General features: G+C 46.8%; 56 protein-coding genes, 1 tRNA gene, 1 other RNA gene, 2 pseudogenes and 2 riboswitches (1 of these 62 running past the window's edge). Of the genes and pseudogenes, 5 read left to right on the forward strand and 55 right to left on the reverse strand.

Translation table 11 applies throughout. The features are described from left to right. The 18 genes from QZV24_RS00965 to QZV24_RS01050 all read right to left on the reverse strand — a co-directional run. Positions 1–353: hypothetical protein (locus tag QZV24_RS00965; protein WP_294518820.1), on the reverse strand; the 353-nt coding region annotated here is incomplete at its 3' end. A gap of 109 nt (positions 354–462) precedes the next feature. Continuing rightward, on the reverse strand, positions 463–1,086 hold the full coding sequence (locus QZV24_RS00970; RefSeq protein WP_294518823.1) for a MotE family protein: 624 nt from the start codon (positions 1,084–1,086) through the stop codon (positions 463–465). 21 nt (positions 1,087–1,107) lie between these two features. Next, positions 1,108–1,677, reverse strand: coding sequence for a lytic transglycosylase domain-containing protein (locus tag QZV24_RS00975; RefSeq protein WP_294518826.1), 570 nt, complete (start codon positions 1,675–1,677; stop codon positions 1,108–1,110). A gap of 34 nt (positions 1,678–1,711) precedes the next feature. Continuing rightward, positions 1,712–2,161: a flagellar export protein FliJ gene (gene fliJ, locus QZV24_RS00980; RefSeq protein ID WP_294518829.1), complete on the reverse strand. Its 450-nt coding sequence runs from the start codon at positions 2,159–2,161 to the stop codon at positions 1,712–1,714. 24 nt (positions 2,162–2,185) lie between these two features. Continuing rightward, on the reverse strand, positions 2,186–3,493 hold the full coding sequence (gene fliI, locus QZV24_RS00985; RefSeq protein ID WP_294518831.1) for a flagellar protein export ATPase FliI: 1,308 nt from the start codon (positions 3,491–3,493) through the stop codon (positions 2,186–2,188). Continuing rightward, positions 3,493–4,275, reverse strand: a complete 783-nt coding sequence (locus QZV24_RS00990) for a FliH/SctL family protein (protein WP_294518834.1) — start codon at positions 4,273–4,275, stop codon at positions 3,493–3,495. Before QZV24_RS00990 ends, fliI begins: the two co-directional genes overlap by 1 nt. After that, positions 4,268–5,284 carry a flagellar motor switch protein FliG gene (gene fliG / locus QZV24_RS00995; RefSeq protein WP_294518991.1) on the reverse strand — a complete coding sequence of 339 codons (1,017 nt, stop codon included), beginning with the start codon at positions 5,282–5,284 and terminating at the stop codon, positions 4,268–4,270. The genes QZV24_RS00990 and fliG overlap by 8 nt, the downstream gene beginning before the upstream one ends. Positions 5,285–5,295: 11 nt before the next feature. Next, positions 5,296–6,885 (reverse strand): flagellar basal-body MS-ring/collar protein FliF, encoded by a 1,590-nt coding sequence (fliF, locus tag QZV24_RS01000; RefSeq protein WP_294518838.1) that lies wholly within the window; start codon positions 6,883–6,885, stop codon positions 5,296–5,298. A gap of 44 nt (positions 6,886–6,929) precedes the next feature. Then, positions 6,930–7,232, reverse strand: a complete 303-nt coding sequence (gene fliE, locus QZV24_RS01005) for a flagellar hook-basal body complex protein FliE (protein WP_294518994.1) — start codon at positions 7,230–7,232, stop codon at positions 6,930–6,932. Positions 7,233–7,245: 13 nt separating this feature from the next. Continuing rightward, entirely contained in the window at positions 7,246–7,704 is a 459-nt protein-coding gene (gene flgC, locus QZV24_RS01010; protein ID WP_294518840.1) for a flagellar basal body rod protein FlgC, read from the reverse strand. 41 nt (positions 7,705–7,745) lie between these two features. Further along, positions 7,746–8,162 (reverse strand): flagellar basal body rod protein FlgB, encoded by a 417-nt coding sequence (gene flgB, locus QZV24_RS01015; RefSeq protein WP_290655764.1) that lies wholly within the window; start codon positions 8,160–8,162, stop codon positions 7,746–7,748. Positions 8,163–8,511: 349 nt separating this feature from the next. Continuing rightward, complete coding sequence (gene codY, locus QZV24_RS01020; protein ID WP_294518845.1) at positions 8,512–9,315, reverse strand: GTP-sensing pleiotropic transcriptional regulator CodY; 804 nt, start codon at positions 9,313–9,315, stop codon at positions 8,512–8,514. Between the two features lie 138 nt (positions 9,316–9,453). Then, entirely contained in the window at positions 9,454–10,842 is a 1,389-nt protein-coding gene (hslU, locus tag QZV24_RS01025) for an ATP-dependent protease ATPase subunit HslU (protein ID WP_294518849.1), read from the reverse strand. A gap of 18 nt (positions 10,843–10,860) precedes the next feature. After that, on the reverse strand, positions 10,861–11,403 hold the full coding sequence (gene hslV / locus QZV24_RS01030; protein ID WP_294518852.1) for an ATP-dependent protease subunit HslV: 543 nt from the start codon (positions 11,401–11,403) through the stop codon (positions 10,861–10,863). 17 nt (positions 11,404–11,420) lie between these two features. Continuing rightward, entirely contained in the window at positions 11,421–12,731 is a 1,311-nt protein-coding gene (gene trmFO / locus QZV24_RS01035) for a methylenetetrahydrofolate--tRNA-(uracil(54)-C(5))-methyltransferase (FADH(2)-oxidizing) TrmFO (RefSeq protein WP_294518855.1), read from the reverse strand. Next, positions 12,724–15,018 (reverse strand): type I DNA topoisomerase, encoded by a 2,295-nt coding sequence (gene topA, locus QZV24_RS01040; RefSeq protein ID WP_294518858.1) that lies wholly within the window; start codon positions 15,016–15,018, stop codon positions 12,724–12,726. Before topA ends, trmFO begins: the two co-directional genes overlap by 8 nt. Positions 15,019–15,033: 15 nt before the next feature. Beyond that, positions 15,034–16,134, reverse strand: coding sequence for a DNA-processing protein DprA (dprA, locus tag QZV24_RS01045; RefSeq protein WP_294518861.1), 1,101 nt, complete (start codon positions 16,132–16,134; stop codon positions 15,034–15,036). 213 nt (positions 16,135–16,347) lie between these two features. Further along, a complete protein-coding gene (locus QZV24_RS01050; RefSeq protein WP_290655777.1) occupies positions 16,348–17,400 on the reverse strand; it encodes a nicotinate phosphoribosyltransferase in 1,053 nt (350 codons plus the stop codon). 282 nt (positions 17,401–17,682) lie between these two features. Here QZV24_RS01050 and QZV24_RS01055 point away from each other — a divergent pair, with 282 nt between their 5' ends. Continuing rightward, positions 17,683–18,042 (forward strand): dihydropteroate synthase, encoded by a 360-nt coding sequence (locus QZV24_RS01055; RefSeq protein ID WP_294518866.1) that lies wholly within the window; start codon positions 17,683–17,685, stop codon positions 18,040–18,042. Positions 18,043–18,122: 80 nt separating this feature from the next. Further along, on the forward strand, positions 18,123–18,485 hold the full coding sequence (gene folB / locus QZV24_RS01060; RefSeq protein ID WP_290655782.1) for a dihydroneopterin aldolase: 363 nt from the start codon (positions 18,123–18,125) through the stop codon (positions 18,483–18,485). A gap of 150 nt (positions 18,486–18,635) precedes the next feature. Here folB and QZV24_RS01065 read toward each other — a convergent pair whose 3' ends face one another. From QZV24_RS01065 to QZV24_RS01105, 9 genes and pseudogenes are all read right to left on the reverse strand, one after another. After that, positions 18,636–19,298 (reverse strand): C40 family peptidase, encoded by a 663-nt coding sequence (locus QZV24_RS01065; RefSeq protein ID WP_294518870.1) that lies wholly within the window; start codon positions 19,296–19,298, stop codon positions 18,636–18,638. A gap of 5 nt (positions 19,299–19,303) precedes the next feature. After that, a riboswitch (cyclic di-AMP (ydaO/yuaA leader) is annotated at positions 19,304–19,460 on the reverse strand. A 25-nt stretch (positions 19,461–19,485) separates the two neighbouring features. Then, an RNA gene (gene rnpB, locus QZV24_RS01070) (RNase P RNA component class A) lies at positions 19,486–19,865 on the reverse strand. Positions 19,866–19,946: 81 nt separating this feature from the next. After that, positions 19,947–20,597 (reverse strand): thiamine phosphate synthase, encoded by a 651-nt coding sequence (thiE, locus tag QZV24_RS01075; RefSeq protein ID WP_294518873.1) that lies wholly within the window; start codon positions 20,595–20,597, stop codon positions 19,947–19,949. Between the two features lies 1 nt (position 20,598). Next, entirely contained in the window at positions 20,599–21,411 is an 813-nt protein-coding gene (locus tag QZV24_RS01080) for a Nif3-like dinuclear metal center hexameric protein (RefSeq protein WP_294518876.1), read from the reverse strand. Then, the gene (locus tag QZV24_RS01085) at positions 21,408–22,082 is read right to left on the reverse strand and encodes a class I SAM-dependent methyltransferase (RefSeq protein WP_294518879.1); all 675 of its coding nucleotides are present in this window, start codon (positions 22,080–22,082) and stop codon (positions 21,408–21,410) included. The genes QZV24_RS01080 and QZV24_RS01085 overlap by 4 nt, the downstream gene beginning before the upstream one ends. Positions 22,083–22,164: 82 nt before the next feature. Next, positions 22,165–22,887, reverse strand: a pseudogene (rpoD, locus tag QZV24_RS01090) (RNA polymerase sigma factor RpoD); the annotation flags it as partial. A gap of 327 nt (positions 22,888–23,214) precedes the next feature. Then, positions 23,215–24,171, reverse strand: a pseudogene (locus QZV24_RS01095) (sigma-70 factor domain-containing protein); the annotation flags it as partial. A 38-nt stretch (positions 24,172–24,209) separates the two neighbouring features. Next, positions 24,210–26,006 (reverse strand): DNA primase, encoded by a 1,797-nt coding sequence (gene dnaG, locus QZV24_RS01100; RefSeq protein ID WP_294518882.1) that lies wholly within the window; start codon positions 26,004–26,006, stop codon positions 24,210–24,212. A 142-nt stretch (positions 26,007–26,148) separates the two neighbouring features. Beyond that, positions 26,149–27,147, reverse strand: a complete 999-nt coding sequence (locus QZV24_RS01105) for a deoxyguanosinetriphosphate triphosphohydrolase (RefSeq protein WP_294518885.1) — start codon at positions 27,145–27,147, stop codon at positions 26,149–26,151. Between the two features lie 170 nt (positions 27,148–27,317). Between QZV24_RS01105 and QZV24_RS01110 the strand changes: the two genes are divergently transcribed. Next, complete coding sequence (locus QZV24_RS01110) at positions 27,318–27,530, forward strand: hypothetical protein (protein WP_290655793.1); 213 nt, start codon at positions 27,318–27,320, stop codon at positions 27,528–27,530. A 52-nt stretch (positions 27,531–27,582) separates the two neighbouring features. On the opposite strand, the gene glyS is transcribed toward QZV24_RS01110, so the two are convergent. Next, on the reverse strand, positions 27,583–29,643 hold the full coding sequence (gene glyS / locus QZV24_RS01115; protein WP_294518889.1) for a glycine--tRNA ligase subunit beta: 2,061 nt from the start codon (positions 29,641–29,643) through the stop codon (positions 27,583–27,585). Then, complete coding sequence (gene glyQ / locus QZV24_RS01120; RefSeq protein WP_294518892.1) at positions 29,643–30,524, reverse strand: glycine--tRNA ligase subunit alpha; 882 nt, start codon at positions 30,522–30,524, stop codon at positions 29,643–29,645. The genes glyS and glyQ overlap by 1 nt, the downstream gene beginning before the upstream one ends. A gap of 432 nt (positions 30,525–30,956) precedes the next feature. Here glyQ and QZV24_RS01125 point away from each other — a divergent pair, with 432 nt between their 5' ends. Further along, positions 30,957–32,108, forward strand: a complete 1,152-nt coding sequence (locus QZV24_RS01125) for a glycerate kinase (protein ID WP_294518895.1) — start codon at positions 30,957–30,959, stop codon at positions 32,106–32,108. Here QZV24_RS01125 and sfsA read toward each other — a convergent pair. Next, positions 32,105–32,779 (reverse strand): DNA/RNA nuclease SfsA, encoded by a 675-nt coding sequence (gene sfsA / locus QZV24_RS01130; protein ID WP_294518898.1) that lies wholly within the window; start codon positions 32,777–32,779, stop codon positions 32,105–32,107. The two genes, QZV24_RS01125 and sfsA, sit on opposite strands and share 4 nt — an antisense overlap. A gap of 198 nt (positions 32,780–32,977) precedes the next feature. Here sfsA and QZV24_RS01135 point away from each other — a divergent pair, with 198 nt between their 5' ends. Continuing rightward, complete coding sequence (locus QZV24_RS01135) at positions 32,978–33,271, forward strand: DUF1294 domain-containing protein (RefSeq protein ID WP_294518901.1); 294 nt, start codon at positions 32,978–32,980, stop codon at positions 33,269–33,271. Between the two features lie 61 nt (positions 33,272–33,332). On the opposite strand, the gene QZV24_RS01140 is transcribed toward QZV24_RS01135, so the two are convergent. From QZV24_RS01140 to mazG, 25 genes are all read right to left on the reverse strand, one after another. Further along, positions 33,333–33,407: transfer RNA gene (locus QZV24_RS01140), tRNA-Arg, on the reverse strand. Between the two features lie 88 nt (positions 33,408–33,495). Next, a complete protein-coding gene (locus QZV24_RS01145; RefSeq protein WP_294518904.1) occupies positions 33,496–34,338 on the reverse strand; it encodes a metal ABC transporter permease in 843 nt (280 codons plus the stop codon). Next, positions 34,338–35,207, reverse strand: a complete 870-nt coding sequence (locus QZV24_RS01150) for a metal ABC transporter ATP-binding protein (RefSeq protein WP_294518907.1) — start codon at positions 35,205–35,207, stop codon at positions 34,338–34,340. Before QZV24_RS01150 ends, QZV24_RS01145 begins: the two co-directional genes overlap by 1 nt. A 10-nt stretch (positions 35,208–35,217) precedes the next feature. Beyond that, on the reverse strand, positions 35,218–35,955 hold the full coding sequence (locus QZV24_RS01155) for an ABC transporter permease (protein WP_290655807.1): 738 nt from the start codon (positions 35,953–35,955) through the stop codon (positions 35,218–35,220). Further along, positions 35,955–36,821 carry an ABC transporter ATP-binding protein gene (locus tag QZV24_RS01160; RefSeq protein ID WP_294518911.1) on the reverse strand — a complete coding sequence of 289 codons (867 nt, stop codon included), beginning with the start codon at positions 36,819–36,821 and terminating at the stop codon, positions 35,955–35,957. The genes QZV24_RS01155 and QZV24_RS01160 overlap by 1 nt, the downstream gene beginning before the upstream one ends. A gap of 14 nt (positions 36,822–36,835) precedes the next feature. After that, the gene (locus QZV24_RS01165) at positions 36,836–37,636 is read right to left on the reverse strand and encodes an energy transducer TonB (protein WP_294518914.1); all 801 of its coding nucleotides are present in this window, start codon (positions 37,634–37,636) and stop codon (positions 36,836–36,838) included. A gap of 1 nt (position 37,637) precedes the next feature. Beyond that, on the reverse strand, positions 37,638–38,048 hold the full coding sequence (locus QZV24_RS01170; protein ID WP_290655813.1) for a biopolymer transporter ExbD: 411 nt from the start codon (positions 38,046–38,048) through the stop codon (positions 37,638–37,640). A 1-nt stretch (position 38,049) separates the two neighbouring features. Then, entirely contained in the window at positions 38,050–38,667 is a 618-nt protein-coding gene (locus tag QZV24_RS01175) for a MotA/TolQ/ExbB proton channel family protein (protein ID WP_294518917.1), read from the reverse strand. A 112-nt stretch (positions 38,668–38,779) separates the two neighbouring features. After that, positions 38,780–40,195: a GntP family permease gene (locus QZV24_RS01180; RefSeq protein ID WP_290655816.1), complete on the reverse strand. Its 1,416-nt coding sequence runs from the start codon at positions 40,193–40,195 to the stop codon at positions 38,780–38,782. A 464-nt stretch (positions 40,196–40,659) separates the two neighbouring features. After that, a riboswitch (cobalamin riboswitch) is annotated at positions 40,660–40,839 on the reverse strand. 164 nt (positions 40,840–41,003) lie between these two features. Further along, the gene (locus QZV24_RS01185) at positions 41,004–42,155 is read right to left on the reverse strand and encodes a cation diffusion facilitator family transporter (RefSeq protein ID WP_294518920.1); all 1,152 of its coding nucleotides are present in this window, start codon (positions 42,153–42,155) and stop codon (positions 41,004–41,006) included. Beyond that, the gene (locus tag QZV24_RS01190; protein ID WP_294518923.1) at positions 42,148–43,605 is read right to left on the reverse strand and encodes a protein O-GlcNAcase; all 1,458 of its coding nucleotides are present in this window, start codon (positions 43,603–43,605) and stop codon (positions 42,148–42,150) included. Before QZV24_RS01190 ends, QZV24_RS01185 begins: the two co-directional genes overlap by 8 nt. A gap of 37 nt (positions 43,606–43,642) precedes the next feature. Continuing rightward, positions 43,643–45,046, reverse strand: coding sequence for an aminopeptidase (locus tag QZV24_RS01195; protein WP_294518926.1), 1,404 nt, complete (start codon positions 45,044–45,046; stop codon positions 43,643–43,645). A gap of 11 nt (positions 45,047–45,057) precedes the next feature. Continuing rightward, a complete protein-coding gene (gene dusB, locus QZV24_RS01200) occupies positions 45,058–46,014 on the reverse strand; it encodes a tRNA dihydrouridine synthase DusB (protein WP_294518928.1) in 957 nt (318 codons plus the stop codon). Beyond that, positions 46,015–46,779: a type III pantothenate kinase gene (locus QZV24_RS01205; protein ID WP_290655825.1), complete on the reverse strand. Its 765-nt coding sequence runs from the start codon at positions 46,777–46,779 to the stop codon at positions 46,015–46,017. Positions 46,780–46,788: 9 nt separating this feature from the next. Continuing rightward, entirely contained in the window at positions 46,789–47,757 is a 969-nt protein-coding gene (locus tag QZV24_RS01210) for a biotin--[acetyl-CoA-carboxylase] ligase (protein ID WP_294518998.1), read from the reverse strand. A gap of 74 nt (positions 47,758–47,831) precedes the next feature. Further along, positions 47,832–49,835 carry an ATP-dependent zinc metalloprotease FtsH gene (gene ftsH, locus QZV24_RS01215; protein ID WP_294518932.1) on the reverse strand — a complete coding sequence of 668 codons (2,004 nt, stop codon included), beginning with the start codon at positions 49,833–49,835 and terminating at the stop codon, positions 47,832–47,834. An 86-nt stretch (positions 49,836–49,921) separates the two neighbouring features. Beyond that, positions 49,922–50,458, reverse strand: coding sequence for a hypoxanthine phosphoribosyltransferase (gene hpt / locus QZV24_RS01220; RefSeq protein ID WP_294518935.1), 537 nt, complete (start codon positions 50,456–50,458; stop codon positions 49,922–49,924). A 6-nt stretch (positions 50,459–50,464) separates the two neighbouring features. Further along, a complete protein-coding gene (tilS, locus tag QZV24_RS01225) occupies positions 50,465–51,868 on the reverse strand; it encodes a tRNA lysidine(34) synthetase TilS (RefSeq protein ID WP_294518939.1) in 1,404 nt (467 codons plus the stop codon). A gap of 129 nt (positions 51,869–51,997) precedes the next feature. Continuing rightward, on the reverse strand, positions 51,998–52,495 hold the full coding sequence (locus QZV24_RS01230) for a S1 RNA-binding domain-containing protein (protein ID WP_294518942.1): 498 nt from the start codon (positions 52,493–52,495) through the stop codon (positions 51,998–52,000). 213 nt (positions 52,496–52,708) lie between these two features. Further along, on the reverse strand, positions 52,709–53,014 hold the full coding sequence (locus QZV24_RS01235; RefSeq protein WP_290655833.1) for a septum formation initiator family protein: 306 nt from the start codon (positions 53,012–53,014) through the stop codon (positions 52,709–52,711). A 50-nt stretch (positions 53,015–53,064) separates the two neighbouring features. Continuing rightward, a complete protein-coding gene (locus QZV24_RS01240) occupies positions 53,065–54,084 on the reverse strand; it encodes a hypothetical protein (protein ID WP_294518946.1) in 1,020 nt (339 codons plus the stop codon). A gap of 190 nt (positions 54,085–54,274) precedes the next feature. After that, the gene (locus tag QZV24_RS01245) at positions 54,275–55,393 is read right to left on the reverse strand and encodes an MGDG synthase family glycosyltransferase (protein WP_294518949.1); all 1,119 of its coding nucleotides are present in this window, start codon (positions 55,391–55,393) and stop codon (positions 54,275–54,277) included. Positions 55,394–55,543: 150 nt separating this feature from the next. Beyond that, the gene (locus tag QZV24_RS01250; RefSeq protein ID WP_294518952.1) at positions 55,544–56,299 is read right to left on the reverse strand and encodes an SDR family NAD(P)-dependent oxidoreductase; all 756 of its coding nucleotides are present in this window, start codon (positions 56,297–56,299) and stop codon (positions 55,544–55,546) included. Positions 56,300–56,369: 70 nt separating this feature from the next. After that, on the reverse strand, positions 56,370–56,678 hold the full coding sequence (locus tag QZV24_RS01255; protein WP_290655840.1) for an HU family DNA-binding protein: 309 nt from the start codon (positions 56,676–56,678) through the stop codon (positions 56,370–56,372). Positions 56,679–56,820: 142 nt separating this feature from the next. After that, positions 56,821–57,671: the 3' portion of a nucleoside triphosphate pyrophosphohydrolase gene (gene mazG, locus QZV24_RS01260; protein WP_294518955.1), read on the reverse strand. It continues 592 nt past the right edge of the window; the window shows 851 of its 1,443 coding nt (coding positions 593–1,443); its start codon lies beyond the right edge, outside the window; its stop codon occupies positions 56,821–56,823.

Genomic DNA, 57,671 nt, shown 5'->3' on the forward strand with positions numbered 1-57,671 from the left:
ACAGCGGCTAAATTCTCAGCTGCATCACCAAGCTCATCAACATCGACTGCTACAGTTTCCTCGGCGGCCAACTCGGTTTTTTCTTCAGCACCGCCAGACTCTTTGCCAACTGTGTCTGCCTTGGCCTCCTTGGTCGGCAGTGTCTCGGCTGCAGCCGCCTTGGCTTCCTGCTGCATAACAGCAGCCTTGTCATCCGCTGAAGCATTTTTCAGCTCTGAGGAAAAATCCTTTCCCTGCTGGCTGGTAGCTGTACTCCGGCTATCAACTGACGAAACCGCTTTAACAGAATTCACACCATTAGCTGCCACCGCTGGGGCTGAAGCAAAAAGATTTGCACTGATGTTTGTTCCCATATATTCACCTCCTTAAAAATAATAAATAATTTATGATAACCACCATATGGCGGCAATCAGCTATAGAATAATTATACCTGTCAATTATTAAACTACCATTAAGTATAAATTAATTATTATTAGCATTTGGATTTTGTTCCTGCTCAGTGATTGGTGGGTTCTGCATCGGCCGTTTTGGCAGGCCATTGTACATAATCTTGGTGATATTGGCCGCCCGGTCGGTATCAAACTTGGTAAGCACCTGCGATACCTGAGACTCATCCATCTTTTGCAGAATGGATATAACAATATCATCCTCCATACCCTCCAAAATCTTGGCGGCATCCTCCGGCTTCATCTCGTTATAGAGACGGGCCAGCTTGGAAACACGCTTCTTTTCCGCTGCCAATCTTTCCTTGGTCTGCTTTTCAATTTCTTCCTTGCTCAAAACCACCGGCTTGGATTTTTTCTGTACCTTTTTATCATCTTTTTTTTGCTCGTTTTTCTTCACGGCTTCATCCACTGATGATTGCTCAGGAGCTGGCTTGACGAAATATTCACCGATAATTGGCATATCGTACAAGGCATATTTTTCATTCATCTCATTGGAATCAATGAGGCGGAAATAAATCCCGATAAAGAAGCCTGCAATTATCAAAATCAATAAAACAATCAAAATGATGATAATCTTCAATATTCTTTTGAATTTCCCCGGCTTTTTGCCATTTTCTTCATTTTCTTCCAAATCTGCCATTAAATTCACCCTATATTACTATTATCGATAAATATCCAATACCTTATTAACATAATTCTGGGTTTCCTGATAAGGCGGAACCCCGTCATAATCCTTAACAGCCTGAGGACCGGCATTGTACGCCGCTACAGCCTTCTTCACATCACCGTTAAAGGTGTCCAGCATCTGTCTGATGTATTTGGTTCCCCCATCAATATTTTGCTGCTTATTGTACGGGTCAACCCCCAAAGCAGCGGCCGTATCTGGCATAAGTTGCATTATTCCCACGGCTCCGGCAGAGGAAACCGCTGCCTGATTGCCACCGGATTCTGTCTGGGCAATAGCAGCTACCAGCTTCGGATCCACATTATATTTCTGAGCCGCAGCACTGATTATGCTGCCAGTATCCCCAGCGAAGCTAGTCGGAGTAACGGTTTTTCCACTGAAATCCATGGAAGGATTCAGCCGCCCCTCAGCCGCCTTTAGCTCAGCAGCAAAAGAATTGGCCTTTCCCACAGCATTTTTGTTGTACGCCTGTTTATTTAGACCAAATCGGTTATTCAGTTCCTCAATCCGCTGGACTACACTTTCCAGCCCTTCAATCCGCATCATATACACTCACCGCCAAATCACAATAGATTAGCTTTTATGCCATATTCCGGAAGTACAGCTGCCCACCGATTTCGTCCAAAAGCTTTTGTTCCTCAAAAAGAACCTCGGCCATATATTGATGAAACCGTTTTTCCTTCAACTGCTCAATGCTTTTCAGCTTGTTCATTATTTTTACCAGCTCAGTCATCCGTTGCTGACGCTCAGCCTGACACTCCATAATGTGTCGCTGCTGCTGTTCGATCTGCTCACGCTTCCAGTTAAAAAAGCTGTTGTAGGTCATAAGTGTGCCTATGGTAATGGAACCTTTGCTGGTAAGGGCATCATAGTCCCTGTGTCCTTGGGCCATCTGTTCCAACAGCTCATCCAAATGGTGTCTGGCCTCCTCCAGCTTTTTAGTAGCGGTGGCCAACTCAACCTGAGCCTGGTCCTTATTCATTTTGGTAACCTTCAAGAGGGTTTCCAGCTGAAATCTAAATTTCTTCACAGCACACTCCCCTCCCAACAATAATTAAATTTCCTCCAGACGCCTGATGGTATCCTCGAAGCTTTCCACTTCAAATACCCCCTGGCACAGGAAATCATTTATTTTGTCAATCTTCTCCACTGCTTCATCAATCTTGGCACTGGAGCCCTTTACATAGGCTCCGATATGGATAAGATCCTCTGCATCCTTATACACGGCCATCAAGGCCCGAAGTTTACGGTTGGCATCCATATGCTCATCAGGCACTACCGCTGACATAACACGGCTGACGCTACTGAGCACATCTATAGCCGGAAAATGGTTTTGCGCGGCAATGTTTCGTGACAGTACAATATGACCATCCAAAATACTTCGCACCGCATCAGCAATTGGCTCATTCATATCATCGCCATCCACCAATACGGTATAAATACCGGTAATAGACCCCTTTTCACTAGTGCCGGCCCTTTCGAGCAGTCTTGGCAACAACGCAAACACAGAAGGTGTATAACCTCTGGTCGCTGGTGGTTCACCAACAGTCAAACCAACCTCACGCTGCGCCATAGCGAATCGGGTAACCGAATCCATCATCAGGATAACCTTGCGGCCCCGGTCCCGGAAATATTCCGCAATAGCCGTCGCAGTCATTGCCCCCTTGATACGCACCAAAGCTGGTTTATCAGAGGTAGCCACCACTACTACAGACCGTTTCAGACCTTCCTCACCCAAATCGCGCTCGATAAATTCCTTTACCTCACGGCCACGCTCTCCCACCAGAGAGATAACACTTATGTCAGCCTCGGTATTTCTGGCTATCATACTTAACAATGTGGATTTCCCCACGCCACTGCCGGCCATAATGCCGATACGCTGTCCCTGGCCCATGGTGATAAGGCCATCAATGGCCCGCACTCCTACATAGAGGGAATCGGTAATAACCGGTCGATCCAATGGTGCGGGAGGGTCAGCCTGCAACGGATATTCCTCCTGACAAAGAATCGGGCCCTTGCCATCTATTGGATTACCAAGACCATCTATTACCCGTCCCAACAGCTCCGGTCCAACCCGAACCTGTAGGACCTTCTGGGCAGATACAACCTCACAGCCTGGTCCTATCCCCTTGGAATCACCCAATGGCATCAAGAGGACAAAGCCATCCCGAAAGCCTACCACTTCAGATGGCACCGGCTCCACATCAGGAAAGTGCGACTTAACATAGCACAACTCACCCATGCTGACATTTGGTCCCTGGCATTCAATAACCAGGCCGACCATCTGCACAACCTTGCCCACCATCTTCATGGACTTGCAATTTTCTATTGCATCAGTAAACTTTTTCAGGTTGATTTCCATTATTTCATAACATCCCTAATAGACTGTTTAACTGCTTCCAGCTGTGTTGACAGCTTGGCATCTATGGTACCGTTGGGCGATTCCAACACGCAATCGCCCACGGTTAGGGTTTCATCAGATACAATTTCCAGCTCCGCCTTGCCTTCCATCTTGGCCAGAAACTCGGTCCGGGCCATCAGTACCAGCTCATAAACCTCCGGAGCTACCCGTATTTTTACACTCGGCTGATCCTTAACCTTTTCAATGGCATTCTGTACCAAAGGAAGTACCAGCTGAGGCACATCAATAAAATGCTGGGGTATAACCTTATCGGCTACATCCATAACAATTTCGGCAATAGTATTTTCCGCCTTGGTAACATAGTCAAGGGCTTCTTCCTGAGCCTGTTTAATGGTATTTTCAGCTTTGGCGTTAGCATCCAAAATAATATGGTGCTGTTCTTCCTTAATCTGTTCCATACCTTCCTGACGGCCAAGCTCAATGCCTTCCTGACGCCCAGCTTCCTTGGCTTCATTCTGTATTTGGTCAGCCTGCTGCCTAGCTTCTTCAACAAGCTTGTCAGCTTCAGTTCTGGCTTCCTGTTTTATGATTTCACTGGCAATCTTGGCATCCTTGAGCATCTGGTCCGCTCTTTCTTCCTTTTGGCGGATGTTACGCATTATATTTTCCCGCGTTTCATCATCCATATCAACGGCTTCCTCAACCGCAGGACGCTCGAATTTGGGTGTATCCACAATATGAGGATCTTCCTGCCAGACAACACCCTTTAGAACCCTAGACAATCATCTCGTCTCCCTTTCCACGAGAAATAACAATTTCGCCCTTGTCTTCCAGCTTCCGGATAACATTTACAATACGCTGCTGAGCTTCCTCAACATCACGAATCTTAACAGGACCCATGAACTCGATTTCTTCACGCAGCATATCGCCGGCACGCTTGGACATATTCTTGAATACCTTGGCCTGAACATCCGGATTGGTTGCCTTGAGGGCCAAGGAAAGATCCTTGGTGTCCACCTCGCGGAGTACCATCTGGAGAGAACGGTCGTCGATCATTACAATGTCCTCGAATACGAACATGAGCTTCTTGATTTCTTCGGTAAGCTCCGGATCGTCAACCTCCAAGGCCTCAACAATGGCTTTTTCGGTAGTACGGTCAACCCTATTGAGTACCTCAACGATGGACTTGACACCACCAGCATCGGTGAAGTCCTGAGTAACCAGCGATGAAAGCTTCCGCTCCAATACCCGCTCAACCTCACGCAATACCTCTGGCGAGGTACGGTCCATTACAGCTATTCTTTTAGCAACCTCAGCCTGCCGTTCATTTGGCAGAGACGACAATATGGTTGCCGCCTGATCAGGCTCCAGATAAGCCATAATCAAGGCTATAGTCTGAGGATGCTCATTTTGTATAAAGTTTAACAACTGGGCCGGGTCTGTTTTATGCAGGAAGTCGAACGGCTTAACCTGCAGGCTGGTAGTGAGCCGGCTGATAATAAGGGAAGCCTTCTCGGAACCCAGAGCCTTTTCCAGTACATTTTGTGCATATTCCAGACCACCAGTGGAGAGATAATTTCTCGCCATAAGCATCTGGTAAAATTCGCTGATAACCGCCTTTTTCTGTTCGGCAGAAACCTGCTTCTGATTGGCGATTTCCAAGGTCAGCTTTTCAATTTCCTCATCGTTCATATGCTTGAACAGCATAGCAGAATACTCTGGACCGAGCGTTATGAACAGAACTGCCGCCTTTTGCGTGTTAGTCAGTTCAGGCTCTTTTTCAGAATACATATCCATTGTCATCAATCCTCCGACAACCAGGTCTTAATAAGCAAAGCAACCTCGGCAGGCTTGTTGCGGATGAGATCCTCGATGAACTGGCGCTCGTTGATATGTTGCTGTTCCTCTGGGGTAAGCTCTTCCGGCTCAACCTCGCCGGACTCAATAGCAGCAGCACGCTCTTCCATCTGACGCTGTCTCTCTTCCTCTTCCAGTCTTGCCTGCTCTTCGGCGGCTTCTCTTGCCAAGCGTTCCTGCTTGCGCTTTCTCATAATGTAGAAGCCCACAATCAAAGCGATAATCAGTACTATCAAAGCTATGGTAATGTACATATTTCTTGCCTGACGATCTTTTTCAGCCTGCTCCTCCGCAGCCCGTCTGTCAGCAAGCTCTGTACTGAATGGCAATGGTTCAACGGATACGGTATCGCCCCGGTCCTGATTGATTCCCACAGCCGAAGAAACGGAACGCATAATGCTTTCCTGCTGAGCCGGAGTGATATCCTCATTGACCAAAACAGCGATATTTACCCGCCGGATAGACCCTGGAGAAGCAACTGTCTTCTCCTTTTCCTCATTTATCTCATAGTTCTTGGTAGATTCCTTCTTGGAATAATTGGCATTTGTATTATTTTCAACAGCCACATAACCAGGTACATTGGACTGGGTACCGGCTGGTCCTCCAGGATTATTGGATGTGCCGTTGTAAGATTCATTTACAATCTGTTCACTACGAATAATACCGGATTCATCCACTACAGGAGTGAATGTCTGTTTATCAGTCTGACGCTGGTCAAAATCCAGTTCTACATTAACCCGGACATAGGAGCGGCCTTCACCCAAAGCCTGATCCAACAAGGTCTGAACATCCTTTTGCATACGCTCCTGAACCTTGCGGGTCATTTCCAGCTGGGTCATGGTCTGCATGCTTACATTATGTTCTTCATCATCATCCGGATCGTTTAATATCTTGCCGGTTTCATCAACAACGGTAATGTTCTCCGGCATCAGCCCTTGAATACTGCGGGATGCCAGATTAACAATACCCTTGATTTCTTTCTTATTTAACTGGGTATTCGGCTTCAGCTTCAACATAATGGATGCTGTAGCCGGTTTTTCATTTTTCTTGTATAAGCTGTCCTCCGGCAGAACAATGTGAACCCGGGCCTTCTCTACTGCCTCAATCTGCTCGATGGTTCTGGTGAGTTCGCCCTGCAGTGCCTGAAGATAATTTACTTTGTTTTGAAATTCCGTAACGCCCAGCTTGCTATCATCAAATATCTCAAACCCCTTGTTACCATGAGGTAATCCCTCGGTAGCAAGGTTCAATCTAGCTTCATGGACATCAGCAGAAGGTACAAGTATAGTGGTACCCTGCTTGGTTTCCTGAACTTCATATGTAACTTTACTTTCCTTCAGCTTTGCGGCGACTTCACCGGCATCCTTGGTTTCCATATTAGTAAACAAGGGAACCATATCCGGTTTGCCACCAAACATAAAGCTGCCCGCCAAAACAGCCACCAAAAGCAACACTACGCCGCCAATGGCCATATAGCGCTGCCGCTTGGTGAGTTTTTCCCAGAGCTGAAGGTATTTTTCTTTCCATTCGCCCATTTTCTCAATCCCTTCACTATGCTTTGCTTAATGAAGACAGAAAATCAAACCTGCATACGCATAATTTCCTGATAAGCCTCTACGGCTCTATTTCTGACCTGAAGGGTGAGCTGGACTGCGATATCTGCTTTTTCAGCAGCAACAACAACCTGCGATATATCCTCAACCTGACCTGCCGCTAATGCCGCCTTCAGTCGCTCTGACTCTTTTTCCAGGGCATTAACATTGCCAAGAGCATCACCAAGATATTCACCAAAGCTCTTGACTACAGGTGGTTCCTGAGTTTCTCCCAAATGACTCTCCGCATGCATGGAAACCGGGGTCATCTGTAATGGCTCTATCTGCATCATGTCACCTCATTTATTTGCTTATATTCAAGGCCTGAGAGGCCATACTCTTCGCTGCATTGATAGTGGTTACATTAGCTTCGTATGCTCTGGAAGCCGTAATCATATCCACCATTTCGTTTACTATGTTTACATTCGGCAATTCTACATAACCATCAGCATTGGCATCCGGATGGCCAGGATCATATACCAGCTTGCCCTGGGTGTTGTCTTCCTGTATGGCAACCGCCCGTACACCATCGCCGCTCTTTTTGCCAAACTCGCTTTTTGCAATCTCACCTGACAGCACTCTGGCAAAATTTTTATTGTGCAGCTCCCTTGGCTCAAAAACAACAAACTTGCGTTTAAAAGGGCCGCCCTTTTCCGTTCTGGTTGTATTGACATTAGCTATATTATTGGATATAACATCCATTCTGAGACGCTCTGCTGTAAGCCCTGAAGCTGCTGCGTCTATGCCACCGAACATACTCATAAGCCATTCTCCATTCTGTATTTATGAAAGATAATAAATAATTACTTGCTGGTTATGATGGTCTTGACCTTCTGGAAGTGAGACCCCATCTCCTTGGCCAAGGCGTTAAAATAAATCTGGTTCTTGGCCAGATTAGCCATTTCCTTGTCAATATCTACATTATTCTTGTCAGTACGCATTGTAGTGCTGGTATCCATTATTACCTCCGGCATAGCCCGTCCTTTCATCGGTATAGGCATATGTCTGTCATGGGTTCTTACCACCTCAAGCTTGCCCTGCTCATCAAACAAGCCCAATTCCTTGGCCAACAGGCTTTCAAACACCACATCACTCTTTTTGAACTTAGGAGTGTTGACATTGGCTATATTATTGCTTATTACTTCGTGTCGTAAATTGGCAGCAGACATACCTCGGGACATATAATCAATCACTGGTGCATTAACCAACTGGTCTAACATCTGCTCTCACTCTCCTCATACGAAATGCCCTGTCGCAAAACTATTTTATTGCACAAGTATACACAATACTACTATTCTACACTTAACAATAAAACTCCTTGTATATTCTACCATTTTTCCTTGTTTTTAAGAAGAAATATCTTGCTATTTTGTGTAAAAAGTTGATTTTTGTGACTTTTGGCTTATTTTTGGGGCTAATTATTTTTCAAACACTCGATATAATGGCCTACTTATTTTTAAACGCAAAAGCAGGGTGCCTTGTATTCAAGCTCCCTGCTTTCACAAACTACAAGTATTCATAGCGGCAATCCTGTGCCGCCAGTAAACAGTACCATTGTCTGCCAATATTTTAGAATTTAATTCCCTTTTCCCGTGCCAGTTCCCGTATCCCGTCCAAGAGGTACTCATTCTTGATCTGGATATGGGTTCCTTTCATGCCTTGGGACTTAGGTATGACGATACCAGCCACCTTCAGCTTTTTAAGCACACTTACTATTACAGAACGGGAAACCAAATCATTGTCATCTGATATCTGCGATGCATTTATCGTGCCTTCATTGTCGCCCAACGCCCGGAATATGGCAATTATCGCTTCTTCCTCTGAAACGGACAATTCCTTGAGGGTAGTCTTGACAGCCTTGTATTTCAAGGACTCCTCCTGAATTTTTCCGGACCGCTCATGCAGCATACCGATGCCGACGACCGCTGCACCATATTCGGCCAACAGCAAATCATCATTGGTAAAATCTTCATTATATCTGGCTACCACCAGAGTCCCAATCCGCTCATCGACCCCATATATTGGCACGATTGTCGTGTTTTTCCCGTGAAACTTACACTTGGTTTCAGAATCATCCACAAAAGCACAAAGCCCCGACTTGGAACGGAGATTGGCAGAAGTCTCATTTATTTTATTCAGCCAGTTCACATAATGGCGTGGAAACTGCCCCTCCGAAACCACATTATCCATCATCAGATCACATTCAAAATCATCCTGAAGGGCATATCCGCGAATTTTTCCATCAACATCCACTATATATGTATTAGCATTGATAACATTGCTCAACACTATTGCCACTTCATTGTATTCGACCGTATGAAACCGCTGAAGCACTTTGTTTATTTTTCTTGTTCTTTCTAACAGTGTCGCCATCCTTCATCCTCCCAAAAATTAAAAATATTTTACCATTTTTGTGAAATATATTCTATCACAAAAAACAAAAATAATCACAATAATTTTGTGATTATTTTTGCAATATTATAAATCTTTTAAATATTCACTTTTTATGCATCAAAGAATAAACTGACTGACATCCTGATTAACTACGATTTCTGATAAAGCTTTATCCACATAGGCCTCGTCGATAACCACCTGGCTCTCCTCCAGATCCGGTGCATCAAAGGACAGCTCCTCCAATAATTTTTCCAAAATGGTGTGCAACCGGCGGGCACCGATGTTTTCATTTTGATTGTTGACCTCACAGGCCAGCTTGGCCAAGCGGTCAATAGCACCATCAGTGAATTCCAGTTCAATCCCTTCTGTTCCCATCAAAGCTTTGTATTGCTTTATCAAAGCATTCTGTGGCTCGGTGAGGATACGCTTGAAATCCTCCTCCGTAAGGGAAGTCAATTCCACCCGAATCGGGAAGCGCCCCTGCAGCTCCGGAATAAGATCCGATGGCTTAGCCATATGGAAAGCTCCGGCTGCAATAAAGAGAATGTGATCAGTTTTCACTGGTCCATATTTGGTCATAACAGTAGATCCCTCCACGATTGGCAGAATATCTCGCTGTACACCTTCTCTGGACACATCGTGTCCACCGCTGTTGCCGCTGACAGCCACCTTATCAATCTCATCCATGAATACAATACCACTGTTTTCAGCCAGCTTCACCGCTTCCTCGGTAACCTCTTCCATGTCGACCAGCTTCATGGCTTCCTCCTGCTGGAACAGCTTGCGGGCGGCTTCAACCGTCACCTTGCGCTTCCGGTGTTTTTTCGGCATCATTGAACCCAACATATCCTGCAGGTTATCGCCCATCCCTTCCAAGGAGGAACCGGCGAACATCCCGACAATAGGTTTGTTGTTATCTTCCACATCAATTTCAATCAGCTGATCCTCATACTCGCCAGCCAACAGCTTTTTACGGCACCATTCCCGGCCAGCCTGATATTGTTTAGGCTCAGCTTCGCCTGATTCCTGCTCTTCATTTTCCGACACGCCAAATAGCTGCCCGAAGGGATTGACCACGGATTTCTTTGGCTCCGGCACCATTACATCCAAAATCCGTTCCTCAGCCAACTCTGCCGCTTTTTCCTGAACTCCCTCCAAACGGGCGGAACGAACCATACGAACCGAGGTTTCAGCCAAATCACGGATAATGGACTCCACATCACGGCCCACATAACCCACCTCAGTAAACTTGGTAGCTTCAACCTTAATAAAAGGCGCCTGTACCAGCTTGGCCAGACGGCGGGCAATTTCTGTTTTCCCCACACCAGTTGAGCCAATCATCAAAATGTTCTTTGGTACAATGTCATCCTTCATGCTCTCGCTGTCCAGCTGACGGCTGCGCCACCGGTTTCTAAGGGCAATGGCCACAGACCGTTTGGCATCCTTTTGCCCTACAATGTATTTATCTAAAGCCTCAACAATTTGTCTTGGTGTTTGTTCATTCATGAATATGTTCCCCCAAAATCACTCTATTTCTTCAACCTTAATATTGTGGTTGGTATATACACAAATATCTGCGGCAATGGTCAGGGCCTCTTTGGCAATTTCTGCCGCTGACAAATCAGTATGCTTTACCAGAGCCCTAGCTGCTGACAGGGCATAAAATCCACCGGAGCCAATAGCCCCCACCCCGCCATCCGGTTCAATTACCTCACCATTACCGGAAATCATCAGGAGATTATCCTTGTCAGCCACCAGCAACAAGGCCTCCAATTTGCGAAGCACCTTATCGGTACGCCACTGCTTGGCCAGCTCCACTGAAGCCCTTGGCAGATTTCCATTGTAGGTCTCCAATGTGGCCTCAAATTTTTCAAAAAGGGTAAAGGCATCTGCCACCGAACCGGCAAACCCAGCCAGAACCTTGTCATGGTATAGTCGGCGCACCTTACGGGCATTGGCCTTCATTACAGTATTCTGGCCAAAGGTAACCTGGCCGTCACCGGCAATGGCCGTTTTTCCATTATGCTTAACGGCAACAATAGTAGTTGCATGAAATTGATTATCCATAAAAGTCTCCTTCGCCATTACAGCTGCTGTTTAAATTCATCCAAAGTAGCCAGGGCCCGTTCGGCTATGCGCTGCTTTTTCAGCTTTTTATCCCGTATTTTCTCCTTTATCGGAGACATAATGCCAAAATTAACATTCATTGGCTGAAAATGTTTGGCTGGTGCTGTGGTAATGTAATGACATAAGGAGCCATGGGCCGTTTCCTGGGGAAATACCACCGGTTCCTTGTCCTGACACAGCCTTGCCGCATTGATACCGGCTACCAGTCCAGATGATGCCGACTCGACATAGCCCTCTACACCAGTCATCTGTCCGGCAAAAAACAGTTTGTCATTATCCTTGAACTGCATGGTGGGCCGCATAGTCTCCGGCGAATTGATAAAGGTGTTCCGATGCATTACTCCGTACCGGACAAATTCAGCATGTTCCAGTCCGGGAATCATACCGAATACCCGCCGCTGCTCCGGCCATTTTAAATGGGTCTGAAACCCTACAATATTGTAGAGCGTTCCTTCTGCATTATCCTGCCGCAGCTGCACCACGGCATAGGGCAGCTTACCATCGGCTGGGTTTTCCAGCCCCACCGGCTTCAATGGCCCAAACAGGAGAGTATCCTCCCCCCGGGAAGCCATCTCCTCCACAGGCATACAGCCTTCAAAGAATTTTTCTTTTTCAAAATTATGGGTTGGGGCTTTTTCCGAATTGACCAATTCAGTCCAAAAATTATGATATTCTTCCTTATTCATCGGGCAGTTGATATAGGCTGCCTCCCCCTTGCCATAGCGGGATGCTTTCCAGGCTTTGGTCATATCCACAGAGTCCAGGGTAACAATTGGCGCCGCTGCGTCATAAAAATACAAATATTCCTGCCCCATAAGAGTACCAATGGCCTCAGCCAGCTTTCCTTCCGTCAGCGGGCCACTGGCCACAATGGTAACTGCATTTTCTTCCTGAGGAATAGCCTCCACCTGCTGGTAAATCACCTTTATCAGCGGATGGTTGGAAACCCTGTCCGTAATATACTGACTAAAGCCTACCCGATCTACGGCCAAAGCTCCACCAGCCGGCACCTTGGTAGCATCCGCCGCCTCCATTATAATGGAACCAAGACGGCGCATCTCTTCCTTTAATACGCCTACGGCATTTTCCAGTCCAGCTCCCCGCAGGGAATTACTGCAGACCAACTCCGCAAACAGCCCTGTTTTATGCGCTGGTGTATTGGTCTGAGGGCGCATTTCATAGAGGTCAACCTGTATACCTCGCTGGGCCGCCTGCCAGGCTGCTTCACTCCCTGCCAGGCCAGCACCTACCACGATAATTTTATCCATTCTTTCCCTCTTTTGCTTTTTCTGCTTTCTTTTGTTGTTTTTCCAATTCTTTATTGATTGGATTATCTATTCTTGTTTCACACTGGTCGTTATAGCAATACAAAATCCCCCGACCATTGCGATAATAATGCTTTAACTGCAAAGAGCCGCACTTAGGGCATTTTTCGGCCTGAGGAACATCCCAGGTGGCAAAATCGCACTCAGGATAATTTTTGCAACCATAAAAACTCTTACCTCGTCGGGTTTTTCTTTCTACTATGCTGCCTCCACATTTAGGACAGTGCAGTCCAGTATCCCGCAGCAACGGCTTGGTACAACGGCAATCCGGGAAGCCTGGGCAAGCCAAAAATTTGCCAAAACGCCCCTGTTTTACCACCATCATCCGACCGCAAACATCGCACGGCACATCTGATACTTCTACCGGCAGCTCCACATGACCAATTGCCTCATCAGCTTTCTCCAATGTCTCTGAGAATGGGCCATAAAAATTTCTTAACAGGGCAGTTTTGTCCAGTGTCCCTTCCGCAATGCTGTCCAGCTCATTTTCCAGCTCAGCACTGAACTTTACATCCACGATATCACGGAAATACTCCTTCAGCATTTCAACCACTACCCGGCCTAATTCTGTTGGCTGGAATGACTTGCTGACGCGCTGAACATACCCACGGGTCAGAATAGTTTCTATGATAGGTGCATAGGTGCTTGGCCGACCAATGCCTTCCTCTTCCAGTACCTTTACCAATGAGGCATCGTTATATCTGGCTGGCGGTTCAGTGAAATGCTGTACCGGCTCCACCTTGGTCAGCTTGATTTCATCTCCGGCAGACAACTCCGGCAATACCACATCTTTTTCATTGGCCTCAACGCCGGCATAAACTGCCATAAAGCCAGGGAATTTTAGCTTCGAACCAGAGGATTTCAATGTAAATTCACCGGCCTTCACCTTTTTCCCCTGAGCCTGATTTGTGGTAGCAACTGCAATCATATCATATACTGCCGGCACCATCTGACAGGCAATAAACCGTTGCCAAATCAACTGATACAGCTTGAACTGATCCTTGCTGAGATATTTTTCAATGGACGCAGGTGCCAGCATAACACTGGTCGGCCGAATAGCCTCATGGGCATCCTGCGCTTTTTTCCCTGCCTGATAAACATTTACCTTGGCCGGATAATATTTGTCACCAAAATTGGTGAGAATATACTCCTTGGCCTCCTGTACTGCCTGCTCCGAAATTCGGGTGGAATCAGTACGCATGTATGTAATAAGACCGACCGGCCCCTTCCGTCCCAGTTCTATACCTTCATAGAGCTGCTGAGCCACCATCATGGTGCGTTTGGAAGTAAAGCCTAATTTTCTGGCAGCATCCTGCTGCATGCTGCTGGTGGTGAACGGAGCAGCCGCCTTGCGCTTGCGCTCTGTCTTCTTGACATCCTTCACCAGCCATTTGCAGGCTTCCATTTTCTCCTGTATTTTTTTGGCGTCACCACCGTTATTTATATCCAGCTTCTTGCCGTCAATGTGGGTCAGCTCCCCGGCAAACTGATGTGACTTACCATGTTTCATCTTGGTGCCAATGGTCCAATATTCCTCTGACACGAAATTGATGATTTCATCTTCCCGCTCACATATAAGCTTTACAGTAACCGACTGAACCCGTCCGGCACTAAGCCCCTTGCGAACCTTGCGCCAAAGCAGTGGACTGAGCTTATAGCCCACAATCCGATCCAGCATTCGTCTGGCCTGCTGAGCATCCACCCGGTCAATATTGATTGGGTGTGGCGTCTTTATCGCATCCTGAATAGCACTTTTGGTAATTTCGTTAAACACAATGCGGCAATCCGAGGATGCATCTATATCAAATATATGGGCCAAATGCCAGGCAATAGCCTCTCCCTCCCGGTCCGGGTCGGAAGCCAAATATACTTTGTCCGCCTTGCTGGCTTCTTTTTTCAATTCTTTAATAAGGGCACCCTTGCCGCGGATATTTATATATTTGGGCTCAAAGTCATGATCCACATCAATGGCAAACTGACTTTTTGGCAAATCCCGCAAGTGCCCCATGGAGGCCTTTACCACATACCCCTTCCCCAAATAGCGTTCAATGGTTTTGGCCTTGGTTGGTGATTCCACCAGCACCAGAGTATTTTTTACTGGTTTATCAGCCTTGGTGCGTTTCTTTGCGGTAGTTTTTTTTGCTGTAGTCTTTGTTTTTGTAGCACTTTTCCCCTTAGAACTACTCTTAACTGCTTTCTTTATATTTTTTTCATTTTGGGTGGTAGCCACAAAATGACCCCCTTTTTATTTTCTCACATACCGATGAGCCCCATCACTCTGCACCAGCCCCCGCAGCTCCATCTGCAGCAGATGGTAAGACACGCGGGCCGGTGTAGCTTCAGTCAGCTGATAAAGTATATCATCAACCGACATTGGCTCATCAGGTGTCAACAAGGAAAAAATTTTCTCCTCATCCTTTGATAATACAAAATCTTTTTCCATCTTACCATTTTTTTTTGATAAAGTCTTTAATTTTATTTTATCCCTATACTCTGATATTATATCCTCACTGTCAAGTACCAATTTAGCTCCCTGCTGAATAAGCTTGTTGGAACCCCGGCTGCCACAAGCGAAAATACTGGCCGGAACCGCAAAAACATCCCGCCCGGCCTCCAGGGCACACACAGCTGTTATAAGCGATCCACTCCGTTCAGCGGCCTCCACCACTAATGTCCCCAACGACATACCACTAATAATCCGGTTCCGGGCCGGGAAATTGTGTTTTAGTGGCGGTGTTCCCGGTAAATACTCCGAAATAACAGCTCCCGTTTCAGAAATTTCTGCCAATAAATTTGCATTAGTGGGTGGATAGGCAATATCAACCCCACATCCCATAACTGCCTCGGTAATACCAACAGATAAAGCCCCCTTATGACTTTCTGTATCCACACCATAGGCACCGCCGCTGACTACCGAAAACCCCCGGCTGGCCAAAGCAACACTAAATCGCTCGGCTGCCGCCCGACCATAAGGAGATATTTTTCTTGACCCAACCATTGCAATGCGCGGCAAGTCATTACCTAACCGGCCACGATAAAACAGCACATAGGGCGGAGTATCGATTTCCCGCAAAAGTGCCGGATACTCATCATCATCAATACTGCATAGGGAAATATGTTTCTTTTGGCAAATGGTGGCCACTTGGTAGGGGAGGTCTTTGTTGCTGCTCCGGTAAGCCAGAAATCTTTCCAGTTGATTTCCCTGCAGAACATGTGCGAATGCCAACTCCTTTTCCCTGGCCATCCATATACTTTCTCCACTGCCAAAAACATCCAGCAATTTTTTTAATGGCTCGCCGGCAATATCCATAATATTTTGTAACACGCTTAAATAATACTTTTCCATTTTTCACCTCTATTTAATATTTTAATAATATTTAGTATTTTATTTAATAATATTAAATTTTGTGCATTTTGAAAAGCATTATCTTAAGAATGACAAAACTGGGAGCGGATAATATATCCACTCCCAGCCCATACTATTCAGTAAACAATTCGTCCCAAAAAGCGTACAGTACCATGGCAAACACCATCGCCCATATCACTATATCCCCCATAATTACACTTCCTCAAGACGCGGATTGTCACTATAGGCCCGGCCAGCCTTGGCACATGGCTTGCCATCAACCAAAACAATATCAGCCGTAAAATCCGCATTGGTTGCAAAAATATTACTGCCCACTGCATACACATCTACTGGCACATTATTGGTTTCAAACAACCGGATACGCTCTGGGTTAAAGCCACCGGATACCATAATCTTTACATGGTTGAATCCTTCTGCATCCAGCGCTTCCCGAACATTGCGTACCAGCTGTTCATTAACCCCGGTTGGCTTGAAATGTCCCATCTGACCGATAAGTGATTTATCCACCATTTTTTCCGAAGTATCCAGACGCACACCATACAGCTTATCACCCAACTCACGGGCCACCTTCAGACTGGTCCCGACACAATCATTGTTAAAATCCACCAATGCCACCCGATTGATTTTCGGGTCAATGTATTCATCAAACATCTGGGTTGCCTTCAGGGTATCCCCGCCACACGCAGCAATCAGTGCGTGAGGAATAGTACCAGCCGCCTCAATGCCCCAGGTCAGGGCGTTAGCCGGCGTAGATACATTGGCCATACCGCCGATTTTGGCCGCATAGCCATCCCCCTTTTGCACGGCGTAATGATCAAACCGGGATGGGAAGAACAATACCGGTTTACCATTGGCCGCTTCAACTGCCCGGGCACAGTTGGTAGCCACCTTGGTCTGGCGGGCAATTATCCCCAGATAGACCGTTTCCAAATGGCTGAAATCCGCCAAATCCCCCTCAATGGTCATAACAGTCTCCCAAGGCTCGATTTTATCACCATCATGGAGGGCACGAATCTTTATTTTCTCCGGATGATAAGCGCACCGCTTAATAAGGGCAATGGCCTCATCAATACCGCAAAGGGTTGCATAATCCCGCTGGAAAATCTGCATCGTTACCCGCGGATGATAATTGGCATGGTTTAAAATCTCCTGAGTCCGCAGGAAATAAATATCACTATACAAACCGCTCTTAATCTCGTCTACCGGGAAATCAAAGCTTTCTGGATTAAGTCGCTTTTTTGCCATAATAAAGATGCCTCCTATATTATAATTAGGAATTAGGGATTAAATGTTGGAAGGCAAGTACATCTCCCAATTCATAATCCATAATTACTGTGTGTTACCTGACACTTTATTATGATACAATGAAAGCAAAGTCAAGGCAATAGTAAAATGAGACTTATTCAGTAACAGTTTTGCGCTGCCACTGATTTTAGTCCAATCAATCCACTGCTTAACGGGTGCTCATCGGCGTATACAGAAACAGGCCCTCGCCCCCATCAGCATTGGACATAAGGAGAATTTTTAATGGAAAGCACTATAAGTATTTTAAATCCAGCCACTGTATCCGATATTGAGCAGGAGCTTCGCTCCATCGGTGTATCCCATCGCGGTACAGATATAATGAAGGAAAAGCTTATTTTCTATGTTATAAAGCTTGAAAAAGTGGATACCAGGGCTGCCAATATTTTAAAACAGACCATGTTGAGCAAGGGAGCTGAAGCGGCGGTTTCTGCCGGAACAGTAAATCTCAGTGCCAGCCATACCGATGTGATAATTGGAGCAACAAGACATCAGCTGCGCCAAGCCATAATCCGATTAAAGGAACAGCCATGGGGGCTGCGGGAAATTGCCGAACAGCTGGAAAGCTTTTTCGATATAAAGTGATTTCTTGCAGGAAAATAATTACTATTGGCGAAATATAATATTTACACGAGAATATTGCAACGAAGGGGGAGCTGATTTTAGTGGCAAAAATCAAGATTGTAAATATGATGTTCTACGGTTTTCATGGTATGTATGAATATGAACGGGAGCAGGGCCAAAAGTTTTATTTTGATGTTGAGGTTACTACCAGAAACGATAAAGTGGTCGAATCAGATGATGTAGCAGACACCATCGATTCCAGTACTATTTATGCTGCAACCAAGGAAGCGGTAGAAAATAAGCGTTTTCATCTGTTACAGGCTTTGGGTGGACACATCGGTGACAAGCTGATAGCTCAGCACCCAGTCGTTGATGAAGTTAAGGTAACTATCCGCAAACAGTATGTACCTATTCCCGGACCACTGGATTATGTGCAGATTGAGGTTGTCCGGAAGGCCGAATAAAGGCTTATCGAAAAAGGATTGTCCTAGATGGACAATCCTTTTTTACTGCAAAAAATTATAGGGATGGACCTCATCCGTCGGACATAGTCCGCCACCTTTCCCAAAGGTGAAGGCAAAAAAATTGGCGAAGCATACGCTTCGCCCAAATTTTTAAAGAATTCTTCGTGCACCGATGTAGCAAGAACCCCAGTAACCACTGTACAGGGAATCAATTGCAACGCCACGGCTGGAAGATGCATTGATGAAGGATCCATCGCCGAGATAGATACCAACATGGGATGCACCATAATCGTATGTGGAGAAGAATACCAGATCACCTGGAATCAACTCACCACGGGATACCGGCATACCAATTTCATACTGGGCATCTGCCGTGCGTGGAAGATAGATTCCTGCGCTGGCAAACACATAACGCACATAGCCGGAGCAGTCAAAACCGCTAGGGCTCGTGCCACCAAATACATAAGGCACACCGATGTAATTCATGGAATTGGCAATGATACGACGGGACACAGAATTAAAGCTACGACTAACCTGTGGCATCTCTCTGCCCATCAAAGCTGAATAAGTGGTAGGTCCAACCAAACCATCAGCCTCCATGCCCTGAGTACTCTGGAAATTCTTTACAGCCTCAACAGTAGCCGGACCGAAGTCACCATCTGCTACTACATCATAGCCAAGATTGGCCAGCTGGCCTTGAATTTCCGCTACCTCACTGCCCTGGTCTCCCATACGGAATGCATTAGCATTGCATACGGCAAAACAGCACACAAAAACCATGGATAGCGCCAATACGCGCATAATTTTACCCAAAAAGACACTCCTCTCTCTATACGCCTACGAGGTTAGCTGACGGGTTAGGGCAGAGAAGACTACCCTTTAAGACCATTCCTGCCAAAATAGGCCAGGCCGGTTTTCATTCACCCCAAAAATTGGTTCCCCCGCTCCGTGGGCTGGATTAGGCTTTCTTATAGATGTATAGCCCATCATTATTATTTATATTATGAGTGATCAATAAGCCGAGTTCTGTTCCGCTTGCGCGGCGACAATCATTTATCTGGATTGCCAGTTACCTGACAACTCTAGCGACACACCCGGAAGGTCAGCGGGCCACTTCATATCCTTCCCTATTCGGTCTTGCTCCATGTGGGGTTTATCAAGCCAGCCAGTCACCTGACTGCTGGTGCGCTCTTACCGCACCTTTCCACCCTTACCTGGTCAAGAAACTGTCATGCAATGACAACTCTTTAGCAGGCGGTTTCCTTTTCTATGACACTTTCCCTAGGGTCACCCCCGCTGGACGTTATCCAGCACACTGCCCTATGGAGCCCGGACTTTCCTCAAACGGCTAACACCGTCAGCGATTGTCTTTCACGCTCATAACAAGGACATTATACCACTGAGCCAAAACAGTGTCAAATCCTAGGACCTTAATCTGATTATATATTGATAATATTTTGATTATCTTTTGAGACTGTTGATTAGGTTTTGGATTTTATGTTCGATATCGTCAGCCTGTGTAATATCGGTAACTACAGCGAAATTTCGTGCACCATGTTCCCAAACCCGGAAAATATTTTCATCTTTTATTCCACCGATTGCGACAAAAGGCACAGCAGAATTGCCAGCCGCATATTCAACATAGGAAAAACCAACAGGCTGAGCTGTTGCTTTAGTCTTAGTCGCGAACACCGGCCCCACACCAATGTAATCAATTATGTTCTGCTTTTGGTTGGCAGCCTGCAGCTGCTGAGGAGAATGGGTTGATAACCCAATGACCATATCCTCCCCCACCAGCTCCCGCACCACTTCCGGTGGCAAATCATCCTGTCCGATATGCACACCATCAGCTTTTACTGCCAGTGCCAAATCCACAAAATCATCAATGATAAAGGCTGCACCATATTTTGCCGTGAGTTCCCGCAGCTGTACACATTCCTCATAACGGGCCAGCCCGCTTTTGGTCTTTTCCCGATACTGGATAAATTTCATTCCAGCTTTGAGCATAGCCGTTACAACCTCATAGTTGCTCCGCCCCTGTGAATCCTTCTCGGCGGTTATCCCATAAATTGGAAAAGCGTTAAAAAGGCTCATTGTTTCCTGTCGTGTCATATCAATTCTCCCTGTTTATCACCTGGAAAAAGTCCTGGGAAATATCATCCTCGATAACTTCGAGTTGCTCTCCCGTTTTAGCCAATTCATCCCGCAAATAGGCCGCAAGGGCCTTCACCATAGGGAATTCCGTGGCAAAATGTCCGGCATCAATGATATTTATCCCTTGCTTGAAGGCCTGTTGTGCCTCGTGATACTTTAAATCACCGGTAATAAATAAATCAGCCCCCCGAAAAACAGCTTTACTGATTAAATCTGCCCCAGCACCGCTGCACAAGGCCACCTTGCCAACTGTAGCCTTGCCCCCTCTTACCAGCCTGACATAACTGGTATTCAACTTTTGGCATAGGCTATTGGCAAATTGCTCCAGGGGAATCGACTCCCGGACATAGCCTATCCGCCCCATACTTTCCTCAGCATCTCCCTCGGTGGGGGCAAAGCCCTCAACCCGCTCCAATCCACAGAGAGCCGCCAATATATCGTTGCAGCCCCCCTTGGCAATGTCCAGATTAGTATGCGCCGAATACACAGCAATATTATGGCTAAGCAAGGTCTGTAACATTTTTCCATCGTAACTGTCGGTACGAATGGGCAACAATCCTTTAAAAAGCATCATAGGGTGGTGGCTGATAATCATATCCGCCTGTTCCCTTATAGCCAGCTCCACCACCGGCTGACTTACATCCAGACACACCAGTAGCTTGGACACCTTCTGCTCCGGGTTGCCCACCTGCAGACCAGGATTATCCCAGTGTTCTGCCAGGCGTTTCGGCGCCAGTTTTTCCAAAATCCCCATTACTCTTTGACACTTCATGGTAAATAATCCTCCAGCAATGATATTTTCCGTTGAATTTCAGCTAATTTGCCGGCTGTTTTGTCCCCACCCTTTGACAGACCATCTGCTATATTTTGTAAAACTGCCACATTGCCTTCAATATGCTCCAGTAAAAGTGGCACTTTATTGCTCAACAACACCGGTCCCAAGACCAGCTCCGCTTCCGACGGCATGGCTTTTGCCCCTGGAACTGCCTTGATTATCTGATAGATACGTCCATCAACCTTGGCCAGTTGTTCATCAGCAATGTGCCATTTATGATCATATAACCACTTCCGCAGATAATCCTGACCATTCTGGGGTTGTAATATGATACAACGCAAGCTTTCTACTATCTGAGGATGCGCGGTCAAAATATCCGCCTCCAGCTTGCCACCCATTCCAGCTATACACACTGCTTCCACCTCGCCGGGCTTTAAGGCAGCCAAGCCGTCTCCCTGCCGGACCTCTATTTCATCAATCCCCGCCTCTCGTATGGTACGGCGGGCCGCTTCACAGGGACCTTGGTTCAGATCCGCCGCGATAATCTTCCGATTGCTATTGGCTTTGTACAGAGCAATGGCCAAATAGGCATGGTCCGTACCAATATCGGCCACGCCGGCATCTTGCGGCACAAAATCAGCCACGGCCTGCAAACGGGCGTCTAACATATAATCACCTCATTGGGCTAAATCATAAAAGGGGACGGCGCAAGCAGTCCCCCTTAAATACATAACACTTTAAATTAAACTCTTAATCCAAGAAATCCTTCAGCTTCTTGCTACGGGTCGGATGACGCAGCTTACGCAATGCCTTGGCCTCAATCTGCCTGATGCGTTCCCGGGTAACCCCAAAGCTCTGCCCCACCTCTTCCAAGGTACGGGCCCGACCGTCCTCAATGCCAAACCTGAGCACCAAAACCCGGCGTTCACGGTCAGTCAGGGTATCGAGCACCTCAGTGAGCTGTTCCTTCAGCATCATAAAGGAAGCCTGCTCCGCCGGTGCTGGAGCATCATGGTCTTCAATAAAGTCACCAAGATGGGAATCCTCTTCTTCACCGATTGGTGTTTCCAAAGACACCGGTTCCTGGGCAATTTTCATAATTTCCCGAACCCGGTCCACACTGATATCCATCTTTTTGGCAATTTCGTTTGGCTTTGGATCTCGGCCCAAATCCTGTACCAATTGTCTGGTAACCCGAATAAGCTTGTTAATGGTCTCCACCATATGAACCGGTATACGGATGGTTCTGGCCTGATCAGCAATGGCTCTTGTAATGGCCTGTCTAATCCACCAAGTAGCATAAGTACTGAACTTATACCCCTTAGTATGGTCAAACTTTTCCACCGCCTTGATGAGTCCCAGATTACCTTCCTGGATTAAATCAAGGAACAGCATTCCACGGCCCACATAGCGCTTGGCAATACTCACTACCAAGCGGAGATTGGCTTCTGCCAACCGTTTCTGAGCATCCTCACCATTGGCCTTGGCCGTATACAGCTCCTGAATTTCACTGTCCGATAATGGGGCAATCTCAATTTCCACATTGCCCAAATCCTCATCGTACTTGGCAAAAACCTCGCTGTCGAAGTCCTCATCCTCCATAATGGTATCCTTGTACTGCCCCACAATGGATGTAATAATATCATTCTTCAGATGAAGATATTTACGGGCAACATTATTATTGTCCAAATTCAACAGCCTTGTCCATTCAGAAATCGGTCTTACACTGTCCCGACCGGACTTGCCATCTTTTTTCACAATGGAGTCCGCTGCTATACACAGTTCTGCCGAAACCCCGCTTTCCATCCGACGGGCCAGTTCTTTTTCCTCGGAACCGGTCAAAAGAGGTACCCGTCCAATTTCTTTCAGGTACATACGAACCGGATCATCTATGTTTACACCATCAGGTATATTTATGCCTACTTCAACATCAACATCATCGTCTTCATCAGGTTTATCAACATCATCGTCAGAAACATTGTCGTCAAAGGACACCTCAACGCCGTTCTTGCTGAATTTATCAACGATGATTTCATCCAACTCCTCCGGAGAAATATCCTGCTTTTGCAAGGCTTCCAATATCTCACCGGCAGTTATTTTATTGCCATTTATTCGTGCCTGTTCAACCAGTCCCGCTAAATTCTTAGCATCCTTTTCTTCAGCTGGCTCGGCCGGTTCGATGTTGGCCGCATCTTGGCTAGATTTAGCGTCTTTGGTCTTTACAGTTTTACCTTTTGAAGTGGACTTTCCCTTTGTCTTATCAACAGACTTGGTATCGCTCTCCTCAGCATCACCTTTTTGGACAGCAGGCTTGGCTGCTTTATCAGCCTTAGGTGCCTTGGCTGTCTTAGTACTCTTAGTAGCCTTTTTTTCGTCATCAGACTTTTCCGTTTTGGTGGCCTTAGCTACCTTAGTTGTCTTAGTAGCTTTAGCTGTCTTGGTCGCCTTGGTTGCTTCACTGTTTTTTTCTGCTTTTTGTTCAGCTGGCTTAGTTGCCTTGTCAGTTTTGGTTGACTTGGTCGCTTTAGCCGTACTGCTGGTCTTCTTAGCTTTAGCAACATCACCGGTCTTAGTGGCCTTGGCTTCCTTGGCTGGTTCACTTTCCTTGGACTTTTTGGCTGTTGCGGCGGTCTTTTTGGCAGGCGTTGCTTTCTTGGAAGCAGTGGCTCCCTTGACCTTCTTTACTTTTTCCTGCACTTCTGCCGCAACCTGCTCCACCACTTCAGGCTCTGCAGTCGTTTTCTTCTTAACAGCCATTGATAAACCTCCTTTCTATATATAATGTGCATTCACTATCAATCAACACTTTGTAATTCATCCATTTCTTGCTTTATTTTCTGACTGGCCGCCAGCTCATCCATATATCTTGCATCGCCCTGCTGATGTAATCTCTCAGCATTCATCGAATGCACCTCATACTGGCTTGCCAGAAAACTTCTTCTTAATTGGCGGACACAGGCCTCATATAGCAAGGAAATATCCTCCTCACCCAAATCCTCCACCAAAGAACGGGATAACTCAGCCGTAGCCTCATCGCCCAAATCAGACAGGCTCATTATGTCTTTTACCGGTTCGCCGGCCCGAAATTTTTCATTAAGGCCAGACAAGATTTGCCTGTGCACCGGATCAGGTACAGACTCCAACGGTACCATACTGATAAAATGGTCCAGTACAGCTGGTTCTTCCCACACCATACGAATAACGACCCGACCAGCCCGGCGTCCTGCATCATCCACTTGACGCACCACATTCTTCACATTCCGGCTGTCAGTCTGTCTGGTGCCATACCCATGACCCTTTTTAGTCAGTTCCACTAGTATATCATTTTCTGACACACTTAGCAACTTGGCCACTTTAGACACATAAGCACTGCGCTCGGCGGAATTTTTTATGTCACCCAAAACCGGCAACATCTCCGTCAAGGCCCTAAGGCGACCTTCCAGGCCACTCACATCACTGTGGGCCATAATATGTTTCAGACGAAAATCCACTACTGAAATGGCTTTGCTTACCACCTGGCGGAACTCCTCTGCCCCATGCTTTTGAATGAACTCATCCGGGTCCTTGCCATCCGGCAGCTGTACCACCTTAATCTGGGCATTAGTTTCTCCGGCTATCCCCAAGGCTCTGGCTATAGCTTCCTGGCCGGCATTATCACTGTCATAGCAAAAATAAATCGCCGGAGCATAACGCAAAAGCTTCTTGCATTGATCCACCGTAAAGGCCGTTCCCAGAGATGCCACCACATTTTTGATACCGGCAGCAAATACGGAAATAACATCCATATAGCCTTCCACTACCAGAGCAAAACCAGCCTGGGAAATATGCCGATGGGCCTTATCAAGACCAAAAAGCAATTTCCGCTTGTTGAACAGCATAGTTTCCGGTGAATTCAAATACTTTGGATTGCCTTCGGCAATAATCCGGCCACCAAAGCCACATATTCGGCTCCGCTCATCCATGATGGGTATCATAACCCGATTGCGAAACCGATCATATTCACCACCGCCCTGCTGTCGCTTCACCACAAGGCCGCTTTCCAGCAGCAGATCCTGGTTAACACCTCGTTTGGCAAAGGCATCAGTAAGCTTGTTCCAGGCATCCGGGGCAAAACCAAGTTGAAACTCTTCTATTATATCATCGCCTATGCCCCGTTTGTGAAAATATGCCAAGCCAGCCTTTCCATAATTAGTCATGGTCAGACAGTTATGGAAAAATTTACCGGCCATCTCATGCAATTCCCGCAGCTCATCCCGTTTTTTGTCCCGAGCTATCTCCGCCGGAGTTTTCTCCCGTTCCGGTAGAGGGATATTCAACCGCTCAGCCTGAAACAAAATGGCCTCATAGTAGGAAATATTTTCAATCAGGGATATAAACTTGAATATATTGCCACCTGTGTGACATCCAAAGCAATAGAAAAACCCCTCATCCGGTTTTACGGAAAACGACGGCGTATCCTCCTGATGGAATGGACAACAGCCCCAATACCGGTTTCCCTTGCGCTTCAGCTGCACATAAGTTGACACCACCGAAACCAGATCGGATTCACTGCGAACCCGCTCAACAAACTCATCTGGCAAAAACATTGCCATTCATACTCATCCTTTACTCAACACGAAAACAGTGCAAAGGCATAAAACCCTTTTGCACTGTTTATATTCAATAAAAAACTTAAATATCCTTTTTTTCTAATAATTTATCTTAAAATCGTAAAATAATTCTTGACAAATCTAATCATTTTACCATTACGCCGATGGGCGGCATATAAATATCATTAAACAATTGAACTGCGTAGCTGTCTGTTATGCCAGCCACATAATCCACCACAGTCTGTTCCAATCCCCACTGGCTCTGGCGTTGCTGGAATTCCACCGGCATCCGGTCAGGATTTTTGGAAAAATACTCAAAAAGCTGCTGCAAAACAAATACAGCCTGCTTCCGTTCTTTTGCTAACCGCTCCGAATGGTATATATTTTCAAACATAAACTGACGGAAAACGCTCATGGCTTCGTTCATTTCCTCAGAAAAGGTTATATCCCCAGCCTGTTCCGAGGTAACAATCATATCCGACACCATTGCCGTAATCATTTTTGATGTATCTACGCCAATTTTTTCCATAACCAGCTTTGGCAGGCTGGCCGGTTTTAAAAACTCCGCCCGCATACTGTCGTCAAAATCATGGCAAAGATAGGCTATCCGATCTGCCCAATGAACTATTTTCCCCTCCATGGTAAAAGGTAATACATTGCCGCTATGGTGCAATATACCATCCATGGTTTCTTTGGTAAGATTCAGTCCCTGTCCGCCCTTTTCCAAATATTTCACCACCCGAAGGCTCTGTTCGTTGTGGGCAAAATGGCCGGTAAGTTTGTCCAGAGCGGCTTCACCGGCGTGACCAAAGGCCGTGTGTCCCACATCATGTCCAAGAGCAATGGCCTCTGTCAGGTCCTCATTGAGCTGCAGACTGCGAGCGATAGTCCGACCTATCTGGGCGACCTCCAAACTGTGGGTCATCCGGGTACGATAATGGTCACCGGATATAATATACACCTGGGTCTTGTGCTTCAACCGGCGAAAAGCCTTGGAATGAATTATCCTGTCCCGGTCCCGCTGGAATCGGCTACGATAGTCACAATCCGCTTCCGGCCGCTCCCGCTGGGCATCCCGACTCTTGGCCGCCAATGGAGATAACAGCTTATACTCATTTTCCTCAGTGCGTTCCCGTACCTTCATCTATTGCACCACCCTTGTGAAAATACTATATACATCCGACTACATATCAAAGCTACCATTTTGCCCCATCTATGTCAAGGGCATTGTGGGTTAACTGTGAAAAACAGTATACACTAAGTCAGGTAATATGCTATAATGTATTAAATATGTTTTAGAGGGGAGAGTCGTAAATGACTAAGGAAGCTATTGAAGCTATTCTCAAGGAAAAAATTGCTGCAGAGCGCAGTAACCTGCCAACTCATGAATATATCGACCTCAATGCTGTTGCTAACGGTCGCGGTGTAGCAGATGCCGGTCTGCTTTATCTCAAAGCAGTAGATACTGCATTGGATATTATGAGCAAGGCTGTAGCCGGTACTTTGGCTGAGGTTGTAAAGGATTAAAGGTATAACAAAAAATGCTGTTCCAGCCGGAACAGCATTTTTTATTTTGTTTTTATGCCAAAACTATTTTACTGAAATCAGCTACTGTACAAATCAGCTGATCAACAGCCTTCAACAGCCCAAGGCGATTATTCTTAATTTTTTCATCCTTGTCCATAACCATTACTGCATCAAAGAAGCCATCAATCGGTGCAGCCAGCTTGGTCAGCTCAGCAACAGCACCGGCATAATCCTGCTTGGCAGCAAGAGCATCTACCTGGGACTTAACGGTCTGATAAGCCTCACAGAGCTTACCTTCGGCCGCATCCACAAAGAGTGCTTCATCACATACCGCCTGAACCGTCTCATCCTTACGGGAAATGTTGCCAGCCCGATTGAAGGCCTGAATATCGGTATCCATGCCCTTTTTAACGGCCTCATCCACTGCCTTTGCTCTAAGGGTAGCCCCATAAATATCGTCAATATTAACGAATACCGCGTCTACCACATCATAACGGATATCAGCTTCGGATAAAACATTTTTCAGGCGCAGCTTCATAAATTCTTCCACATCAGCCTGCATCTTGGCCTGAGCCTTTGTATCGGAAATATTAAGCAATTCCATGGCCTTGCTCACCAAACCGGACAGGGAAATATGATACTGGGCTTCCGTAAGCATATTCACCACGCCAAGAGCCTGACGGCGCAACGCAAATGGATCCTGTGATCCGGTTGGAATCAAGCCACGGCTGAAGGTAGCCACCATGTTATCAATCTTGTCGGCCAAAGAAACAATGCGGCCAGCCACCGAGGCAGGCTGCCCATCGCTGGCACTTCTTGGCATATAATGCTCATCAATAGCCTGAGCAACTGCTGCAGTTTCCCCATCGAGAAGTGCATACTCCCGGCCCATAACACCCTGAAGCTCAGTAAACTCTGTTACCATACCAGTTACCAGGTCAGCCTTGCAGAGCTTGGCAGCCCGGACAGCATCCTGTTTATCCTGAGCTGAAACCTTCAGTTCATCGGCAATATAAGCAGACAGCACCTCTAAACGCCCCGCCTTGTCATAAATGGAACCAAGACCTTCCTGGAATACGACAGTCTTCAATTTATCACAGTGTTCAGCCAAAGACTTTTTCCGATCTTCATCAAAGAAGAACTGGGCATCCTCCAAACGGGCCCGCAGAACCCGCTCATTGCCATGCTGAACCACTTCCAGATGTTCCTTGCCACCATTACGAATGGTAATAAAGAGTGGCATCAGCTTGCCATCCTTCAGTACCGGGAAGTACCGCTGATGATCCCGCATCGGGGTAATAACTGCCTCGGCCGGCAGCTTCAAATACTTATCATCAATAGTACCACACAGGGCTGTCGGATACTCCACCAAATAAAGCACTTCTTCCAGCAGGCCATCCTCAATCTGTGCCTTACCACCCTTGGACTGGGCCAGCTCCACAATCTGCTGACGAATCATTTCACGGCGACGATTATGGTCAACAATTATAAACTGCTCTTCGCAGGCCTTTTCATAGTTGTCAGCACTTTTGATTTCAAAATCCCCTTCCGAGAGGAACCGATGACCGCGAGAAATACGACCGGACTTAACATTAGCTGTCTCAAATTCAATAACATCCTCGCCGTAAAGACCTACTAACCAACGGAGTGGCCGGATAAATTTATAATCCAAATCAGCCCAATGCATGTTGTTCGGGAAATTAAGACCATCAACCAGCCCCTTCAGGGTAGCACTGAGCAAATCAATGGTTTTGCCACCCACCTCATGCACCATGGCATATACATAGCCATCCTTGGTGACCAAATCCTTGGCTTCAATTCCCTGTCCCCGGGCAAAGCCTTCTGCCGCCTTGGTCGGATTACCATCGGCATCAAAGGCAATATTTACAGCCGGGCCACGATTTTCCTTGGACAGATCCGCCTGATTTTCAGCCAGTCCATACACCAAAAGTGCCAACCGGCGTGGAGTTCCCATGGTTTTAACGCTGTCAAAGGACAGGCGCAAATCCTCAAAGGTCTTTTCTGCATTTTCCTTTAACTGAGCAATAATGCCCGGCATAGCGTAAGCCGGTATTTCCTCAGTACCAATTTCCAATAATAAAGTCTTGCTCATTATGCCTTCTTCCCCTTTCCCAGCATTGGATAACCCAATTCTTCACGCTGCTTGAGATAGCATACCGCACACATACGGGCTAATTTACGAACGCGACCTATAAAAGCAGCCCGCTCCGATACGGAGATAGCGCCACGGGCGTCCAACAAATTGAAGGCATGGGAGCACTTCAAAACATAATCATATGCGGGATGAACATAACCCTTTTCGATAACCCGAACAGCTTCCTTCTCATACTTGTCAAAGAGATCAAAGAGGAGGTCAGCATCAGACAAATCAAAGGAATAGGTGGACTGTTCAAATTCATTCTGATGGAATACATCACCATATGTATAATCAGCTGTCCACTGGATATCATAAACATTTTCCACGCCCTGAATGTACATGGCGAGGCGCTCCAATCCATAGGTGATTTCTACAGCAGTAGGCTTAATATCCTGGCTGCCAACCTGCTGGAAGTAAGTAAACTGGGTAATCTCCATACCATCCAGCCAAACCTCCCAGCCAAGGCCCCAAGCGCCCAGCGTAGGTGACTCCCAGTTGTCCTCAACAAAGCGTATGTCATGTTCTTTTGGATTGATACCAAGCCGCTCCAAGGATGCCAAATAAAGCTCCTGAATGTTGTCAGGGGATGGCTTCATAATAACCTGAAACTGATGATGCTGATACAAACGGTTTGGATTGTCACCATAACGGCCATCAGCCGGACGGCGGGATGGCTCTACATAAGCCACATTCCATGGCTCAGGTCCCAAAACCCGCAAAAAGGTAAATGGGTTCATGGTACCGGCACCCTTTTCTACATCGTAAGGTTCGCCCAAAATACAGCCCTGCTCAGACCAGAACTGCTGAAGGGCCAGGATAATTTCCTGAAACTTCATATAAAAATGCCTCCTTAATTTGTTACAGAAATAAAAAATCCCTGTAACATCATAAAATAATGTTACAGGGACGAGATAACCCGCGGTTCCACCCTGTTTGAATACTGAATTTCAGTATTCCACCTTAATGGATATGCTTGTATTGCTCCAAAGCGCCATTCATCCCGGCAGCAGGCTTCCACCATCCCTGCATCGCTGAATAGGAACTTGTTTCGTGGCAGTTCTTTATGGGACTACTCCTCTTCTTCATCACAGTGTGAATTTTAGCAAAAATACAGGTAAGTGTCAACTTATTATAGCACTGAGTGCCACCGGAAATTTAGTATTTCCCGGTATCCGTATAGATTCTCCCCATAACTTTTTATCAGCAGAAAATTCGTACAGCTGCGTTATGTTATAATAAAACAAATGATACAAGTTGGAGGGTTATTTATGAAAATCGTAGTGGCCATCGATTCGTTCAAAGGAAGCCTTACTTCACTGGAAGCCGGTCAGGCCGTCCGTTCCGGTATTCTTAATGCTTGTCCTGACGCTCAGGTAACGGTAATGCCATTAGCTGACGGAGGTGAAGGAACTGTAGAAGCCCTTACTCTGGGTATGGGAGGAACGCTGCAGACAGTTACAGTAACCGGTCCCTTGGGTAAAGCGGTAACCGCCCAATATGGTATTTTACAGGATAAAAAAACCGCCATTATAGAGATGGCAGCAGCCGCCGGTATCACTCTGATACCAGAAGAAATGCGCAGTCCGCTGCACACTACTACCTATGGCGTAGGCGAACTAATATTGGACGCCATTCATAAGGGATGCCGTCGGTTCATTGTGGGAATTGGTGGCAGTGCCACCAACGATGGTGGGATTGGTATGCTGCAGGCACTGGGCTATCGGATGCTGGATGCTAACGGAGAGCCGGTTCCCTTCGGTGCCATCGGGTTAAAGGCATTATCCAGCATTGATGGTAGCCATATCCTGCCGGAACTGCAGGAATGTACTTTTCGAATTGCCTGCGATGTCACCAATCCCCTGTGCGGTGCAACAGGCTGCAGTGCCGTTTTCGGACCGCAAAAAGGGGCAACGCCTGATGATGTTCCCCTAATGGATAGCTGGATGAACCATTATGCTGAATTATCCGGCAAAAATAATCCTCAGGCCAATCCCACCACCCCCGGGGCCGGTGCAGCCGGTGGGCTTGGCTTTGCTTTTCTCACTTATACCAACGCTACGCTGGAGTCCGGCATCAGCATCGTATTGGCTGAAACCAGACTGGAAGACCATATAGCCGATGCCAAGCTGGTCATCACCGGCGAAGGCCGGCTGGACAGCCAAACGGTTATGGGCAAGGCGCCGATTGGCGTGGCCCAAATAGCCAAGCGCCACCAAAAGCCCGTAATAGCCCTTTCCGGTTGTGTGGCACCTGATGCCAGACTATGTAACCAGCACGGTATAGATGCCTATTTCCCGGTGCTGCAAAGGATATCATCACTGGCTGAGGCAATGGATGCCCCTAACGCCCGCCAAAATGTCATAGATACCGCGGAACAGGTCATGCGGTTGATACTCACTGCCCGCAACCATTTTGATTAAAGCTCCCCCTGTAGTCGGTCATAATCCAAAGTCATACTTTGTGGTTCCACATGACAGCCTAAAAATATTATCCGCACACCGGATGCTTTGGCCTGTTCCCAAGCCTCCCCAAAGGCCGGATGGGTTTCAATATTGGGGCGCACCTCTTTTACTTTGGGCATCTGAATAACAAAGGCAATGCCGGCTATATAGCCCTCCTGCTGAGCCTGTATCAGTTCACGGATATGCTTTATTCCCCGCTGGGTGGGTGCATCCGGAAAAAATCCGATGCCATCCCGTTCCAAAGTACAGCCCTTTACCTCCAACAGAAACTTCGTCCCCTGTCGCTCCATATAAAAATCGATACGGGAAGTGCCATAGGTATATTCCGGCTTGATATAATCAAAATTCTTGGCCGCCAGCCACTCTGCCGCAATTTTATTGGGAGCCTGGCTGTCAATGTTGATTAGCCCCAGACCAGCTTTCTCTACGGCAATCAAATCATATTTTGTCTTGCGGTCAGGATTAGTGGCTTCTTCCAGTACAACCTCCACCCCGGGCAACAGCAATTCCTTGCAGCGACCGGTATTTTTAACATGAACCGTTTCCACCACACCATCAATATCCACCTGGGCTATAAATCTGTTAGGGCGGGCTACAAACCTCCCCCATTTTATTTTTCCGTATTTCATAACGCCTCCACGCCAGTTCAACACAAATTCAGTTCATTATACATTATCATCAATATTGCCGTCCACCTTAACCAACACTCTGTCAGTAATATAACCATCACAATCAAATGGTTTTCTTCCGCTGTCAGGCAGGAAAGACCTGCCTTATGACGAATAAACAGTATGGGAGAAACTTTATGATATACGGAGGAGAAATATATGGAATTTACATGGCAAAATGTATTGATTGTGTATTTGCTGATGATTAACCTGATTGCATTAGTGGTATACGGCTGGGACAAAATCTGTGCCATGCAGGATTGGTGGCGGGTACAGGAGTTTTCCCTGTTCATTGTGGCTTTGCTGGGTGGCGGCATTGGGGCCCTCCTGGCCATGAAGCTATTTCGTCACAAAACCCTTCATGCCAAATTTAAAATTGGCATACCACTGATATTGCTGTTACAAATTGTTGGTGCCATTTATTTATATTATCAGCTAAATTTCAACAGTTAGACAACACACCCAAAAGGCCTGCCGCAGTATAATACTGCGACAGGCCTTTAAAATGCATAAATGGTGCGCTCGGCGGGAGTCGAACCCACGCTTTCAGCTCCGGAGGCTAACGTCCTATCCACTGGACTACGAGCGCTTATTAAATTATCACGAGGGATATTATACCATTATATTCTATATTGCGCAAGGCAAAAATCATATAAGTATGGTGTCCACCGCCCATATCATCTCACAAACTTTGCCTTGAATACCATACTGATGAAAAACAGCATCGCCGAAATAAACACAATAGTCGCTCCGGCTGCCATATTAAACTGATAAGCCAACACCAGTCCCGTTATCCCAGCTATCATGGCACTGCCCACTGACAAGGCGTGGTACTGTTTTACACTGTTGGCCATATTGCGGGCAGTAGCTCCCGGCAACACCAGCAGTGAGTTAATAATCAGCAATCCCACCCACTGAATACTTATGGCCACTACCACTGCCACCATCACGGCAAAAACGCTTTCCAACAGCATTACATTCAGACCACGGCTACGGGCAAAGGGCTGGTTTACACTTAACAGCAGCAGCTTATTAAAAAGTCTCCCCCAGAGGACAACTACCAGCACCAACACGCCCAACAGGGCACCTATCTCCGCCGGAGTAATGCTCAGCACATCACCGATAAGATAGCCGGAAAACTTGTTGAAGCCCCCACCATAGGACATTATCATCAACCCCACCGCAATTCCGGTGGAGGAAAAAACGCCAATAATAGTATCGGTAGAAGCAGAGCTATAATTTTTTATCCAGGTAATCAGCAAGGCAAATACTATAGAAAATGCCACCAACGAGCTCATCGGCGACAGCAAGCCGGCAATCGCCCCGATAGCCAAGCCGGTAAACGCCCCATGTCCCAATGAGTCCGAAAAAAAAGCCATGCGGTTGGATACCACCATGGTGCTTAACAGACCAAACAATGGTGTAATCAGCAAAATAGCCAAAAAGGCATTCTTCATAAAATCAAAGCTCAGCCATTCAAAGGGCAATAGCGTATCCATAAGGCTGTAAATAATCTCCATTATGGCTCACCCTCCTTTGGATTGCAATCCGGGCAACTGCATTTGGCTGGATGTGATGATTTATGCTCGACCCAGACAAAGCCGGTACCGCCATAATTTCGATTAGTATCAGTCAGCATACCGAATATCTTGTGGGTTCGCTTGTCGGAAAACACCTCCTGTGGTGTACCGCTGCAAATAACCCCCTTATCCATCAATACCACCTGGTCGGCGTGCCGGGCTACCATATTCAAATCATGCGAAACCAGAATAATGGCCATATCTTCACTGTTTTGCAGCTCTTCAAGGATATCATAGAAAATTTCCAAACCATTCTGATCTACCCCGGACACCGGTTCATCCAATAGCAAAATATCCGGCATAGGATTAAGCGCCAGGGCCAACAACACCCGCTGAAGCTCCCCGCCAGACAATGCCCCCAGCCGTCGGTCAATCAACTCTGTCGCCCGAACCCGTTTCAGACTATCCAGGACCTGTTGGCGCTTGTTGGATGGAAACAGCCACACCGGTCGGTCAGACAGACAGGCTGAAAATAAATCCAGCACAGTAATGGGGGCACTGACATCCAGCTTCAAAAACTGGGGTACATAGCCAATTATCGGCTTGCCTGTATGCTTCCCTTTGGCATCAACATAATTAAGGTGGCCCGTATGACTCACCTCACCGATAATTGCCCGAAGCAAAGTGCTTTTCCCTGCTCCATTGGGACCGATAACGGCCGTAAGCTGACCACAGTGCACATGAAGATTCACATCCTCAAAAATCGTGAGATTGCCCACCTTAACGGTAAAATGTTCTATTTTGGTACAGCACAGTCTGGTGCAGTCATCCCCCTCACCCTTGCTGTGCCTGAACAATCGCTGTAACATACGCCTTCCCTTATTTCAACTGATTATTGTATGCTTTCATCCCTAATATGAACCCTATTATAGCATAAAGTACCAGCACTGCAACAGATTCCCAGGCCACCGGGCTTTGCGTAGCTATCCCCCGCAGTAAATAACTGGTATGGGTCAACGGCAATATATCGATAAACACCCGAATAATATCCGGCAAAGCTGCTGTAGTAAAAAAAGTGCCACACAAAAAGGACATTGGCAGAAGAATATAGGTATTCACCTGAGACAGCTCTTCAAAGCTGTCCGTGGACAGCGCAGCAAAAAAACCGACCTCGGCAAAAATCACACAATTCAAAATAAGCACCACGATATAAAAAACGGTGATATTAAGGGTCGCACCAAAAGCGAAGGCTAAACCCATAATAATTGCAGACGAAATGAGCCCCCGTAGCACAGCGGCCAATACCTTGCCAACAAGAAACGCCGACGGAGTCATAGGGGCAATTATATACTCCCCAATGCTGCGGTGATAAACCCGTTCCGTACAAAGAGGTGTCAAACTGTTATAGCTGATATTCATCGAATTTAAGGCCATGATACCCGGTACAAGAAAATCAATATAGGAACCACTGCCCACCTGAATATTCCGCCCCAATCCCCAGCCGAAGGCTACCAAATACAGCATAGGCGCTACCATTCGGCTTAAAATAAATTTAGGGAGGCGCCGTTTCAGCACCACCCAATCACGCCAAAAGACCGTGCATATGTCATAAAACATTATACGCCCTCCTTTCGGCCAGTTAACTCTATAAATGCATCTTCCAAATTAGTTTTGCGGATATGCGCTCCATGCTCCAAGTCCGCTGCATATGCCGCCGCTTCCTTCCGGCTGTCAAAAAATTTATATTGCCGCCCCTCCGGCGAATCCCATTCCACAGCCATTCTCCCCATCCGGTTGCAAAATGACTCAGGTGTATCAATATCAATCAACTTCCCGGTGTTGATAATTGCCACCCTGTTGCACAAAGCCTCCGCTTCCTCAATGTAATGAGTGGTAAGCACCACCGTTGTGCCGTTGGCCGCCAAGGCCCTGATAAGATCCCAGATACGCCGGCGTACTTGTGGATCAAGGGCTACCGTCGGTTCATCCATAAAGAGGATTTGGGGTGAATGAACCAACGCCCTGGCAATCAGTAATCGGCGTTTCATACCACCGGACAACGCCTTCGGCATCAAATTAACCGTATGAGTCAGCTCCACAAATTCCAGCATCTCAGCAATTTTCCGTTTTCGCTCTGTCACCGGCATATGGTGCAGTTTGGCGTGCAGCTCCATATTTTCGCCTACAGTTAGGTCATTATCAAAATTGATATTCTGAGGTACTACCCCAATCATCTTTTTTATGGAAAGGGGGTCTTTAAAAATAGAGCAGCCATTGTACACCACATTGCCTGCCGTCGGCTCCATCTCCATGGTCAGCATACGGATGGTGGTAGTTTTCCCTGCCCCGTTGGGTCCCAACAGGCCAAAAATCTCTCCGTCCTGCACCTCCAACGAAAGGTTATCCACTGCCAGATGCTTTACCCTTTTTTTATGTTCATCCCTAATGGTAAATTCCTTCACCAGATTATCAATTTTAATCATATATACTCCGGAAATTATCTGAGTTTAAATGTAATCCTTACTCTTTTTCTGAAAGAAACTGCCTCACCGTATTCGTTGTACGCGGTGGTGTATCGGTATCCCCAGGCAGCCTCCATGGCAGCCTGATCCATTTCACTATAGCCAGAGGAAGACTCCACTTCGGCACTTTCCACTTGTCCGTCGGTCCCTACCGTTATCCTCACAGTTACTTTGCCATTGATATTCTTTTGCCGCAGATTTTCTGGATAAATAGGCTCCGGAGCCGCAATGAGTTCCGGTGGAATAGCTGGACGCTTGCCCTGGCCGCTACCGGAGCCACTCCCGGTACCATCACCAGTTCCAGTGCCAGTTCCATTGCCTTTTCCATCGCCACCAAGTCCGGTACCACTTCCATTACCCGAACCAGTACCATAAAGGCTGCTGCCGCTGCCATCACCGGTACCGCCAACCGCAAAAATTGGGTTAGAAACAGGCGCCACCGGAGCGTGGTGTTCCTGTTTAAACTGCTCCTGCTTTTCCGGTTCCTTGGTGAATTTTTCCTCGATTTGCGGTAATTTTTCCTTTTTGTTGTCAATCACCACATCATCAAAGGATGGCGCTGGCGGTGGTGGCGCAGCCTCCATGGGAGCCGCTGCACCAGCCGCTCCCGCTGATCCACCTGCATCCATATCGTACAGCGTGACATCTACCGGCCGTTCTGCCTTGGGAGTTACTATCACAAATAAACCGGAAAGGGATATAAGGGCAAAAATCACCAAATGAACTACCAGCGAGCCAGTCCAAGCCCGGTATTCCCGTTTCTTATCTGACATCATATCAGTTTCCCCCGGAATCAGCCGCCAAGCCAAACTTGGTAACACCTGCTGCCTTAAATTTATCCAAAAGGCCAATGACCATACCATAATCCAGCATCTGGTCAGCCCGCACTACTACAGCAAAGCGTGGATTCTTGGCATTCTCGGCCTTAGCCCGCATCAAGAGCTCTTTTTCACTGATCAGCTTGTCCTCCAACCATAAGGAACCATCGCTTTTCATCGTCACCAGATAGGTAACACTCATCTGGGTTTCTGCACTCTGGGCCTTTGGCATATTGACCGGTATGGTTTTCAGATTAACCATGTACAAAGTGCTAAGCATAAAAAATACCAGCAGGAAAAACATTATATCAATCATGGGGATTATCATTACTTCCGGCTTATCGAAGCCGTGACGGTCTCTAATCCGCATATTACTCACTCTCCTCTGCCATACCCTCCGCTAAGGAGAAGCACTGTTCCATATCGGAAACAATACTGTCAATGCGCTGGGTAAAATAAGCGTGTACTGCCAGAGCAATAATAGCCGTGCACAGGCCCATAGCAGTCGCAATAAGGGCCTCACCCACACCACCGGTAATGGCCGTGGCCTGCCCGGATTCGATATTGAAAACGCTAAAGGCGGAAATCATACCACTGATGGTTCCCAATAACCCCAGTAAAGGTGCCATAGTAACAATTACATTCAAATAGTACAGCCGCTTTCTAAACCTGGTCAAGGCAATACCGGACTGCACCTCAAAAAAGGTTTTCTGAGAAACTGTCTCATTGCCGGTGAAAGACATCCCCTTGGCCAAAAGCGACGGTAACGCCCCCTTAGTCTTTTTAGCCAGAGCCACAGCTTCATCGGTTTCTCCTCGACTCATGCAATCAGCAAAGCTTTGCGCAAATGCTCTCCCAGGGTCAGCACTGCCAAAATACATCCACCGTTCAATGGCAATGGCCACCACAAACATAGAGCAAAGCAGCAGTACATACATTACCGGGCCGCCCTTCTGGAAAAAATCAATACCTGTCATTATCAAATCCATAATTATCCTCCTAAAATAAATGGCCCTTCTGCAAAAAGCAGAAAGGCCATAATATGACATCTTTCACAGCTATCACAGGTCAGACAATAAAAATATAGTTTAAAAAACGAAATTATGCAATACCTGTAATCATATAGAAAATAACACAAAGGAACGGAACAAGGAATTTCATTCCCATCAGCACGATAATATCTGCGTAGGATTCCTTGTGACTGAGACCACAAATGGCCAACAGAGTTACCAAAGCTCCGGCATGTGGTACCGGGTCAATACCGATAGAGGCAACCGCTACAATTCGGTGCAGAACCTCCAATGGAATCCCAGCCGCAGTAGCCAACTGTGCCCACTGCTCACCCAACATGGACAAGGCAATGGTCAGACCGGAGGATGCCGAACCGGTAATACCACACATAACATTGGTAGTAAGCACCGCCGAAAATAAAGGGCCACCACCGAAATCAAGATTTAAAAGCAACTCCTTAACTACGGCAAAACCACCCAGACTTACTACAACGCAACCAAAAGCATAGCCGGAAGCTACATTTAAAACAGCACTACAGGAGGAAACCGCCGAATTGTTAATAGTAGGCAGCATACCTTCCTGGAGGCGCAGATGACGACGGGAAATAATCGCAGCTACAATACTGCTGAGAATCAGGGAAATACTGATGGACCAACCAGCGGAAATCTTGGCTACAGAATGAGCCAGCAGAGACAACTTTAAGCCACCCAGCGATTCCAGGGAATTTTCATCCCAGTGGAAGCCCCACTCCCAGCCAAAAGGATTGGACAAAATTACATTCAACACAATAACCATCAAAAGTGGCACACAGGAAATCTTCCAATCAGGATTTGGCAACTTATGACGACGCTGACCAAACTCAATATGGCGGCCATAGCCTTCGCCCTGAGCCTTCAAACGATTAGCCCGAAATGAAATCCATCCCCAGCCCATAATGAGGAAAATTGCGCTGGCAAACAAGCCGATTCCAATACCGGACCAAGTAGAGGTTCCAAAATATGATGAAGGGATAATGTTCTGAATCTGTGGTGTGCCTGGCAAAGCAACCATGGCAAAGGAAAAAATGCCCATCCACAAGGCTGCCGGCAACAAACGCTTTGGAATATCCGCTTTTTTGAATACAACTGCACCAAAGGGATACATAACGAAAGCTACCACGAACACAGAGAGGCCACCATAGGTCAGTGCACCGCAGCCGAGAAGCACAGCCAAAACTGCCCGTTTTTCACCTAAAATCTCAATGATTTTACCGGCTACCGAAGCTGCCATACCGCCCTTTTCCATTAGACGGGCAAACACTGCACCAAATAAAAAGATTGGATAGTAGTTCTTCACATACTCGGCTGCCTTTGTCATATACAGCTCACTGAAGATTGGCAAAACAGCGTGCTCACTTCCCAGTGCAGCAACTACGGCGAACAGTGGCGCTACCAAAATTACGGAAGCCCCACGGTAAGCCATGTACATCAGACCAATAAGCGCAATAAAAATTATTGCTGTGTCCATTACAAAATCTCCCCCTAAAAAATCCTAAAAATAGTTTGAACTATGCTACAAAACGCAACCTCTATATTAAAGCAATCTACAAAACAAATGTCAAGGCATAAATTAGCAGTAGGTAACAATAATATAAAACACTTTCCTTATGTTATTATTTTCTATAATTATAACTTCTAGTTATTATTATATTCTTAAAAGGCAATTCACCTCACTGAAAAAGAAAGATAGCTTCCGAGCAGCTCCACCTGCCCGAAAGCTAGCGTTGCACAGGGCAACCAATGAATGAAATGTATGAGCAATGCTTTCCTTGCAGCGCTGAAACCACAAGAAAAAACCTTCTGACAACTCATAATCTGCAAGCTGACAAAAGGTTATATGTCATAGGTATTCATAAAAAAATCCTGACTAACCAAGTCAGGATTTGTACACTAATAAATGCCTAAATCCCCTTCCCCATCACTCGCAGGTCAAACGGTGATTGTTAAACAGGCAGTTCTCCTGACTCCAGATCATCGCTCCATCACGCCTTCCCAGAATACTCCAGTGACATATTGTGATATCGCTCCCTGACACAGTGGCGGGACCGTGCTGGCATTTAACCAGCTTATCTTGTTAGGCCATACCCAAGAACCTTCATGAAATAAATTCTGCATCCAGTACATCTGAATATCCAAGAACTTACTTCGTGACAGCTCCTACCGGTAATAGGCACCTGTTCCAATCAATATTAAATTGGTGAAGATTTTCTTCACAGAAATGATAATAGCACTTAAACAAATACCTGTCAACACACAGTTGAAAAAATTCAGGTTATTTACAGCCGATCTATCCGGATTTTAAGCTGATACTGCGGATAGGCCTGATGGATATCTTCCTCAATCATACACACCACTCGTTCATCACCCAGCTTACAGCTGTAAGGAACTGCCACATCAAACACAATACAGCCCGAGGCAGTCAGATGAAAATCGTGAAAGGTAAACAGCGGGTCAATGGACGCCAATACATGGTACAGCTTATTTTTTATTTCATTTTGTACAGGGTCATTTTCCACCATAGGGTCAATATGAACGGTCATTGATACCTTGAACTCGTCCCCAATGGCCTGCTCCAGTTTATCAATAATACCATGGGCATCCAACAGAGTCATATTGGCCGGTACTTCGGCGTGCAGTGACACAAATATCCGCCCCGGACCATAGTTATGAACAATCACATCGTGAACACCGATAATTTCCGGTTCCTCCAACACCCGTCGGGTTATGCTGCGGACAAATTCCGGATCAGGAGCCTGCCCCAGCAATGGCTGCAGGGTATCCTTCGCGGCCCCCCACCCACTGTGCATAATGAACAGGGCTACTACTATACCGGCATAACCGTCGTAGTCCAAGCCCATAACCAGATTCACAATCAGGCAAAGAATAACCACGAAGGTCGCTACACAATCACTCAGGCTGTCCGTCGCTGCGGCCAGCATGGCCGGTGAATCAATTTTTTCGCCCAACCCCCGGTTAAACAACCCCAACAAGAGCTGTAAAGCCAGGGAAATTGTCAGAATGATTACCACCTCCAGCGAAGCCTCCATGGGCTCAGCCGTCAACAATTTCTCCACTGAGGAGCGCATCAGCTCTACACCGATAATCAAAATAGCGGCCGCAATTATCAGACCGGCCACATATTCGATGCGCCCATGGCCAAAGGGATGCTCCGGGTCCGCCGGCTTGGCCGACAGCTGATAACCAAAAATAGTTATCACCGAGGCCCCGGCATCGGCCAGATTATGCACCGCATCGCCAATAATGGCAATGGAGCCTGAGATATACCCAATAAACATCTTTACACAGCACAGCAAAACATTGACAGCAATCCCCACGCCACCGCTAAGATAGCCATACTGGGTACGGACCTTTACATCATTGATATTTTCACTGTCTTTTATAAATTGTCTGGCAATAAAATCAATCATTACTGTTCATCTCTTCCGATTTTGCCCCATACCATCCATCAAAGTCGTTTATAAATTTTCCCAGGGACTCCTCCGATATTTTGGCTGTACTCTCATTGGCAGCAATCTGCTCCTTGATTTCCCGGAACTTGGCAAACCACTCAGTCCGTTGTTTCTTGGTGGTTTTGTCCTGTAATATCAGCAGAGCATACTTTTCGGCCTCAGTCATACGCTGGAGCTGTTCCAGCTGCGGTTTGCCTTCATTCAATGCCTTGGTCGGCAAATTTTTCAGCAAACGGCTTATTGCCCTTGCCCTGGTCTTATTGTTCTCCGTCAGCTTATCCAACATAGCCAACTTTGGTATAGTGTTCTTGGACTCAACCAGCTTCCACAGTCCAAAATACATACTGCGAAGCTCCGGAGCATCCCGACGGCCAATATGGGCCCAGTTGTTTTCCAGCCGCTGGGAGTGATTGGCAAAAATCTTCATATCATCGGCCAACTGACCATACTGATCCTGAATCGCCTGGTCCCAAGCTACTTTCTCATCATAATCAGCTGGATTCAAGGCAAAATCTGCCCCGGTGGCGATAGCAATTTTTGACAGCTCCGGCTTCTCCATTGGATTGATGAAAAAAGCAAAAATATCCTTATTGGTGAGCTTTTTATCCAGCTTGTCCACCGGCCCCAAAGCCAGTTTTTCCTTCATGTAGTCCGAAACGGGATAATTCCACCAAATTCCCATTTTTTTCCCATAAAGCTGGTTCACAGCCCGAACCGTGTCCAGCTTCAGCCCATCCGGACACACCTCAGATCCGGTATAAAGCACCATAATATCATCCTGCAGGCTGTTGGCCATTGTCTTGGTATACTCTGTCACCTGACCATTAGGTGCCATCTGATGCAAGTGATACTCCGTCGGTACCAAAATCAATGGGGCAATATCCGGCCGGGTTTTGACAAAGTTATCATTTACCCAATTCACAAACTCAGCCTGGCCTTTGGCATTCAGCGTCGGGATATCATCGAAAAACAGGGCAAAATGCCGTATACCAATATCATACATAGCCATCAGCTTATTTACCATGGCTGCCCGGTCGTCATAGCAGCCCGGCGGGTTAAAATCAATATCGTTGCCAGGTGAAACGGCAAAAATAATATCAATGTTCAGCTTCTTCGCTTTCTGGGTCAGCTCCGCCAACTCCTGATATTTGTCGGCGGGATATGGCTGACGCCAGAATTTACGGTGAAACTCATCATCCTTGGGAGCGTATATATAAGCATTCAATTTTTGACTGGCCATAAACGACAACATATCCAAGCGTTGAGCGTGATTCCATGGCGTACCATAAAACCCTTCCACCACACCTCTCAGTTTAATTTCCGGGCCATTGTCGGCCTGAGCACTTAACGGCAGTTGAAAAATCAACGCCAAGGAAGCCATTGCCAACAAAAGCAATTTCATTTTCATATACTTCCCTCCCTCGAAGCGAAAAATCAGTTACTGGTCAAATTTCCTGCAAAAAGGCCTTGTATCCCTTCATTGTTTCGTATACATCCACCTTGCTTACAGCTTCCCATGGGGCATGCATACTGAGCACGGCTACACCGCTATCAATCACATTCATACCGTACAGGGCCATTATATAGGCAATGGTTCCGCCACCACCCAAATCAACCCGTCCCAGCTCGGCGGTCTGGAAAGTAACCTTGTGTTTCTTCATCACACTGCGGATTTTACCAAGATATTCAGCACTGGCATCATTGGAGCCTGACTTGCCGCCCCGGCCGGTGAATTTGTTAAATACCATTCCTTTACCGATATAGGCCACATTCTTTTTATCAAAGGCCGAAGCATACAATGAATCATAGGCTGAACTTACATCTGAGGACAGCATCCAAGAGTTAGCCAGACACCGGCGCAAAGAAATACCGTTGTATCCCCCCAGGGCATGCAAAACTTCTGCCACAGTATTCTCAAAGAATTTGGACTGCATACCGGTGGCTCCCACACTGCCGATTTCTTCCTTGTCCACTAAGAGGCAGCAAGCCGTACGCTTTACTTTTTTAGTGTCCAGCATAGCCATCAGGGATGTGTACGCACAAACCCGATCATCATGGCCATAGGCCAGTACCATACTGCCATCCAGGCCCAAGTCCCGGGCCTTGCCGGCTGGTACCAGTGTAAGCTCGGCTGAAATAAAGTCATCCTCTTCTATATCATATTTATCCTTCAACAGCTTTAAAATGCCCGCCTTAACCCGGTCCTTTTCGGCCTCCTTCAGCGGATAGCTGCCAATCAGTACATCCAGCTTTTCCCCTTCAATAACCTTGGTGGCCTTTTTCTCCATCTGCTCCTGAGACAGATGAATAAGCAAATCTGTTACACAGAACACCGGGTCACGGTCATCCTCGCCAATGACAATTTCCTGCACAGTACCATCCAGCTTAACTACCACGCCGTGCAGAGCCAATGGCAAAGTAACCCACTGATATTTTTTGATACCACCATAATAATGCGTGTCAAAATACGCCATGCCACCCGCTTCATACAGCGGATTCTGTTTTAAATCCAACCGGCAGGTATCAATATGCGCACCCAGAATGGCCATTCCCTGTTCCAGAGACTCGCTGCCGATATTAAACAGCACCATAGCCTTGCCCATACAGGTGGCGTACACCTTATCCCCGGCGGACAATTTTTTCCCCTTGGCTATTATCTCATCAAGATTTTTATAGCCTGCCTTTTCCGTCTGCTTTACCGCTTCAGCTACACTTTCCCGCTCAGTTTTGCACTGGCTCAAAAAAGCCTTGTAGCCTTCATTCAGCTTGTGCAGGGCTTTTTTCTCTGCCTCGCTGTATTTTACCCATGCGGATAATTCCTTTTCGTCCTGTTTCTTGTCCTTTGCCATATTCAATCCCTCTATTTCATCTTTTCAAGTATTCTTAGAAAATCATCTCGGGTCTCAGCCTTGTTGAACTGCACCCTAAGCTCGGCATTGCCCTTTATTCCTCTGGTATACCAGGTGGCGTGTTTCCGCATTTCCCGCGGTCCCACATAATCGCCCTTGAATTTCAGCAGCATATCCAAATGGCGGATAATGACCTCCTTGCGTTCCTCCATAGTCGGCCCCGGCAATATTTCCCCGTTTTTTAAATATTGGGTGAGCTGCCGGAATATCCAAGGATTGCCCTGAGCTGCCCGGCCCACCATTACGGCCTCACAACCGGACACCTCCCGGATTTTTATGAGGTCCTGCACACTTCTTATATCACCATTGGCAATAACCGGGATATGTAAGCTTTCCTTTACCTGGCGAATTATTTTCCAGTCCGCCTGATCACGATAAAACTGCTCTCTGGTCCGGCCATGGACTGCCACTGCCTGCACACCGGCTTCCTCAGCCAGCTTAGCCATCTCTAAAACATTGATATGGTTTTCATCCCAGCCAATGCGCATTTTCACTGTTACCGGCATACTGACCGCCCCTACCAGAGCCTTCAGGACCTTGTAGGACCGCTCCGGGTCCAACATCATGGCCGATCCCTCGTGGTTTTTTACTACCTTTGGTGCCGGACATCCCATATTAAAATCAAGAATATCTGCACAATGCAAGGACTCAATATACGCTGCCGCTCGCGCCACACTGTCCGGCTCTGCCCCAAACAGCTGCATAGCCATCGGACGCTCCAACTCCTCGGTATGAAGCATTTTCAAGGTGTGCTCGTTGCGATAATTTATCCCTTTGTCGCTGACCATTTCCGAATACACCAGCGGACAGCCCATTTCCCGGGCCAATATACGGTACGGAGTATCGGTTACCCCGGCCATAGGGGCCAGAAACACCGGAATGGGGAAATCAAAATTTCCAATCCTCATTTATTGGTTCCTTTCATACAGTACCCGCAGACCGGTCAAAGTCAAGAAGTGGTCAATCTCGTCAATAGTCTGGGATTCCTTGGCAATCATCTTGGCATAACCGCCAGTGGCAATAACCTTCATTTCCTTGCCATATTCCTTCTTTATCCGGCGGACAATTTCATCAATCTGGCCAACAAAGCCAAAAATTATCCCCGCCTGCATACCGGTGATAGTATTGCGGCAAATAATGTTCTTTGGGGTCACCAACTCAATTCTAGGCAATTTAGCAGCCTTCTGGAACAGCCCCTCGGCTGATGTCCCCAGGCCGGTGGAAATAACGCCGCCCAAAAAATCACCGTTTTCATCCACCACATCAAAGGTAGTGGCTGTACCAATATCAATGACAATCAATGGACCACCGTACTGCTCGTAAGCACCCACTACATTAACAATACGGTCAGCACCGATTTCCCGTGGATTTTCATACTTCAGGCGAATGCCGGTCTTGATGCCGGGGCCGACAATAATCGGCTTTAAATGGAAATACCGCTCACACATTTTTTCCATTGGTACCACCAGCGGTGGAACTACCGAGGATATAATTACTGCCTTGATTTCCTCCATTTTGATGCCATGATATAAAAACATATTGTTTATTTCCATACCATATTCATCGCTGGTCTTGTGCCGCTCGGTGGACACACGCCAATGACGATACAGCTTCTTACCATCATAGGTTCCCAATACCACATTACTGTTTCCAATATCTATAACTAAAAGCATATTTCCTCCCTAGTGTTGCCTTGGTCTAATAGACACATCCCCGGCATAAACCTTGCGTACTTCGTTTCCGGTGTCAATCAGCAGAGCACCATCCTCGGCGATATCCACCGCCCGGCCGGCAAAAGTTTCCTTTATACCGATTACATTGACTTCCTCCCCCAAAGTCACAGACAGCTGCCGCCACTGGTCCAGCACCAGGTCAAAGCCCTGTCCCCGCACTTCTAAATACAGCTTTTCCAAATTACGGATAACCTGCTGAAAAAACGCAATACGGTCAAAATCACCAATGAACATGGACATGGAGCCGGCCTTATCCCGAATATCCTCCGGAAAAGCCTCCGGTTGAACCAGGGCATTTATTCCAATCCCTATTACCACATAATTCACCCGATCAATTTCCGCATTCATCTCCGTAGAAATCCCCACCAGCTTTTTCCCCTGGTACAGGATATCGTTCGGCCATTTTATACCAGCCGGAAGACCGAATTGGTGCATAGCCTCCGTTACAGCCACTGCCGCCATCAGTGTGCTTTTGGGAGCTTCCCGGGGCAGGAATGATGGCCGTAATATTACGGAAAACCAAATACCACCCTGAGGCGAGAAAAAGCTCCGGTCCAACCGCCCCTGGCCACTGTGCTGCGTCTCACTGACCACAATGGTACCATCAGCCGCACCTTGGGCCGCCAGCTTCTTGGCTTCTACATTGGTAGACCCCACATCGTCAAAATATTCTATATGACTGCCGATAATGTTCGTATCCAGGCCGTGAGCGACAATCTCCGGCAGTAAGCGGTCCGGTGTCTCCACCAGCCGGTAGCCGCTACGGGGCAGGCTTTCAATTTTATAGCCGGAATTTTTCAGCTCCCTGATATGTTTCCATACCGCAGTTCTGGACACATCCAGCTTTAATGCAATATCCTCCCCGGAAATGTATTTATCTCTCGACGCCCGCAAAAGCTCCAAAATAGCCTTTCGCATAAATCTGCGCTCCCTTTGCTTCCATAAACCATCAAAAGGGGCTGCTGCATAATCCATGCTTCAGCCCCCATATATCATTTTTCAGTTGTGCTATTTAGTTTTGGTTCCGGTTCAGTAAAAGGAACCTCCACTTCAGCATCCTCATTCTCAACTGCATTCTGACTTTGAACCTGAACTGCTTCCGCTGGTTCGGCCGGAATCAGCTTTGGCTCATCATCATCATGGTCATCCTCGGATTTCCCATCATCAGCTTTAGCTTCTTCCTTTTCCGTAACATTGCCAAATCCAACCAATTCCTTCAACTCAGCCGCTTCCAAAGTTTCCTTTTCAATAAGGGCTTCCGCAATGATATGGAGCTTGTCAACATTATCAGTCAAAAGGGTACGGCATTCCTCGTAGGCCTCTTCAATATAGCGCCGGACTTCCTTATCAATCTCGCTGGCCACTTCTTCCGAGTAATCCCGCTGATTGTTCAAATCACGCCCCAGAAATACCTGATGATCCTTGCCGGAGCCATAAGCCACCGGTCCCAGGACACTGCTCATACCGTACTGGGTAATCATATTTCGTACCAGCTGAGAGGCCCGCTGAATATCGTTCTGGGCCCCAGTACTGATTTCCTTGAGAACAACTTCTTCCGCTACCCGGCCGGCCAACAGGGTCTTCAACTGATCCAGCAGCTCCCCACGGGTCGCATAAGACCGGTCTTCCTTCGGCAGCATAAGAGTATAACCACCTGCCCGGCCTCGTGGAATAATCGTAACCTTGTGCACCGGATCAGCGTTTGGCAACAGCATACCTACTAATGTATGTCCACCTTCGTGATAAGCCGTCAGCTTCTTTTCCTTGTCACTCATCACCTTGGACTTGCGTTCAGGCCCGGCCATTACCCGCTCAATGGATTCTTCCATCTCCAGCATGGCAATGGTTTTTTTATTGCGGCGAGCCGACAACAGAGCCGCCTCGTTGACCAGATTGCTCAAATCAGCTCCGGTAAAGCCTGGTGTCCGGCGGGCCAATACATTCAAATCCACATCCTTATCAACTGGCTTACCCTTGGTGTGGACCTTCAAAATGGCTTCCCGCCCCTTAACATCCGGCTTGTCTACCACAATCTGCCGGTCAAAGCGCCCTGGACGAAGCAGGGCTGGGTCAAGAATATCCGGACGGTTAGTAGCAGCAATAATAATAATGCCTTCGTTGGCGGCAAACCCGTCCATTTCCACCAGCATCTGGTTCAAGGTCTGCTCCCGTTCATCGTGGCCACCGCCCAAACCGGCTCCACGCTGACGACCAACCGCATCAATTTCATCGATAAATACAATACATGGAGAATTCTTCTTGGCCTGGTCAAACAAATCACGCACCCGTGATGCACCTACGCCCACAAACATCTCCACAAAGTCAGAACCACTGATAGAGAAGAACGGTACACCGGCCTCACCGGCTACAGCCTTGGCTAACAGTGTCTTACCAGTACCCGGAGGGCCAAAAAGCAGAACACCCTTTGGAATTTTCGCTCCCAGCTCATTAAACTTGGCTGGATGTTTGAGGAATTCCACCACTTCTTCCAGTTCCTGCTTGGCTTCGTCCGCACCGGCCACATCCTCAAAGGATACCTTCACCTTGTCACCGCCGCTCATTTTAGCCCGGCTCTTGCCAAAGGACATAACCTTGCCACCGCCACCTTGGGTTTGCTGCATAAAAAAGACCCAAACGCCAACCAGCAACAAAATAGGCAACAAGGAAGACAACAATGTGGTCCACCATGGTGGCTCCGGCGGATTTTCCGCCTTGATCTCCACATTTTTAGCCTGTAATGTCTTTATTAAATTCCCATCCTGCCCCGGATAGGTAGGCAATACAGTATCAAATTCGGTACCATCACTGAGGGTACCCCGGATGGTATTTTCAACAATTACCACCTTGGAAACCTTGCCATTATCTACTTCCTGTATAAAGGATGAATAATTCATCTCCATCCGGGTTGGCGTCCGGTTGGTGAAATAGTCAATCAAGGTAATGGCTACAAAAATTATTAGCAGGTAAAAACCTACATTTCTAATAAACCTGACCAATATGAAACCTCCTAAAAAGGCAAAAAATATCTTCACATAAAGATAATTATACCATCTTAATTACCTTCTTACAATCAGCCAAGCAATCACTCATAAATTGATCTTTTCAGAACACCGATAACTGGCAGATTGCGGTATTTTTCCGCATAATCCAGTCCGTAGCCCACCAGGAATTCGTCCGGCACTTCGAAACCGCAATAATCTATCGTAACCGGCACTTGACGGCGAGACTCCTTGGTCAGCAATGAACACAGCTTCACACTGGCTGGATTACGCTTTTTCAGAATATCAATCAGACAATTCATGGTAATGCCGGAATCAATAATATCCTCCACCAAAATTACATGCTTGCCTGCAATATCATTTTCCAAATCCTTCTTTATTTCCACCCGGCCACTGGTTTCCACTCCATCACCATAGCTGGATGCAATTATGAAATCAATGCGGGCCGGCAGCTTAACCTCACGGATCAAATCCGTAAAAAATACCACTGCGCCCTTCAGGATACCTACCAAAATAACCTCCTTGCCCGCATAGTCTCTGGTAATCTCCTGACCCAGCTCGGCCACACGCTTAGCCAAAGCCTTTTCATCAAACATTACACTTTCCAGATCATTTAACATATTATTCTACTCCTTTTCCCTGTACGAAAGAATCAGATACTGCTTCGTATTTTCATCAGCCAAAGCGGCCTCGGTTTGTCTTAGTCCGGCCACCCAGATTATCTCTCCGGTGACACTGCTGAGTACAATTGGTACACTGTCCCGACAATTCCGTTCTATCTTACTGTCTACAAAGAAATCCTTCAATTTCTTGTGCCCAGCCGACAGCCGCAGCCGGTCACCTGGTTTACGATAACGGACCACTACTGAAGAACCACTTTTGGCGGCATCACAGTAGATGTGATGCTTGGAAAATGGCTGTTCTTCCGTCAGGCTATCCACCAGTTTAGCAGTCATCTCCCCACCTGCTGGCAGAGCTATTTCCGAAAACGCTTCCAATTTTATTTCTGATTTTGTATCTTTTATTGTACCATTATTTTCCAAAAAATCACGGTGATTTTTTGATAAATATACTATACCATAGCTTAGCCATCCTTCACAGTGCCCCGGCAAATGAATTGCACTGCCGGTGACATCCGCCTCAATCAACTGGCGAAAAGCTTCAATATGGACAAAGGACAAATCTGAATCGATGAGTCCGGCCATATACTGGATGAGCCGCCGCTTTATGGCCAATGATTCCGCCATAAAGGAGCTGACCGAACAGGACACTGTACCATCCTTATTTACACTAACCAGCTGGTCCGCCCTTTGACGACACAGTTTTCCCAGCAGTTCATCCTCCGCCCGAGCCGTGTCCGCCAGCTGGCACAAGTTATTGGCAATATTTTTGTTGTATTCATTCTGCAATAATGGAAGCAGCTCCAACCGCAGCTTGTTGCGGGTGCAATCTGCTTCGTTGTTGGTTTCGTCCAGGCGTGGCGCCAACTTTTGCTCGTGGCAATAAGCTACCAGCTCGGCCTTAGCAAAGGGCAAAAACGGCCGGATAATGTTGTCCCGCTTGGGCATAATCCCGGCAAGGCCCTTGATACCGCTCCCCCGCAGCAAATGCATCAGCACTGTTTCCGCCTGATCATCGGCGTGATGGGCAGTGGCTATTACTGCATTATCATATCCGTTGGCCAGCTTTTGCAAAAAGGCATACCGCAGGCGACGGGCCCCGGTTTCCAATGATTCACCGGTAGTGTGGCAGATAGCGGGTATATCGGCGGACTCCATAACAAATGGTATGCCTCGCTGAACACAATACTCCTTGACGAACTCCGCATCAGCCTTAGAGGCATCCCCCCGAATACCATGTTCAAAATGAGCTGCCATCACATTGATGCGCAGTGTCGCCTGCAACCGATGCACCATATCCAACAATGCCAAAGAATCCGGCCCACCGGAACAGGCAACAATCACCTGGGCATCAGCTTTAGACAGATGGTTTTTCCGCCAATATTCAATTAAGCGTTTTTCCAAATTCATGGTACACCTCATCCATCGTTATACATGACCAATACCGCCAAACAGCTCTCCATCAGCCAGATTGTAAGTCTGGTGAAACAAAAAAGGGGATGTGGAAAAACTCGCATTTTTCACAGCCCCTTTTAACTTTTATCGCCTACGGCCGCCCCCGCGCCCACCGCGCTTTGAGTCAGTTTTCCGGCTCAAATCTGTAAGCCGTTCATCACTATCCTTCAAAAACTTGGACAGCTTATCCTCAAATGAGGTATTGCCGCTGTTATACCGGCTATTTCCCGCACTGCGCCGGAAATCTCCACCAGCATTGTTAAAGCCACCCTCTGGTCTGGCTGACCGATTTTCGAAGCTCTTCCGTTCGAAGTTCTTTGGCTCCTGCCCCGGTTCTTCCGGCTTCTTCTCCTGTGCTTTCTTTATGGAAAGACCAATCTTACCTTTTTCATCAACGGAAAGTATCTTGACCTTAACCTTGTCCTGCTCCTTTAGAAATTCCTTGACATCATTGACATAAACATCTGCCACCTCGGAAATATGAACAAGACCAACTTTACCCTCAGGCAGGTTCACAAAAGCACCGAAATTAGTAATGCCGGAAACCACACCCTCTACTATACTACCGACTTCCATGGACAAAATACTTCCTCCTTAAGTTAATACACTCATACAGGAGATATTATAACGCAGTTGTTCAAAATTTTCCATCAAAAAATGGAAAAATACTCCTATCAGTGTTTTCCCTATAGGGACTAGCCTTGCGTCGCAACGAGGCTTTATAGCTTTTGCCGAGCTATACTATTGTCAAAAACACTGTGTCAAGAAAAACCCTTACTTATTCCGCCCAATCTATTACTTTTTGGAATAAACATACGGGATTTCTCCCTGCTTGGTCATCCCCAGCTGCTCTCTAGCAAGTTTTTCCACATATTCCGGATCATCAAGCTGAGCCTTTTCATTCATCAGCTTCTCATTTTCTTCCTGCGCCGCCTTCAGCCTTTCCTCGGCCTTTATCCTGTCCTGGCTCAAATCCCGGTAGGTAATGGCCTGTTCTCCCAGCTTAAACGCGGCCAGCAGAAACAATATTATCATTATTATGGCAAACCAGTTGATTTGACGACGCTGGGGCTTCTCAAAGTTTGTTTTTACTACGCTCATCAGCGTCCTCCTTTCATCAATACTGGTCACAAATTTCACAAAAACGCCAATCAGTCCTCGCTCCACTGATAATAATCAGTAGTAGCTATCCGGCGGTAAATTGATGAGCAGGCATCACAGGCAAACCGGGCTACAGTATCACGCATATCAGCCCGTCCATTGACGATTTTCACTGCCTCCGGTTCCAGGAACTTCATATTGGCCCCACAGCGCGGACAAGCACATTTGCCATTTGCATCCATTTTCAGTTGCATAGGCTCCAAATCTCCAGTGCCGATTACCCGCTTCTTTTCCGGTGGCAAATCCATCTCATCCAAATCGAATACTTCGTACAGGCCGGAATTAAGCAGCTCCCGATAGAAGGTTTCACATCGGCGGCAAATATATCTGGCCTTTACATTCTCATAGTCCACCTTGCCATTGACAATTCGCACCTGACCGCCATCAGAAAATTCCAGCTCCTGTTCACAAACCGGGCATTTATACCGGCCGGAGCTGTTTTTTTGCAATGGAACAACCGGATTTACATCATTATTTTTAGGCAACGGAGATGCCGGAGTCTTTACCTCCTCCGGCTCCAGCCTGAACCGTTCATACATGCCGGAACTAAGCAATTCCTTGTAATACACCTTGCAATCGTGGCAAATATATCGGTTCTTTATGCTTTCATAATCCACCTTGCCATTTACCACCTGAATGGCACTGCCCTCAGCACATTCCAATATCTTGCCGCAACCCGGGCACTCAAAGCTGTTCCCTTTCCGGACAAGACTTACCACTGGGTGGTCTTCCTCAACAGCTGGTTCAGGGGCTTTTTCCTTCTGATTTAAAGCCTTAGCCTCCTGTTCCAGTTCTTCATCAAAATCAAAAATATCATAAAAACCGGAATGCAGCATTTCACGATAAAAATTTTTGCAGGTAAAACACACATACCGTGGCTTGATATTTTCATAATCAACCCGGCCATTTACAACCCGAACCTGTCCGCCATCCTTATATACCAAAGATCCCTTACATACAGGGCAAATCAAGGAGCCATCGGCCCCGCTTTCCAATTTTGTAACTGACAATTTGACCACCAAGCACTTTCTATATAATACTTCGCAGCTAAAATTTTTTATATTTTTGGTAAATAATATTATAACGCAGTTGTTCAGATTTTGCCACAGGCAAAATATACCTCTTAAGCGTTTCGCCGATGGTATAAGATATATCTCGGCATAACGCAGTTGTTCAGATTTTGCCACAGGCAAAATTATGTTATGCGTTCGCAATTATCGCTTCTGCAATTTGATCTGCCGCCATTGGTTTCCGGTATTTTTCGGCGTTATGCCGCATTTCATCCAGCTTGGCCGGATGCTCCAGCAAATCCCCAATAATCTTGGACAGGCTATCACCGGAATGCAGCCATATGGCCATCCCCCCTTGGTCCATAAACCGGGCATTATCCGTTTCCGGACCAGGTATCGGTTCATGCAGCACCATAGGCGTCCCCAATGACATAGCCTCAGTTAAGGTCAGCGCCCCTGGCTTGGTTATCAATATATCAGCCGCGGCCATCATATCAGCCACCTGATCTGTGTATCCAAATACAGTTACTTTGTGATGGGACTGGACCGCCAAGGCCTCCACCCGTTTTTTCAGTTCAGTATTTTTCCCGGCAATTATCAACAGCTGAATTTGCTTTTTTATCCGTTCCAGCTGATGCATCGCCATATCCATACCGCCCAAGCCCAGGCCACCGCCCATCATCATCACCACCGGTAGCCCCCGGTCAATATCCAACTTGGTCCGACAGGCACCAGCATCAAGGGTTTGGCTGAATTCTTCCCCCACCGGAATACCACTGACATGAATGATATCACCATTGATGCCGGCTTCCACCAACTGCTCCTTCATAAAATCGATGGCAACAAAATAATGATCAAGATTTGGACACACCCACATCTGATGCACAGAATAATCGGTAATAATGGCACAGGAGGTAAAATCCCGCCGCCGCCGCTCAGACAAGTGTGACACCGCATCAGCGGGGAAGGGATGAGTACAGATAATAATATCAGGCCGATACTTTTTTATCAGAACCTTCATGGAATGGACAATAACCGATGACATGGCCCATTTCACAAAACCGCCCTTCTTCTTGCCGGCTGTAAATTGATACATAAATTCATATAGATTTGGCACGAAATGCAGCATATTCAAATAACAGCATTTCATAAAGGCGTTTATAATGGAGGTTTTAACCGACATAAAATCAATGGTGTGAATTTCCGCTGTCGGGCATCGGTGCTGTATAGCCTCTGCTACCGCCGCCGCTGCTTTTTCATGGCCCGAGCCCACGGATGCCGTAACGATAAGATACCGTTTATTTTTCACGCCATTCACCTCCAAAATCTCTTTTTAGCCGTGTAATTTTATCACATTGTTTATCCTGTTGCAAATACCCGATAAAAACTTCATCAACAATCCCTATAGAGACTAACGCCTAATTCACAATTCCTCATTCCTAATTCCTAGCCCCAATCTCTAAGCCGTAATTCCGCCATCCACCGTCCAGATGGCCCCGGTTATAAAGCCAGCCTGATCTGAGGCCAAAAACTCCACGACCGCGGCGATTTCTTCCGGAGTACCGATTCTCCCCAACGGATAAACCGAAGCCATTTCCTTCAATGCAGCTGCCCGGTCCGGGTACTGCTTCAGCTGGTTTTCAGTTAAAGGAGTCAGTATATCACCGGGACAAACACTATTTATCCTGATATTATACGGAGCCAATTCCAGGGCCATCGCTTTGGTAAACAAATTAACAGCACCCTTGGAAGCACAATAGGCACTGCACAGCATATTTCCCTGTACCCCTGCATCAGAGGAAATATTTATCACGGAGCCGCTACCATGGCGTTTCATCTCGGTAATCGCCTGTTGGGTCATAAAGTAAGTACCCTTTATATTTACATTCATAATACGGTCAAAATCCGTCTCTGTCATATCCTCAACAGCCCGTTCCAGATAGACACCTGCCGAATTGACCAGCACATCCAGGGAACCGGTTAATTCCACCGCTTGATGTACAGCTTGACAGCAATTGTCAATTATCGCCACATCACCCTGAACATACAGACACCGCCCCTTACCGGTCATGGCAATTTCTTCTGCCGCCGCATTACCCCTAGCCATATCCCGGCCCATAATAACAACATTCCAGTCATTTTGGGCAAACCGTCTGGCAGAGGCCAAACCTATACCAGAGGTACCACCCGTTATCAACACAGTTTTTTCTTTCATAAGCGACCTCAAAACAAAAGGCTGTCTCTGGAAATCCAGTGACAGCCACATTGTATAAAATTAGAGTCAATTATTTTTTCTTACCTTTTTTTGCTGCCTTCTTGCTGGAGTTAACAGCATCTTTCAAAGCCTTACCAGCCTTGAATGCAGGGTTCTTGGAAGCTGCGATTTTGATTTCTTCACCAGTCTGAGGATTGCGGCCAGTGCGAGCAGCACGCTGCTTAACCTCAAAAGTACCAAAACCAATCATCTGAACCTTGTCGCCGGATACGAGAGCTTCCTGTACACTTGCGAACAAACCGTTTACAGCCTTCTCCGCATCTTTCTTGGTCAGACCAGCCTTTTCAGCAACCTTTGCAACCAACTGAGACTTATTCATCTAAAAATCCCCCTCTTAATAGGTTAAAATTTGTGAAATCCGCATAAAATCTGCGTTTTCATCACTTAATTGCCTACAATATACCATAAACACTGATATCTGTAAAGGTTATACCCAAAAAAAAAATATAATTTTTTGAATATTAGGACTTTTTGGACTCATTCCAGAACTCATCCAGCTCCGCCAAACTATATTCTGACCAATCTTTTCCCGATTGTTTTACCTTTTTTTCCACATACTGAAATCTGGTCTTAAATTTACGGTTACAGCTAATCAAGGCCAATTCCGAATCCACCTGCAAAAATCTGGCCAAATTAACGATGGAAAACAGCACATCACCCAGCTCTTCCTGAATATGTTCCTCATTTTCTTCCTGGCAGGCTTCCTTCAGCTCACTGAGTTCTTCCTGGATTTTCAGCCATACTGGTTCTATCTCATCCCAATCAAAGCCTACCTTGGCCGCCTTGTGCTGCAGCTTTTGGGCAGCCATGAGGGCTGGCAATCCCATAGGTATACCGTCCAGCACCGACTTTCTTTCCTTCTTTTCCTGCTTTTTGATAGACTCCCAGGCCAAAATCGCAGCTCCGGCATCTGAGGCCTGCACGTCCCCAAAAATATGCGGATGGCGACGCACCAATTTTTCCGTCGCGTCATCAATGACCTGCTGCATGGAAAAGTCGCCGGTTTCCTCAGCCATACGGGCATGGAAAACCACCTGCAGCAGCAAATCTCCTAACTCCTCACACAAAAGATGCCCATCTTCCAAATCAATAGCCTCCAGCACCTCATAGGTCTCCTCGATAAGATTGGTGCGAATGCTGGCATGGGTCTGGGCTATATCCCAAGGACATCCCCCCGGCGAGCGCAAAGTATGGACAATATCCTTTAACGGAGTGATATCAAAGGTTGGCTGACGCCTATAGGCCGGCACATACAAACTGGTAAGATAATCAATATCAGCCTGACGATCCAGCTCGTAAAGCTTTATTGTCC

The sequence above is a fragment of the uncultured Anaerovibrio sp. genome (assembly GCA_902786545.1).
GTDB lineage: Bacteria > Bacillota > Negativicutes > Selenomonadales > Selenomonadaceae > Anaerovibrio.

Bases quoted from the DNA above. Each gene is read 5' to 3' on its own strand.
- QZV24_RS00970 (WP_294518823.1), bottom strand. From the start codon at position 1,086: ATGGCAGATTTGGAAGAAAATGAAGAAAATGGCAAAAAGCCGGGGAAA.
- QZV24_RS00975 (WP_294518826.1), bottom strand. From the start codon at position 1,677: ATGATGCGGATTGAAGGGCTGGAAAGTGTAGTCCAGCGGATTGAGGAA.
- fliI (WP_294518831.1), bottom strand. From the start codon at position 3,493: ATGGAAATCAACCTGAAAAAGTTTACTGATGCAATAGAAAATTGCAAG.
- fliG (WP_294518991.1), bottom strand. From the start codon at position 5,284: ATGTATTCTGAAAAAGAGCCTGAACTGACTAACACGCAAAAGGCGGCA.
- fliF (WP_294518838.1), bottom strand. From the start codon at position 6,885: ATGGGCGAATGGAAAGAAAAATACCTTCAGCTCTGGGAAAAACTCACC.
- fliE (WP_294518994.1), bottom strand. From the start codon at position 7,232: ATGCAGATAGAGCCATTACAGATGACCCCGGTTTCCATGCATGCGGAG.
- flgC (WP_294518840.1), bottom strand. From the start codon at position 7,704: ATGAGTATGTTCGGTGGCATAGACGCAGCAGCTTCAGGGCTTACAGCA.
- flgB (WP_290655764.1), bottom strand. From the start codon at position 8,162: ATGTTAGACCAGTTGGTTAATGCACCAGTGATTGATTATATGTCCCGA.
- codY (WP_294518845.1), bottom strand. From the start codon at position 9,315: ATGGCGACACTGTTAGAAAGAACAAGAAAAATAAACAAAGTGCTTCAG.
- hslU (WP_294518849.1), bottom strand. From the start codon at position 10,842: ATGAATGAACAAACACCAAGACAAATTGTTGAGGCTTTAGATAAATAC.
- hslV (WP_294518852.1), bottom strand. From the start codon at position 11,403: ATGGATAATCAATTTCATGCAACTACTATTGTTGCCGTTAAGCATAAT.
- trmFO (WP_294518855.1), bottom strand. From the start codon at position 12,731: ATGGATAAAATTATCGTGGTAGGTGCTGGCCTGGCAGGGAGTGAAGCA.
- dprA (WP_294518861.1), bottom strand. From the start codon at position 16,134: ATGGAAAAGTATTATTTAAGCGTGTTACAAAATATTATGGATATTGCC.
- QZV24_RS01050 (WP_290655777.1), bottom strand. From the start codon at position 17,400: ATGGCAAAAAAGCGACTTAATCCAGAAAGCTTTGATTTCCCGGTAGAC.
- QZV24_RS01055 (WP_294518866.1), top strand. From the start codon at position 17,683: ATGGAAAGCACTATAAGTATTTTAAATCCAGCCACTGTATCCGATATT.
- thiE (WP_294518873.1), bottom strand. From the start codon at position 20,597: ATGACACGACAGGAAACAATGAGCCTTTTTAACGCTTTTCCAATTTAT.
- QZV24_RS01080 (WP_294518876.1), bottom strand. From the start codon at position 21,411: ATGAAGTGTCAAAGAGTAATGGGGATTTTGGAAAAACTGGCGCCGAAA.
- QZV24_RS01085 (WP_294518879.1), bottom strand. From the start codon at position 22,082: ATGTTAGACGCCCGTTTGCAGGCCGTGGCTGATTTTGTGCCGCAAGAT.
- dnaG (WP_294518882.1), bottom strand. From the start codon at position 26,006: ATGGCAATGTTTTTGCCAGATGAGTTTGTTGAGCGGGTTCGCAGTGAA.
- QZV24_RS01105 (WP_294518885.1), bottom strand. From the start codon at position 27,147: ATGAAGGTACGGGAACGCACTGAGGAAAATGAGTATAAGCTGTTATCT.
- QZV24_RS01110 (WP_290655793.1), top strand. From the start codon at position 27,318: ATGACTAAGGAAGCTATTGAAGCTATTCTCAAGGAAAAAATTGCTGCA.
- glyS (WP_294518889.1), bottom strand. From the start codon at position 29,643: ATGAGCAAGACTTTATTATTGGAAATTGGTACTGAGGAAATACCGGCT.
- glyQ (WP_294518892.1), bottom strand. From the start codon at position 30,524: ATGAAGTTTCAGGAAATTATCCTGGCCCTTCAGCAGTTCTGGTCTGAG.
- QZV24_RS01125 (WP_294518895.1), top strand. From the start codon at position 30,957: ATGAAAATCGTAGTGGCCATCGATTCGTTCAAAGGAAGCCTTACTTCA.
- sfsA (WP_294518898.1), bottom strand. From the start codon at position 32,779: ATGAAATACGGAAAAATAAAATGGGGGAGGTTTGTAGCCCGCCCTAAC.
- QZV24_RS01135 (WP_294518901.1), top strand. From the start codon at position 32,978: ATGGAATTTACATGGCAAAATGTATTGATTGTGTATTTGCTGATGATT.
- QZV24_RS01145 (WP_294518904.1), bottom strand. From the start codon at position 34,338: ATGGAGATTATTTACAGCCTTATGGATACGCTATTGCCCTTTGAATGG.
- QZV24_RS01150 (WP_294518907.1), bottom strand. From the start codon at position 35,207: ATGTTACAGCGATTGTTCAGGCACAGCAAGGGTGAGGGGGATGACTGC.
- QZV24_RS01155 (WP_290655807.1), bottom strand. From the start codon at position 35,955: ATGTTTTATGACATATGCACGGTCTTTTGGCGTGATTGGGTGGTGCTG.
- QZV24_RS01160 (WP_294518911.1), bottom strand. From the start codon at position 36,821: ATGATTAAAATTGATAATCTGGTGAAGGAATTTACCATTAGGGATGAA.
- QZV24_RS01165 (WP_294518914.1), bottom strand. From the start codon at position 37,636: ATGATGTCAGATAAGAAACGGGAATACCGGGCTTGGACTGGCTCGCTG.
- QZV24_RS01170 (WP_290655813.1), bottom strand. From the start codon at position 38,048: ATGCGGATTAGAGACCGTCACGGCTTCGATAAGCCGGAAGTAATGATA.
- QZV24_RS01175 (WP_294518917.1), bottom strand. From the start codon at position 38,667: ATGGATTTGATAATGACAGGTATTGATTTTTTCCAGAAGGGCGGCCCG.
- QZV24_RS01180 (WP_290655816.1), bottom strand. From the start codon at position 40,195: ATGGACACAGCAATAATTTTTATTGCGCTTATTGGTCTGATGTACATG.
- QZV24_RS01185 (WP_294518920.1), bottom strand. From the start codon at position 42,155: ATGATTGATTTTATTGCCAGACAATTTATAAAAGACAGTGAAAATATC.
- QZV24_RS01190 (WP_294518923.1), bottom strand. From the start codon at position 43,605: ATGAAAATGAAATTGCTTTTGTTGGCAATGGCTTCCTTGGCGTTGATT.
- QZV24_RS01195 (WP_294518926.1), bottom strand. From the start codon at position 45,046: ATGGCAAAGGACAAGAAACAGGACGAAAAGGAATTATCCGCATGGGTA.
- dusB (WP_294518928.1), bottom strand. From the start codon at position 46,014: ATGAGGATTGGAAATTTTGATTTCCCCATTCCGGTGTTTCTGGCCCCT.
- QZV24_RS01205 (WP_290655825.1), bottom strand. From the start codon at position 46,779: ATGCTTTTAGTTATAGATATTGGAAACAGTAATGTGGTATTGGGAACC.
- QZV24_RS01210 (WP_294518998.1), bottom strand. From the start codon at position 47,757: ATGCGAAAGGCTATTTTGGAGCTTTTGCGGGCGTCGAGAGATAAATAC.
- hpt (WP_294518935.1), bottom strand. From the start codon at position 50,458: ATGTTAAATGATCTGGAAAGTGTAATGTTTGATGAAAAGGCTTTGGCT.
- tilS (WP_294518939.1), bottom strand. From the start codon at position 51,868: ATGAATTTGGAAAAACGCTTAATTGAATATTGGCGGAAAAACCATCTG.
- QZV24_RS01235 (WP_290655833.1), bottom strand. From the start codon at position 53,014: ATGAGCGTAGTAAAAACAAACTTTGAGAAGCCCCAGCGTCGTCAAATC.
- QZV24_RS01250 (WP_294518952.1), bottom strand. From the start codon at position 56,299: ATGAAAGAAAAAACTGTGTTGATAACGGGTGGTACCTCTGGTATAGGT.
- QZV24_RS01255 (WP_290655840.1), bottom strand. From the start codon at position 56,678: ATGAATAAGTCTCAGTTGGTTGCAAAGGTTGCTGAAAAGGCTGGTCTG.